The sequence below is a fragment of the Planktothricoides sp. SR001 genome (assembly GCF_001276715.1).
Classification (GTDB): Bacteria; Cyanobacteriota; Cyanobacteriia; order Cyanobacteriales; family Laspinemataceae; genus Planktothricoides; species Planktothricoides raciborskii.
In genome coordinates, this window is sequence record NZ_LIUQ01000013.1 from 72041 (window position 1) to 128199 (window position 56159).

The following is a 56159-nucleotide window of genomic DNA, read 5'->3' on the forward strand; positions in this document are numbered from 1 at the left end:
GCATTTCAGTCGGTTTCAACCGACTTGATCTATGAGACAGGGAATTTATTCCCTGGCGGGTGGCTTGCCATTGGTGTCAAGGTTTACCCCGCGATCCGGCGGGGATTAAAATCCCCGCCTGTAGGGGTCAACGGCCGTTGACCCCTACAGGCGGTTAAAACCGACTCTTGATCCTTATATTAAAAGCATTTCAGTCGGTTTCAACCGACTTGATCTATGACACAGGGAATTTATTCCCTGGCGGGTGGCAGGCGGGTGGCAGCTTTCACCTTGACACCAATGGGGCTTGCGCTCCCCCGCTCCCCCGCTCCCCTGCACCCCCGCTTCCTTCTTAGGTTTCCTGCAAGACGTGATGAATCAAATCAGCAGCAAGTTGCAGTTTATCCCGTTGGGTCAAAGCGTCATAGTCAACTGTCACCACGGATTTAGCTTTGGGGATGGGCAGTTGCGGAATGCGATCGCACTGTTGTAGTTGCCAGGAATCATAAAAATAGTCAATGGGCTGACCGTACACCGCAGCGAGGGCGGGTAATTCTCGTTCTGCGTCTACTTTGCGTTTACCGTTTTCGATGCAGGACATGGCTTGTTGGCTGAGAGTCACTCCGTAACGAATCTCTAGTCGTTCGATGACTTGTTCTTGAGTCAGACCGAGGGATTCGCGGGTGGCTTTGAGGCGTTTGCCTAGGGAGAAAGCCATATCAGAAAATCATGTAGATTACCACTAAATCTTAAATTTTCGCGGCACTTTCTTCTATCCGATAAACTTGTGCAGTTAGGAAAATCGCGTATTTTAGGGCGCTACGGAAAAGGGGGCGCAAGCGTTGGGTCCCTACCAACAAAATGCGGATGTAGGGGCGAGCAAGCGAATCGCCCCTACAGAAAGATGTTTGCTTGATTAGTCCCGTAACAGGCGATCGAGGATTTCGGCAGCGAGTTGCAGTTTTTCCCGTGGGGTGAGGGGGTCTAAATCAAGAGGGATAGAAGGTTTCGGGGTTATGGTTGGTTCCCAGGATTCGTAAAAGTAATGAATCGGTTTGCCGTAGAGGGTTGCCAGGGCGGGGAGTTCGGTTTCGGCGTCGATTTTGCGTTTGCCTTGTTCCAGGGCTGATAGACTTTGTTGGCTGATATGGACTCCGTAGCGGCGTTTTAGCTGTTCGATGACTTGTTGCTGCGTGAGTCCCAAAAGTCGGCGGGTGGCGCCTAGTCGCTGACCGAGGGAAGACTTCATGTGAAGATTTATTAATTGTTATTTACTTATGTAACGATATAACAATTTTGGTAAATATCAGCAAATTTGAGCACAATTATTTGATAATTTGATTGACTTATATTTTTTATGTATAATGAAACGAACGGTCATTTCGATCCTGTCAGGCTTATCTCTCAGGGAATTGACAGTTGGGATGAGAGGTGGGGCGACTTTACAGACGAGAAGAATTTTCAAAAGCCTTACGAAACGTTCCACTCAGCGGATCTAAATTTCATCTACCAAGGATCGTAATATGGAAAACAAAGAGCCTAATTTGACAGAGGAACAGCTTAAGCTAATTCAAGATGTCCTCAAAAAACGAATTAATGAGCGGCAATTTCGGGTTTCGATTGTGGGTCAAACGGGTGTTGGCAAGTCTTCTCTGCTCAATGCTTTGTTTGGCACTCAACTGAAGACCGATCCGGTGAAGCCATGCACCAAAGAGATAGAAGAGATACCGATTGAGACCAAGCAGAAAAATACTCTGTTTTTTTATGACCTTCCTGGAATCGGAGAGTCAGACGAAGCAGATGAACAGTATTTGCAAAAGTACAGAGAGCATCTGCAATCTTCTGATGTAATATTATGGGCAATTCATGCAGATAATCGCTCAGTTGTTTTTGATTTGCAGTCCATGAAAAAAATCATGGAGGGATATACTTTAGAACAGAAAGCAGTTCTGATGAGTAAACTCACTTTTGTGCTGACTAAGGCAGATGTTCTACATCCCCCTTCTTGGATTGCTGCAAAAATTGGTAATATTGTCAAGTTCTTGCCGTCACCCGAGACCAACAGCACTTTGGAACAAAAAGCTCACTATTATCAAGAGACGTTTATTGAGCCGTATGGTAGCCTAATTGTTTCCAAAACTTACAATGATTGCAATTTTTCTATTGTTGAAGATGGTTTTCAATGTGATGAAGAGTTAAAGTTAATTTATTACAAAGGATATATGAATGCTGAGAAGTTTCAAAGCTATCAGCAGAAATATCCTCAATACCAAAAAGTTTTCGAGCGACTTTATGATAACTATCAAGTTATCCCCTGTTCGGCTGTATTTCGGTATAACCTGAATAAGTTAATGTTGGTCATTCTGAATAAACTTGGACATGAAGCGACAATTCAGTTCCAGAAAATTGTTGCCGGTGATGCCCTAGACCAAATTCCTTTTGATCAAACAGAGAATCTTTGCAACTTATTGGTATATGAGCCAAAAACTCAAAAGACTCTGTTTGAATTTCGTCGGTGGTTGGCCACCCAAAAAACATGGTTTTCTTGAATAAGCAAACAAACGGTGATTACTATGAGTATCAGTGATGACTGGAAGAAATCCATTGACAGCGAACTTGCTAAAATAGATGAGAATTCCCGACAGTTGACTCTAGCGCAAAACCGATTCGCGGAGTCGGCAGTTATCTCTGTGGTTAATATGATAGTTGATCGTCTTGAAGAGGAGGGAATAATTACCAAAACAGCATCTAGCATAGTCAAGAATAGCGCAAATATCATACGTAGTTTTGGACAATTCCTTGGATGGTGGTAAAACTTCTGTTTTCATAAATTGAAATAAAAATTAAATAGGTGAAATATATGCCTATCGATCTGGAAAATCGGGACTACACTCTAATCATTGATAAGAGTGGCACTATGGCCAAGAAAGATTGTGATGGTGGTAGAAGCCGCTGGGATGTGATGCAAGAAACTACTTTCGCCTTGGCTAGAAAGTGCGAGGAATTTGATTCAGATGGGATTACTGTTTATACTTTTTCGTCTTTGTTCAGGCGCTATGACAATGTTACTGCTAGTAAAGTTGAGCAAATATTCAGTGAGAATGAGCCTGTAGGAAGAACGGAAATGGCCAAAGTTTTGCAACACGCTTTGCAAAGCTATTTTCAACGCAAGAAAGATGGGAAAGCAAAATTGAGTGGTGAAACGATTCTTGTGGTGACAGACGGACAGCCAGACCACCCCCAAGCTGTGATCCAAACAATTATTAGTGCTACCCAAAAAATTGATAGAGATGAGGAATTAGCTATCTCATTTATCCAAATCGGACATGATGCTGAAGCAACCAAATATCTTCAGACTCTTGATAATGACCTCCAAAGTGCAGGCGCTAGGTTCGATATTGTACATACGATCACAATTGATGAGATAGAAAAGGAAGGAATTTCTCTCAAGGAGGTTTTAATCAAAGCGATCACTGATTAGTAGGTGATACTGGGAAGTAGAGATGAATGCAGAGAAACACTGATAATAGCGCGATCGCCCATCTTATCCTCAACTTAACTCTGCACACGATCGCAGAGTGTCAGAAACCGGGTTTCTTTTTGTCCTTCACAGTTAATGATAATATCCACAACAGAAACCCGGTTTCTTAGTTATCCGTGGGGTATCAGAAACCGGGTTTCTTTTGCCTCCACAGTTAACTTTGATATCCACCACAGAAACCCTGTTTCTTAGTTATCTGTGGGGTGTCAGAAACCGGGTTTTTTTTCTGGGGAAAAAAGCGATCTATCGCCTATTTTATCCGAACATAACTTAGGGGTGATTCCCCCGCAGGAGCTTCGCGATCGCACCTACCATATAGCGGGGTTAGTGCTATAATTAAAACGAGATTTAGGAAAAAATCCCATGAGCATCACAATTCCCGATGACATCTTTCAAAGTACCGGAATGTCAGAAAGAGAGTTAAAGCTGGAAATCGCCGTTATGCTTTACCAAACAGAAAAATTAACCCTGGGTAACGCCAGTCGTTTAGCGGGGATGAATCAACTCAATTTCCAACAACTCCTTGCCAGTCGCAATATCTGCATTCATTATGATGTAGAAGATTTACAACAAGATATTCAAACATTGCAAGCGTTAGGAAAAATTTGATTGAATAACTTAATTATTGTCAGCAATACCTCACCGATTACCAGCCTAGCTGCGGTGGGACAACTAGACCTGCTGAAGCAACTATATCAGCGCATTATCATCCCCGAAACCGTTTATCAGGAATTGATTGGCGCTAACCCCACAGTTCCAGGGGCAAAAGAAGTCTCGACCTTCCCTTGGATAGAGACAAAAATAGTGGCGAACCAACCCCTAGTACAAGCACTCCGGCAAAAACTCGATCCCGGAGAAGCAGCAGCCATTGCCTTGGCGATCGCTCTGAACGCCGATCGACTCATTATTGATGAACGTAAAGGCCGAAAAATAGCAATTGATATGGGTGTGCAAGTAATTGGAATTTTGGGAGTTCTCCTAGAAGCGAAATCTAACGGCTTAATCGATCGAGTGAAGCCAATAGTAGACGATTTAATTGCGATCGCCGGTTTCCGAATTAGTCAGCAACTCTACGCTGAAATTCTACAGGCAGCAAAAGAATCGTTGTAAGCCTGCCCCCGCGAAGGCGGGGGTGCGATCGCTCTCTGATGAGTTTCAGAAACCGGGTTTCTTTTTGTAACTCCACAGTTAACGATAATATCCACCACAGAAACCCGGTTTCTTAGTTATCCGTGGGGTGTCAGAAACCGGGTTTCTTTTTGTATTCCACAGTAGGGGCGATTCGCGAATCGCCCCTACATATCCACCACAGAAACCCGGTTTCTTTTAATCCAAAGTCAAAACTCCGCCAGAATAATCGGCAATCAGTCTTTTAAATCTTAACCAACGCACCCCTAAAAGGATATCTTTCACGCGAGAACCTCCGAAAACCGGAATTGTGAACTCTTCCTCATCTAAAAGCACAATTCCCTCATAGACATTTAAAGTAGTGATTCCACTAGCTGTTTGTACAGTTTTTGGTTCACTATATCGTTTCCAACCTAGAGCGATCGCGTCTTGGTTATGAACGATTAACCAACCAGTAAATCCTGTATCAAAAATTGCTTTGATCCGGTAATCAGTTTGATCTGCCGCAACTAAATCCACTGCAAAAACTAATTCTCCCTTTTGATTAAAATCCCCTGATATCATATTTTATCACAAGCTCCAGTTTCATTAATGCAGAAAATAATGCACTGGGCATTTGGGTGTTTTTCATGGGCTTTTTGGCTGACTACTTTGTCATCTTTATCGATAAAATATTCGCCACTTTGGGGTTCGATCGCCATAAACCAGTCGTAGTAATCGTTAATTAACTCCGGTTGAACCCGTTGAAACACAACTTGACATTTTTGTAGTAATTCTTGCATTTCCGCTTCTTGTCGTTGGATTTCTTGCGGGTCAAGTTCGCGGTCTGGAAATACTCGACCTAGACGCGCTTGGCGATGACTTTCAGATATTTTGCTCATTTTCTATTACCTTCGCTTGGTAATCTTCTATTTATTATTATAGCTGAATTAGGATAAAAAAGTAGGAAATAAGTAGGTGGGCAGAAATAAATACACCACAGACCATATCAGAAGAAAAACTGTCATTCCCGCGTTAGGCGAAGCCCATGCCAAAGGCTATAGGCGGGAATCCAAAGCCTATCGGCGGAGAAAGAAAAGTGCAATTAATTATGTTCACCTACTTAGGCATAATGGGTGTGAGAAACCGGGTTTCTTTTTTGACTCCACAGTTAATGATAATATCCACCACAGAAACCCGGTTTCTTTTAATCCAAAGTCAAAACTCCGCCTGAATAATCGGCAATCAGTCGCTTAAATTGCAACCAACGCACACCCAAGAGAATTTCTTTCACGCGAGAACCTGCTAAAACAGGAATGGTAAATTCCTCCCCATCGATCGCCACAATTCCCTCGTAAACATTAAAAAATACTATTCCTCCTGCTGTTTGACTTCTTCTAGGTTTTGGTTTTTGTAACCACCCTAAATCCTTCGCATCTTGGTTATTCATCAGCAGCCAATCATTGAAGCCTGTATCAAAAATTGCCTGAACTGGAAAATCAGTTTCATCTGCTGCAATTAAACCAATTTAAAAGACTAACTCTCCCTTGTGGTTAAACTCTCCGGTAATCATACCCGACAACAAGCTCCTGTTTCATTAATACCGTAAACTGCACACCAGGTGTCCTGGTGTTTTTCACGGGCTTTCTGAATGGCCACCTTGTCATCTTTATCGATAAAATAATCCCCGCTTTCCGGTTCGATGACCATATACCAATCGTAGTAATCATCGATTAGTTTTGGTTTAGCTGCCTCGAAAATTTCGTCACACCGCTTCATTAAAGCTTGCATTTCTGCTTCGACTTTCTCAATTTCTTCGGGATTTGGCTCGCGACCAGGAAAGACTTTACCTAGACGAGGGTTGAAGTGAGTTTCTGAGGTGTTAATCATTTTTTTATCCTCCAAAAATAATCTTATATTTGTTATTGTAACTTAATTTTAGTAAATCTGAGGAAAGTTAGGTTAAATTTAATTAATAAATGAAATAGGCGATCGCGCATTTCAGAGGTTTCAGAAACCGGGTTTCTTTTTTTCACTCCACAGTTAGCGATAATATCCACCACAGAAACCCGGTTTCTTGGTTATCCCGCTTTGTGTGAGAAACCGGGTTTCTTTTTTTAACTCGAATTAAACCAATTTCAAACACTAATTCTCCCTTATGGTTAAACTCTCCGGTAATCATGCTCGATAACAGGCTCCGGTTTCATTAACGCAGTAAACCACACACCGAGCATTGGGGTATTTTTCATCGGCTTTTTGTTCGGCAACCTTGTCATCTTTATCGATAAAATAGTCCCCGCTTTCTGGTTCAATGACCATATACCAGTCGTAATAATCATCGATTAGTTTTGGTTTAGCTGCCTCAAAAATTTCGTCACAACGCTTCATTAATGCTTGCATTTCCGCCTTGCGTTGGGCGAGTTCTTCTGGGGAACGTTGGCGTTCTGGAAATACTCGACCTAGACGCGCTTGGCGATGATTTTCCGATATTTTGCTCATTTTCTATTACCCTCTCTTGGTAATTTTATATTTATTATTATAGCTAAATTAGGATAAAAAAGCAGGAAATAAGCATGATATATTTCAGAAACCGGGTTTCTTTCTGTAACTCCACAGTACAGGTAATATCCACCACAGAAACCCGGTTTCTTAGTTATCCGTGGGGTGTGAGAAACCGGGTTTCTTTTTGTTTTTCACCGTTAACTTTAATATCCACCACAGAAACCCGGTTTCTTTTCTGGGGATAAACCCGGTTTATTAGTTATCCCTAGGTGTGAGAAACCCGGTTTCTTTTAATCCAAAGTCAAAACTCCGCCAGAATAATCGGCAATCAGTCGCTTAAATTGTAACCAACGCACACCCAAGAGAATTTCTTGAATTTCATCTCCTCCATAAACAGGAATAGTAAACTCCTCTCCATCTAAAACCACGATTCCCTGATAAATATTTAAAACAGTTTGACCACCAGCAGTCTGGACTATCTTAGATTTAAGGTTGCGCTTCCATCCAAGTTTTATCGCGTCTTTATTATTAATCAACAGCCAACCAGTGAATCCGGTATCGAAAATCGCCTCTACGGAAATTATGCTTTCATCCGCACCAATAAAATCTATTTCAAAAGCTAATTCTCCTTTGAGGTTAAATTCTCCTGTTATCATACTTTGTCACAGGCTCCTGTTTCGTTGATGCAGAAAATTACACATCGAGCATCAGGGTGTTTCTCATCAGCTTTTTCGCAGGCGACTTTTTCATCTTCATCGATAAAATATTCGCCACTTTCGGGTTCGATTACCATATACCAGTCATAGTAATCTTTGATTAGTTCAGGTTGCACTCGGTTAAATATTTCATAACACCGCTGCATTAATGCCTCCCGTTCTGCCTTGCGTTGGGCTAATTCTTCTGGCGAATAGCTTAGTTCAGGGAAAACTCGACCCCGACGCGCTTGGCGATGAGTTTGAGATGTTTTGATCATAAAAAATTAGCCTCTATTCATAAGAATTTTAGAAACCGGGTTTCTTTTTGTATTCGACAGTAGGGGCGTTCTCGCATTCGCCCCTACATATCCACCACAGAAACCCGGTTTCTTTCTAATGTTACTTATCAACAGATTCATCCGGATTTTCCTCAATTTTCACCCCATCATATAAATCGTCAACGGCTATGGATACTCCGACACTTTCCAAGTCCAAAACTTCCCCAACCCCAAAAGTTTGATAAATCCACAGTCGATCGCGGCGGCGAAAACACTCGACTAATGGGCGATCGCAGTTAATCAGCACATACTCAATTAAGGTGGGAATTTGCCGATAGTTTTGCCATTTTCGCCCCCGATCTTTGGCCTCGGTTCTAGGGGACAATACTTCGACTAATAATCCGGGAAATAGGATTTCTTTGGTGGCTTCGCGATCGCGATCGTCGCAACTAACTACCAAATCGGGATAAAAGTAATTCCCCGTTGCCTCTACTTTTACCTTGACATCTGCCACATTGACTCGGCAACCTTTGGGACGCAAAGCAGAACGTAATTTATCATTAAGATTGAGGGCAATATCATTATGGGCGATCGTGCCGCCAGTCATTGCCACCACATCCCCATCAATTAACTCGTAACGGAGATCCTGCAATGCTTCCCATTCTAGGTATTCTTCTGCGGTCATCCGCCATGAATCAGAAAGTGCAATCATTTTCTGGATACCTCATCGATAATTTATTGGCTATTTCTATTTTACAGATTTATTGACAGATTCGCCCATAAGGGTAAAAGCTGCCCAATTTTTTGGTTGAGAATATTGTTGCATTGTCGTCAGCATTGCTTGTCGCAAAGCCACTGCCCGATCGCCCGTTTGGGGCAAAATTCGATAAAATTCCTGCATTAATTTTGCGCTTGCCTCATCGTCTGCTTGCCATAAAGAGACGATCGCACTTTCAGCCCCCGCACCGATAAATGCACGAGATAATCCAATAATGCCATCACCAGTAATTTTGCCGCCACCTGTGCTGCAAGCACTTAAAACTACCAGGGAAGCTGTTAAATTTAATCCCATGACTTCCTCAGAAGTAAGAAACCCGCGATCGCCTTCGCTTGGGGTTAGTGCGATCGCCCCCAAAAAACCAGAACCAGACTCAGTAAAATCAGCCAAAAACCCGTGGGTTGCCAAATGCACGATCGCTGCCGAACCGATACGTTGCAAAACCGCTGCTTTTGTCGCTGCACTGCCAATTAAAGGCTGGGTATTCAACATAGAGGCGATCGCGATCGCTTCTGCTTCGGCAGCGGGTAAATTAGGCAATGGCTCTGCTCCTTCTTCCGACAATTTCGGCATGACTGGATTGCCCAACACTAAAGCATTTGTGGGGTTATTTATATTGTTATTTGCATTGTTAATTGTTCGATTTTGTGCCAGTTGACGAGTCAATTTTAACACCTGAATTGCTGGTGCTGTGAGAATGGTATGCTTTTCAATTAAATAGCGATCGCTTTCATCTACTAGCGCCGGAAACGGTACAAAAAATAACTCCTCGTGGGGGATAAATATCACCTTTGCTTCTGGATTACTGGGCAGTAAATCGGCAATCGGTTTTATCAGTAAATCGTGCAGCTTATTTAATTTTAAATCGCTCACTCCACCGGCGGGAATGCTGGGCAGAGTTTCCGTTATATTCTCGCGAGTTCCCCGCACTAAAGCCGTTAATAAGGTTTCCGGTTCTGAGTCACTTTCCTCCGTAGCCAACAACGGCACTAAATTATCCCGATACTTTTCTAATTCGCTTAAATCAACTTCCCGAAACGTAATATCCCCTGTAGGCTTTACGACCCAAATAAATAAAGCGGAATTTTTGCCTAAATTGTCGCTAATAATAGAATATTCAACTAGGGTGGCATTTTGCTCTTCTGCCACTTTTTTAATGTCGGCAATCGTCGTTGCCGGATTTTGTTTTTGGGCATATTCTTGCACCGCTTCTGGAGATAGCTTTTGGGCGATTAATTCCAGAAAAGCCCGGGCGCGACTTCTTTCGGCAATTTCTAAGGCAATTTCCGGTTTATTTTGGCTAATTAATGCTTTTTGAAGTATGCTATAACTAGACCGATATTTATCGAAAATTGAGACTTTATTCAGATCGCTTAAGCCCGGTCGCAGAGATTCTAATGCGTCAATTGCCGCGTATAAGGTTTGTGTAGATTCGGCGATTTGTCCGGCTTCAAATAAGGCGACTCCTTTATTATTCAGGGTGACAGCAATCCCCGCTTTATTTGCTAACTTTTGCCGAATTTCTAAGGCGCGATCGTAAAATTCTAACGCTTGGGAATAGTCCCCCATCAGTCGGTGAACTGAACCGATGTTATTCAAAGCTTGACCGATCGCATCTTCATCCCCGATCGCAGTCATCATTTCTAATCCTTGGTTATACAATTGCAAGGCTTGGGAATAGTTGGCTAATTTCTCATAAACCGCGCCCATATTTAGCAAGGTTTGACCAATTCCCACGGCATCTTCGATTTCGGTGGCGATCGCTAACCCTTTTTCATAGAATTCTAAAGCTTGGGAATAGTCACCGAGAGCATGATAAACTGCGCCAATATTACTGAGAGTAATTCCCACGGCGAAAGCGTTTTCCTCTTGTTCAAACAGCGGTAAGGCTGCTTGAAAAGAAGTCAGGGCTTTTTTCGGTTGTCCTAACCCGCGATAAATTTCTCCCATATTATTGAGAATGATGGCGGAACCATAGGATTCTTCGGCTGGCAAAATATCCAATGCTTGCTGATAAAAATTAAGGGCTTTGGGATAGTCAGCTTGAGATGAAGCAAGCGCCCCCAAATTCATCAAACTTTGGCCAATTCCCTGTGGGTCGTTAATATTTTGGCGAATGGTTAAAGCTTGGTTTAAAAATTGCCCAGCCAGGGGATAGTTGCCCAAATTGCGATGCACAACACCGATATCATTTAATATCACCGCTTCTAGTTGGCGATCGCCCTCAACCCGCGCCATTTGCAAAGCGCGATCGAACGTTGCCAACGCTTCTTTCAATTCACCGCGATCGACCTGTTCATCACCGCGATAGTACAGTTGTATCGCTTCACTGGCAGGACTTTCTCCCCTTTCTTGTGCCAAAACTGGCAACCCTCCTACCGGGAACGAAGAAAATTTGATAAACTCAATTTCACCCATAGCGATCGACGCAACGAGGAAAAGACAGGACGAAATGTTTTTTAGAGGCATTTTAGTTAAATGATTAATGACCAATTACAATCGCTAATTACCGAGACTTGTCGCCACCCTCCCAGAAGCGTTGAACGCCAGCGAGGGTTAACTCAACTGTACCGACTGATTGTTAAGTCAGGCAAGCTATGGCGAGAAGATACTCCTTATTATGAAGAAGTATGGCAACAAACTTGGCTATATTTTTGCGTAAATTTATGTGAAGCCACCACAGCGAAAGATAAATATGACCCCGATCGCAGTAGCATCACCACTTGGCTGAATGTTTACCTAAAAATGCGCCTAAAAGATAGGGCGATTAAAGAGCAAAAACAGAAACAACAAATGGTTTCCGCTTCACAAGGGTTAGATGACGATGACACCCTGACGTTTTTGGACACCTTTGAAGCCCCCCCAGATGTCCCGCCGATCCTGCAAGCCACCCGCGAGTGGGCGGAAACTGACCCAGAGGGGGAATTGCAGCGCGTTCATATTCCCGGTCGAGAAGATATCACCTGCCAACTGTTAATTTTACGGCGTTTGCCCCCCGAAACCACCTGGAGGGAACTTTCCGCCGAGTTGGGGTTGCCAAGTTCTAGCCTCAGCAGCTTTTATCAGCGGAAATGTATGCCAAAATTGCGTAAATTTGGCGAATCGACAGGATATCTATAAAGAGGTTCGTTAACCAACCACCAACAAACAACCAATAACAAATTATGATTTATAACACTCAAGAAATAGAAAATTTTGCTTTACCTATGTTGATTGGCAGGAATTGGCGCCGCCTTGCCAAACAATTTGCTTTGGAACAACCAAATCGCCAAAAAGCCGAACAAGTTTATTTTAATACTCTGGCGGTTTGTGTGGTGCATGATTATTTACAGTGGATGGGAATTTCTACGAAAATCAATGCTGGAGATAGTTGGAATCCGATCGCCCGTTTAGGCAGTGATGTGGCAGATTTACAGGTGACGGGATTGGGGGTTCTCGAATGTCGTCCCATCCGCGAAAATCAGCAAATTTGTCGAATTCCCCAGGACGTTTGGGGCGATCGCATTGGCTATGTGGTGGTGCAAATTGAAGATTCGGTTAAAGCCGCGAATATTTTGGGATTTATTAATAGTATAGAAGCAGAATATGTTCCCCTAACTCAATTGCAACCATTAGAAACATTGCTAACCACTTTATCCGCATTGCGCCTGAGTAAAAACACAGAAATTAATGAGGCAGCAAGTCAGGACACGGCGTGCCGTGTCCCTACTGGGAATAATTTGGTAAACTTTAGTGAGTGGTTGCAAGGCATATTTGGGGAAAATTGGCAGGATTTAGCCGCAATATTTAACAATCAAAATATTGCCTATAATTTCCGCAATTCTCCACAAGATAAAGAGGTGGATATAGAACGAGCAAAATTGATTGATTTGCAAATGCAGTTTGGCAGTCAAACGGTCGTATTGCTGGTGGCGCTAACACCCGAATCTGATAATATGGCAGTCAGAGTGCGACTTTATCCCCCTGATGGAGAAATTTATTTACCGCCAAATTTGCGGTTAGCATTATTATCAATAGAGGGGGATATTTTGCAAGAAGTGCGATCGCGCCGTCAAGATAATTATATTCAACTTGCCCGCTTTACGGGTGAACCGGGGGAACGTTTTTCGATTCAAGTTGCCCTAGAAAATGCCATGATTGTAGAGAATTTTGAAATTTGAATTTTCAAATTTAATGACGAATCACAAAAAACCAACTATCGTTGTCATTAATCTAGGATATGGCAATTTGCTCTCCGGTTTTCCTCATGTCACTGCCCTACTTTGGGAACCGGAGAATCCCCGCCCCCTGAAATTTACTGGGGCTTTACCTCCAGGGGTAGAATTAGATGGGATTTATCGTCGATGGCATTTAATTTATCAAGCACTTTATCGCCGTCCCGGATGGCATCCCCGGATTAAAATCGATCGCGAAGATATCACCAATGTTTCTGAGATGGAATTTGCGGATATTTGCCAGCGTTATATTCAGCTTATTAATGAGTGGCTGGATGCGGAGGAATTTAGAAATATCGATCGTCAATTGCGATCGCATCTGCACCAAAATGACGAAATCCAATTAATTCTGGAAACCGATGATGAATCGGTGCGGCGTTTACCTTGGCATTTTTGGAATTTTTTGTCAGATTATCCCAAAGCCGAAATAGCTTTAAGTACCCCTGAATATCAGCGAGTGGAGAAGTTAAACCAAAGAAAAATTACGAGAATTTTAGCGATTTTAGGCAATGATAACGGCCTTGATATTGCAGCAGATCGCCAGGTTTTGTCAGAGATTGCCGATGCAGAAACGGTTTTTTTGGTGAAACCTTCCCGTCAGGAAGTTGACGAACATTTGTGGGACTATCGCGGTTGGGATATTTTATTTTTTGCCGGTCATAGTGAGAGTGAAGAAAATGGCCACCGGGGTTTATTGGCCATTAATCCCACGGAGAAAATCGGCATTTCTCATTTGAAATTAGCCCTAAAAACCGCTATCAGTCGTGGATTACAACTGGCGATTTTTAACTCTTGCGATGGGCTGGGTTTAGCTACGGAATTAGCGGATTTACATATTCCCCAAATTATTGTGATGCGAGAACCTGTGGCGGATGGGGTGGCTAACGCATTTTTAGTCCAATTTATTCAGGCTTTTTCTAGTGGTTTGTCTTTTTATTTAGCGGTGCGGCAAGCGCGAGAACGGTTGCAAGGTTTAGAAGATAATTTCCCCTGTGCTAGTTGGTTGCCGATTATCTGTCAAAATCCCGCCGAATTGTCAATGGTTTGGCCACAGCAATCGCACCCAAAAAAACTGGGTTTTTCCCAATTGCGCGATCGCCATTTTTGGTTAACCAGTTTGGGGATAACTTTGATGATTTTAATCATCCGCCAATTGGGAATTTTACAAGGATGGGAATTGAAACTTTATGACCATTTAATGCGATCGCGTCCTCCAGAACCACCAGACCCCCGGATTTTAATCGTTGAAATTACAGAAGCAGACGTACAATTGCAGAAAAAATATCCGATTCCCGATGCAACATTAGCCCAACTGTTGCGGCAATTAATCCCGCATCAACCCCGTGCGATCGGCTTAACCATTTATCGAGATTTTCCCGTCTATCCTGTGGATTCAGAATTAAGCAAACAAATGCAGCAGCAAGAGAATTTATTTGCGGTCTGTAGCTTCCCCCGGAAGGCAGAACCGGGGATTTCTTCTCCTGATGCTATGCCCAAAAATCGCTTAGGATTCGATGATGTCGCCACCGATTCTGATGGAATTTTGCGCCGTCATTTATTCTTTATGAAAGAAACATCGGGCTGTAACACTCGCTTTTCTTTGAGCTTTAAATTAGCCGAAAAATATCTGGCAGATGAGAATATTTTACCCAATTATCAAGGAAATCAAAATAATCCATTGCAACTGGGTTCAGCGATTTTTCAGCCAATGAAACCGAATAGTGGCGGATACAAAAATCTCGGTAGAGGCGGCTGGTATATGATGTTAAATTATCGTTCTTTTCCCATTGCCAGAACTGTCACTCTGACGGAAGTATTGCAGGGAGATTTTGACCCGAATTTGGTTAAAGACCGAATTGTAATTATCGGTGCCACCGCCACCAGCGTCAACGCACAACGTTTTTTCACCCCCTACAGCGTCGGACGATTTCCGTCGGATCGAGTACCGGGAGTGATGGTGCAAGTGCAGATGGTGAGTCATATTCTCAGTGCTGTCCTTGACGGTCGTCCCCCAATCGGCGTATGGGTTTGGTGGGGAGAAGCGATTTGGGTGGGACTGTGGTCAATGGTGGGCAGTGCGATCGCATTGTGCATCCGCAACCGTGAATGGGAGATCGCCGCGATCGCAATGGCGATCGGGGTTCTATATCTTGTCTGCTATGTGCTATTCCTCCAAGGCACCTGGGCTCCCCTCATTCCCCCAGCATTGGCATTGGTCATTTGTCCTTTGCTTTTTGCCATTGGTGACAGGTCCCAGGGTCGATCGCGAAAATAAAGGGCGAAGCATTCGCGTAGATAATTTTTCTGTCGATCGCGAAAATATCTGCGCGAATGCTTTGCCCCTACAAGTTGATCGCGAAAATGTCTGCGCGAATGCTTTGCTTCTACAAGTCGATCGCACGCCAGGGAATCGTCTTCCCTGTCTCAAAGCTGAAGTCGGTTGAAACTGAAATCTTGCACCATTCTCAACCAGCCGAAAGTTTACCCCGCGATCCGGCGGGGATTAAAATCCCCGCCTCATAGCGAAAGTCGGTTAAAACCGACTAGGAGTCTTATATTAAAAGCATTTCAGTCGGTTTTAACCGACCCCCGTCCCCCGCGCGGGGGCAGGCTTCACGGGGGCAGGCTTTGGCGGCCTTCGCGGGGGCAGGCTTGATATGTTAGGAATTGATTTTAATCCCCGCCGGTTGTTGCAACTGATGCAAGATTTCAAATAAATCCGACTAATCATGCTTGTAGTTATGAAAATTTCAGTCGGTTTTAACCGACTTAGGCTATTAGCCCGCCATCGTTTTAACCCCTGGCTGGCGGTAACAGTGGGAGATGAATCTGAAAACCGCTGTAAAAAATCGAGATGCTGCCGTGAATAATTTTGCGTAAATTTTTGCGTAAATTTATCCCCGGACTGCGATAGGTAAATAGAATGTCAATCTGAGGAGTAGAACCTTGCCAAGTCCTTTGCGGAAACCGCCGAAAGCGGGCAAATTGCAATTAGCGATCGCCTTGCTTGTCTTCATCGGGATAGTGCCCGTTACGAAAGTTTACGGCGCATCTCAAACCGAGTTACAAAGGGGCGATCGTCAACTGCCATCAACGGATGGGGCGATCGCCACAAAGTTTGAAGCACCAGCACCGGACCCACCAGAAGATCGCGAAGGTTCTGGCAGCCGCACCTCTTGTCCCGCTGTGGATAAACCTTTGACCGCATTAGTTCCCAGTCAAGTCAACTACACCCTATCGGGACATCCCACATTCTGGTTTTATGTGCCTTATGACTCGGATCCGCCTCGTGAGGTAGAATTCGTGCTCTTGGATGAAGCAGAAGAGCCCGTTTACAAAACCGTCGTCACGATTGCCGATACACCGGGAATTGTCAGTTTCCGCTTACCGGAAAGCGTCCCACCGTTGGCAATTGGCAAAAAATATTTGTGGCAATTCTCCTATCGATGCAATCCGAGAATTCGGGCTGAGGATGACTATGTGCAAGGAATGGTGCAAAGAGTTGCCGGGGATAGCGCACTCATCAGTCAGCTAGAAGCGGCAACAACACCTATGCAGCGCGTGGAACTCTATGCGGCGAATGGGTTGTGGTACGAAACCCTGACCGCCCTCGCCGAATTGCGTCGCGATCGTCCGGGGGATGCAGATATCGCCGCTGAGTGGAAAGAACTTCTCGAATCCATTGGCTTGGGCCATCTGGCAAATGAGGCGATCGGCGGTTGTTGCGATCGTTAGTCCCTAGAGGAGAAACCGGGTTTTTGGGTTTCAGAAACCGGGTTTCTTTTTGTAACTCCACAGTTAACTGTAATATCCACAACAGAAACCCGGTTTCTTTTCGGGGACGAGACGAAAAACCCCGTTTCTGGGCTTTTTCACGAATAGCGAAAAAATTTTTTCCCAAATTTGCGTAAAACTTCTCCGCCAAGGCGATAGGTAAGAAACCGGGTTTCTGGGTTAACTTTATGCCTCTCGCAGAACTTAGCTGAAGAAACCCGGTTTCTGGGCGCTCATTCCCATCCCTGGGAAACCAACCTGGATCCCTTATCGGTTAACAAAATTCAGTGAAAGTACATCGCCCTTTTAACTAGGGGTGGAATCACTGGTAATGCTTGAAGATGTATAAGAATTGAACCTCAAAAGTTCAATAGCACCTGGAAGCAAGAAAAAATGCAAAAGTACAAAGTACATTGAAAACAGCAATGCAAAAAATCAATGCTATTCTCCTAGGAATCGGATTATTTAGTTTGGTGGTAGGCTTAGGATATAAAGCCTTTGAGAAACCCCCTGAACAAATTGCAGAAGAGGAATGCGCCGAAATTTTAAACACCTCTAATGCACTAGGAATAAATGCACAGACCACTATCTATGTTGAAGGGGTTCCTTATGATTGTAACTAACATGAAGCAGACCATAAAGATAGCAGTATTGACATTTGGTGTCATGTCAGTCTTAAGCCTTATATTGCTTGGATTAGAAGCCCATGAGCAAGCAAAACGAGAAGCAGAGTTACGGAAACTTTGTAATCAGTTGAATCAATATAGATCGTCGATTAAACAGGAGGTAGACAAAGCATCCCGCATAGAATTGATGGGGGGAATGTACACACAAAGCTTATATCAAGTTAATTGCCAACATATAGTAAAGTAAGCATTTATAAAAAATATTTCGTAAAAAATATCACTTTCCTTCGGGGAAGTGATATGAATGAAAACCTGCTTATTCATTAAAAGGGAAATCGTCTACCGGAGTACAACCAAAAATCCATAAAAATATATAATTCAAACCCCGCATGACGCGGCGTAATATCTGAAATATTTGAGCAAATATTGTATGGAAATCATCATAATCTTAGCAATCTTGGCAATCGGTTTTTGGCTTTTCTGGCTTTCCTGGGGTGAAGAGAAACAAGAAAACACTTCGGAGCCATATTCTTCTGATTATGAATTTTCAGAAAACCAAACAACCGATGACGATTCATCTACCATTCCTATTTCAAGAGAATCGATCGTGGAGAAGCCCAGGGTTGAATACAATGAAATATCCGAATTTCAATCTAAAGGTTCAGATCAAGCCTTTTCAGAAGAGAAAATGAAAGAAATTAATTCACAAGGTTATCAACTTTACCAGCAAGCGGTGAGCCAACCCAGTACCGAAGCTTTTTTAAAAGCCGGTTTAGCCTACGATCGCAGTTACAATTCATTCTGGGGAGACAATGTTTTTGGTGGAGTAGATTATCGAAGTTTCTTAGCAAATTTGGGAGTTTCTTCCATAGGTGAATCCGGAGCAAAACAGATGATCGAAACAGCGCAAGAGTCTTTGGTCATTAGCTGTGAGTGTTATGTCAAGGCACTCAGCACAAATCCAGATCATTACTGGTCTAATCTCCATTTAGCTACTGCTTTAGCTGCTAGTTTACAGGTTGACGCAGCACTCTTGTACTGGCGCAAAAGTTTACAACTTAATCAGCGTGACACTTCACAAGCACTTTTAGGAGACTCGATGGGTTTCGATCACAGATCGGTCGCTGTCAAAGAAATAATCTATCGCTTAGGATTGGGTGGCTTTCCTCAAAGTTTTTCGTCAGCCTACCAACAGCAAAAAGCGATCGCATCTAAAAAGCTTCGCTCTAGTCCATATTTGGTGAAAAATATTCACGGATTAGGAAATTAGACATCATGGATATTACCTTGGGTCATCTGGCAGCAGGTAAGGAAAGGACACGGCAATGCCGTGTCCCTACCGCATCAGAAAAAAATTTTGCCAATTTTGCGTAAAAGTTTTCCGCCAAGGCGATAGGTAAGAAACCGGGTTTCTGGGTTAACTTTATGCCTCTCGCAGAACTTAGCTGAAGAAACCCGGTTTCTGGGCGCTCATTCCCATCCCTGGGGAAACAACCTGGATCCCTTATCTGTTAATAAAATTCAGTGAAAATACTGATGTCTGAAAGCATCAGAAAAGCTTTAATTGGTAATTATGATAATTTATAGTTGAGAGCGTAAATTTATGAAAAATTTCCCTTTTTTCGTGTTTGAAGGAGTAGATGGATCTGGTAAAACAACTTTAGCTAAACTCTTAGCCAAACGGCTAAATTTATGCTATTACAGCAGTATCCCAGATGGCTTACTCTCTATCCAAGAGCAAATAACTGCGACTAATTCCCCAATCGCTACCTTTCACTTTTACAGCTTGTGTAACCTAATGCGTAGCAATGAGTACATATCCAATTTAAATCATTCGGGAGTTGTCGCCGATCGATATGTATTTTCTACTTTCGCTTACCACAGCTTGTTGCTGAAGCAAGACTTGTCGGCGCATTTCCGGATCTGGCAATCAGACTCCAACTTTTTATGGCCTGACGTAGTAATTTATATAACCGCTTCTCCAGAAGTGATTAAAAAACGTATTGCCAATAGAAGTCAGAGTATTTCCCCTCAATGGTATGGAGATAAAGTTTCTCTTGAATACAACATTCCTCAATCATACGAGCGAATATTTGAGTTGGTCAATATCCCGATCGTCCGAATTGATACTACCAATGAGAATGCTGAGGAATCATACCATAATTTATGCACAAAAATCAACAAAATAACTCCGCTTTAGGATTTAACACAATAGATTTTAACTAATAATTTAAATTTTGTATAAACCCAATTAAAAATCCGAATTATGCAACCAATCAGCGTTAACTTTCATCTGTGTAATAACTGCAACTATCATTGTGATTTTTGCTTTGCGACCTTTCGTGATGTGACAGAATATTTAACCTTGAATGAGGTTAAGCAAATTCTTTTATTACTGCATAGTGCGGGGACTAAAAAAATTAACTTTGCTGGTGGAGAACCGACCCTACACCCCCATTTAGGTGAAATATTAGCTGAATCGCGTCGCTTAGGATTTGTCACCAGTATAGTGAGCAATGGTGCGCGAATACCCGAGTTGCTAGAAAGGTATGGTAGTGATATTGATTGGGTAGCATTATCAGTAGATTCGGCTTCAGAAGTAATTCAAAAACAGTTGGGACGGGGTAATGGAGATCATGTCCGAAATTCCATTGCTTTATTCGATCTGCTCCATCAAAAAGGCATTCATACTAAACTCAATTCAGTGATTACTCGACTGAACTTTCAAGAAGATATGTCCGAGTTTGTCCGGCGGGTGCGTCCAGAGCGGTGGAAAGTATTTCAAGTGTTGCCAGTAGATGGGCAAAACGATGGTTCTGTTGAAGAGATGTTAATTTCACCCCAGGAATTTAACCAATTTGTGAAGTTTCATCAAAACATTCTAGATAAACAATTGCAGCCAATTGCCGAGTCAAATGAGTTAATGAAAGACTCTTATGTGATGATCGATCCTCAAGGCCGGTTTTACAACGCTACTATGGGTCGATATTTGTACAGTTCAAAAATTTTGGAAGTTGGTGTAGATGCTGCGCTAGATCAAGTTGGTTGGAATGTAGCTAATTTTTTAGCTCGTGGAGGTGTTTATGCTTGGGAGTAGTCACAGTTTTGCAGGGCGATTACCCTTTACTCCCAACTCCCAACTCCCAGGCGATCGCCCCCACTCCTACCTCGGCACTCCAGGAGCGATCGCGCCTTGTCTGAGAAACCGGGTTTCTTTCTGTAACTCCACAGTTAACTATAATATCCACCACAGAAACCCGGTTTCTTTTCTTGGCGATCGCGCCTTGTCTGAGAAACCGGGTTTCTTTTTGTACCTCCACAGTTAACTATAATATCCACCACAGAAACCCGGTTTCTTTTCTTGGCGATCGCGCCTTGTCTGAGAAACCGGGTTTCTTTTTGTACCTCCACAGTTAACTTTGGTATCCACCACAGAAACCCGGTTTCTTTTCTTGGGGAAACCCGGTTTCTTAGTTATCCCCAAGATTCAGAAACCGGGTTTCTTTTTGTAACTCCACAGTTAACGATAATATCCACCACAGAAACCCGGTTTCTTGGTTTTTGGGCAAAAGCGCGATCGCAGGCATCCAATTGATATGCTAAAATCCTGATTAACCTGCTATCAAAAAGTAAAAAATGAAAAATATCACAATCTCAATTCCTGACGATCGCCTCCTAAAACTAGAAAAAACTGCCAGTAATATGGGAGTATCTGTAGAAGAATTGCTCTTAATGGGAGTGGAAGCAGTGGTGAATCAACCGGAAGATTCTTTTAACCAGGCGATCGCATACGTTCTCAATAAAAATGCAGAACTTTACCAAAGACTGCAATAATGCGTTATCTTACTGTACCTGAAGTTTTAGAAATATATCGGCATCTCATGCAGCAATCCGGTGGCACTGGTGGAGTCACCAATTTGGGAGCGCTAGAGTCGGCTGTCGCACAACCGCGCATGACTTTTGGGGGACAAGAACTTTATCCCACTATTGTCGAAAAAGCTTCAGCTTTAGGCTTTTCTCTGATTAAAAACCATCCTTTTTTCGATGGCAACAAACGCATCGGTCACGCGGCAATGGAAGTTTTCCTAGTATTAAATGGATTTGAGATTTATGCTGAAGTTGATGAGCAAGAAAAAGTGATTTTAAAACTAGCATCCGGTGAATTAGGGAGAGAAGAATTCACACAATGGCTGGGCATTCATCTGATAAAAAGGTAGGATTTGCATAAGCGATCGCGCTTGGATTCAGAAACCGGGTTTCTTTCTGTACCTCCACAGTTAACTATAATATCCACCAAAGAAACCCGGTTTCTTTTCTTGGGGAAACCCGGTTTCTTAGTTATCCCCAGGATTCAGAAACCGGGTTTCTTTTTGTACTCCACAGTACAGGTAATATCCACCACAGAAACCCGGTTTCTTTTCTTAAGGCAAAAGCGATTTCTTAGTTATCCCCAGGATTCAGAAACCGGGTTTCTTTTTGTACCTCCACAGTAGGGGCGTTCTCGCATTCGCCCCTACATATCCACCACAGAAACCCGGTTTCTTGGTTTTTGGGCAAAAGCGATCGCCCCTTAATCCAAAGTCAAAACTCCGCCAGAATAATCGGCAATCAGTCGCTTAAATTGCAACCAACGCACCCCCAGGAGAATTTCTTTAATGTCATCGCCACCCAAAACGGGAATAATGAACTCCTCTCGATCGATGAGTATAATCCCCTCGTAGACATTAAAAAATACTGTCCCCGCTGCTGTCTGACTTTTTCTAGGTTCAGGTTGCTGCAACCACCCTAAATTATCGACATCTTCGTTATTCATCAACAGCCAACCATTGAACCCTGTATCAAAAATTGCCTGAACTTGCCAATCAGTTTCATCGGCTGCAATTAAAGCAATTTCAAACACTAATTCTCCCTTGTGGTTAAACTCTCCGGTAATCATGCTCGATAACAGGCTCCGGTTTCATTCACGCAGTAAACCACACACCGAGCATTGGGGTATTTTTCACGAGCTTTCTGTGTTGCTACATTATCGTCTTTGTCGATAACATAGTCCCCGCTTTCTGGTTCGATGACCATAAACCAGTCGTAATAATCATCGATTAGTTTTGGTTTAGCTGCCTCGAAAATTTCGTCACACCGCTTCATTAATGCTTGCATTTCCGCCTTGCGTTGGGCGAGTTCTTCTGGGGAACGTTGGCGTTCTGGAAATACTCGACCTAGACGCGCTTGGCGATGTTCAGATATTTTGCTCATTTTCTATTACCTTCGCTTGGTAATCTTCTATTTATTATTATACATAATGGGTTTCAGAAACCGGGTTTCTTTTTGTAACTCCACAGTACAGGTAATATCCACCAGAGAAACCCGGTTTCTTAGTTATCCCCAGGATTCAGAAACCGGGTTTCTTTTTGTAACTCCACAGTACAGGTAATATCCACCACAGAAACCCGGTTTCTTTTCCTTCTTTTCGGGGACGAGACGAAAAACCCCGTTTCTGGGCTGTTTCACGCTTAACGAAAAAAAAGTTTGCCCAATTTGCGTAAAAGTTTTCCGCCAAGGCGATAGATAAGAAACCGGGTTTCTGGGTTAACTTTATGCCTCTCGCAAAACTTCGCGCTCAGAAACCCGGTTTCTGGGCGATCTTCCCATCCCTGGGGATCCAACATGGATCCCTTATCGGTTAATAAAATTCCGTGAAAATACTGATGTCTGAAAGCATCAGAAAAGCTTTAATGAGGTAATTAACAAAATCCGCTTTTGACGGTAAAAAGCAATTAAAGTTCCCGATTTTTGACCCAAACTCAACCTCAAGATTCAAACTCCAATGAATAGTGAATCCAGGGTGACGACCCTGTTAAATCCCTCCCTAGAACAGCTAATCGACGAAATCCATGCGGTCAATCGCGCTTGGAAAGTTGCCTTAGCGTTTGGGGATATTCCTGCTTTGGCGACATCTTTGCAAGAAATGAAAGCGCGATTGCAAGTGCGGCTATTGCACCTGTATGCGCCCGATCGCGTTTATTTGGCATTAGATACGGAAACCGGAAGTGATGAACCCGTCTATGGTTTGCGGCTAAAAGAAGCGATCGCCGGAGGGCAAACCGATGCTGCCCATTTGCCCGTGAGAGTGGCGAAAAAATTCCTCTCATCTGAACTTTTAGAACGCTTTACAAACTTGTAACATTAGGATAGGAATTACGATGAATACGGTATTTATTCTCGTTATTATTGGAGTGGCGATCGCCTCCCTTTTCGCTGAGATAAAGTCCATGTCCGACTACTGCCAAAAGCAATGCGGGCCAACGGCTAAGGCCATTAAAATTCTGAAAGAACACCTGGTTTCTGGGGGCAATGGAATCAACCTGGATGACAACATGAGGGGATGGTTTTTGCGGCATTTTGACGGAGAAATGAGGGGAAATTTGTTTTTTCCCGCATACGAAGGGAATACTGCTGTCATGGTAGCCTCCCCAACGGTGTTGGGTAAACCTGTCCCACGCGGCCCCGTTTATTTTGCCCCCACTTTATTGACCGCATTGGGGGTTTTAGGAACTTTTGCGGGCATTTATCAGGGATTGCAGGGAGTGAATCTCGACATCCAAGAAGCCGATACCCTGCTGAAAAGCAGTACCGACCTGCTGGCAGGAATGAAATTTGCTTTCTTAACTTCCTTGTGGGGACTGGGCAGTTCCAGTGTGTTTATGTTATTCCTGGCTTTTGGAGAACGAGTGCGGCAAGGGCGTCGGGATAGTTTGCGTTCTGAATTGAGCAAAGTTGCTTTTCTGCTGACTCCGGTACGAGTTCTGGCCCGCATGGCACCAGGGACAAGCGGTGGACAAAGCAATCTGACTGCTGCGGCAATTGGGCAAGCTGTGGCGGCAGAAATGCGATCGGTTTTGCGATCGGAACTTAGCCCGATGGTTACGCCTTTGACTCAGCTTACTCCAGAGGCGATCGCACAGGCAACCGGAGCACAACTAAATCCCGCATTCACTTCCATACAAGGCGAATTATCCAGCATTCGGGAATTGCAAGAAAAACACGGTCAAGCGGTAGATTATTTGGTCACGCGACTCCGCGAAGAATTAATCGAACCTGTTGTCGAACGTCTGGATGAAACTGCCAAACTCACCAAAGAAGCATCCGAAGCAGTTAAAGAACTGAAAACCGCTTTGGGAGATATTACGAAAGAATTGGCCGAGGCAGTAAAAACTATTCAGGAATTCCAAAAAGAAACCCTCAGAGACCTGAAACAATTTGCTCTAGATTTAAAAGGTATTCTCGATCAATTTAGCCGCGATACTAACGGAGTCTTAGTAACAGTTGCCGATGAAATCAAGCGAGCCGTTGCCGAAAGTATCAGAGGAATGGAAGCACAGCGAGAAGCTTTTAAAGAGAGTGCCGACGAAGCTGCTGCAACTTTCAGAGGTATCCGAGAAGAATTAGAAAAATCTCTGGATAAACAAGCTGAACTACAAAAACAAATGCTGGAAGATGCCAAGCAATCCTTTACTTATCAATCTGAAAAGCTGAAGGAAATTGGTGACGAAGCCGCTAAAGTGATGAACCACGCTGCGGAGAACTTAGATGCAACATTACAGAATATCGATGAGATGCTGCAAAAAACTCGCAAAACCGTGCAGGAGGAGTTAGAGAAATTCCGGGTTGAATATCAAACTGCACTCACGAAATTCTTTGGAGACCAAAACAATCTCCTAGAAGGAACTCTCGGCAAGCAGCGAGATGAATTAGAAGAGGTGATCGCCGGACTTCAAAGATTTTTTCGAGAAGATGCTCCAAAAATGGGTGATTCGATTAAAGAAGCGATGGAAAAAGTGCAAGGAAATCTTAATTCCAGGACATGGCTATAGTGTACAACATAGCCAACAAAACCGGCTTAACCTCCGGGGAAAGTCTGCAACAATTGCACGAAATTATTCGCGAACTTGGCAGCGAAGCCAACCAGATAGAGAGTGCCTATAAAGGCATGGTAGAGAAATTTGACAATTCTCTAAACAAATCATTAAACCTTATGGTGGACAGATTGAATGAAGCACTCCAAATTGGCAATAAGCAACTAACGGAATATTTACAAAAAGCAAATGAATCGTACACAAATGCTATTAAAGAAGGAGATATAGCTGCGGCTAAAGTTTGTCAAGAACTTCACCAAACTGCTCAGAACTTAAACCAGACTTCTCACGGATTAATGGATGTATCTAATTACTTAGTTGCTTCAGCGAATGAACTGAAAAATGGAAATGGGAGCCGTAACTAATGAGCGACTTTTCTGACTTTGAGATGGAAGGGGAAGTTCTAGAGGAACTAGACTCTGGAGTATGGCTATCCATTGGGGATTTAATGTCAGGACTGCTGATGTTTTTTGCCCTGCTGTTTATCACCGTCATGGTACAACTAAAAAATTACCAAGAAGCCTTTGATAAACTGCCTCTGGTCATCCTCAATACCCTCCGGCAAGAAGTGCCAGGGGGAGATAAATTGGAAGTCGATCCCAAAACTGGGGATGTGAGCATTCCTAATGCGATTTTGTTTGATGAAGATAGCGCCGAACTCAAGCCAGCAGGCAAACAATTTCTGATCAGTTTTATTCCCGTTTACAGTAAAGTCATTTTCTCTAATGATGAATTTGACCAGATGATTACTCGCGTGATTATCGAAGGTCACACCAGTTCATCAGGAACCGAAAAAGAAAATATGAATTTGAGCTTGCAACGGGCTTTATCTGTGTCGGATTATATTTCCTCGCTCAACTTTTCCACCCGGTCCCAATTCAAATATAAGATATTGGCGGCTGGTCGGGGGGAATTAGATGCGAATCAAAAAAATAACGATCCTGCTGACAGAAAAGTAGTGTTTCGGTTCCAAATGAGACCCCCAGATTTTGGAAATTTGTTCGGGAAATAATCGATTCGATCCGATTCTCCTTTTAGCCACCCTTAAAAAGGGGGGTTGGGGGGATCGAAACCCGACATTTGCTACTTTTAGCCACCCTTAAAAAGGGGGGTTGGGGGGATCAAAACCCGACATTTTTTAACAAATTATGCACCGATTGTTATAGGTATTCCTGGGTAAATTATACCATTTACAAAAAATCATGGTAGGGGCGCAATGCTTGCGCCCCCTCACGGTGCGATCGCTTGGGGCGCAAGCATTGCGCCCCTACATCAACCCAAATAAATCTCGTAATTGTAGCAATAATTTTTCAAATTGGTATTACTATGAATTTTCAATTTAGACCATTAGAATTGCCACCAATTCCCCAACCGAAAGCGCAAGAGTTAATTAATCTCGCAAACGGAAGAGGTGGAAGTGGCCCGATCGCACCTCCCGAACTTCCCCCAGGTGTGCCGAAATATCAGGCAACAATGCCGCGCAGTATCGATGATATTTTAGCGGATATTGAGAATGGAACAGGCGAAAAGGTGACAATTTTGGAGTGGGTTTATTTATTTTATGCCAAAGAAGATTGGGATAGGCAACAAGGAAGCGATCGGGCTAAATCAACCTCCACAGCTATTTGGCAATTTGCGAAATCTAACTCAGTGATTGCAGCGCAACTATTTTGGCGATTGGCAGTTTATTATAGCCAATACGACCCGAATCAAATAGACCGTCCCTACGAACCCAAACGACTAAAGAGTGAATCTTTTATCCAGTCCACAACTAAGGAGAATGGGGAAACTCTTGAGCATAGTAATAAGTATCGTAAGTACAGCGATCGATTCGGATTGCCGCAATCTTTAGTCGATTGCTTTAACGAGTTTGTTTCCGATTTAAAAGGAAATAAATCTTTGACGATAGAGATTATTTTGTCTTTTGTCGAATTAAAAGGACGAGAGACAATTATTTCCTTGTGTTTTGAAGAGTCAATCAAATCCAAAGAGTCAATTAAACCCAAAGACCTCTTAATAAAAGCGGGATTGCCTCCAGATATTTGTCCGATGGATGCCAGCTTATTTCGAGCAATGATTAGAGAATTTAACTCTAAAATCAGTGAGGAAAATGCTACAAATACCACCAATCAAAACCTGGCAAGTTTGCTGGTAAGTTGCCTATAAGACATGGCAAGTGAACCGCAACTGAATGGGGTTGATTATCTCCTAAAAAAAGTGCCTAAAGAAATTGCTGGACAGTTTCCAAATATGGTCAATTGGGTAAAACAGAACTACGGGAGCACCGCTCCTAATTCCCGATGGAATGAATTATCTCTAAAAGCAAAAATTGCTTTTCAAAATTGGATTGGAGCGTTGAACTATGGTTATTTCGTGAAATTAGTAAATCTCTTATTAGAGAAACTGACGATAAAAGATTGGGAGCAGAATCAGCTAGGACGTCGCCGCGATTTCTGGTCGAATTATAGCGATCGCTTTGAACGAATTCGGATTTTATTACCCCAGTCCTCCCAAAAAACCATAATCGGCAGTGAATTTGAGCACCAAAATATCAGCATTCTTGAGGAAGATGGCAGCGAACCCACTGAAGTTTGCATCTTTGATTTCGGAGATTGCTGCATTGTGGAATTCTTCCGAGGTTCTGGGAGTGAAACTCGCGTCTTCAATGTTCAAGATTATCCAAACATTAAAACTAAGCTATTTGAATCTCCCACCCTATCTTTAAAACGACTGCGCTGTCTAGGTGGAGAAGTTCACGACCACAAATATTTATGGCAAGCCTATTGTGAAGAATTACTCAGAAACCGAAATATCTATCCTAATGAAGGAACTGAATATTTTAAAGGTTTAAATTTAAAATATGGCCAATACAACCGCAAAACAGGACTGCCAAAACCTTCCCAAGACAAACAAGAAGCCAGAGAAATTGAATTAAAACGCTGGGAAAGAGAAATGGAAAAAATTCAAATAGCGGCTGATTTGTTTTGTCGTAATCTTTCAGGTTGAGAAACCGGGTTTCTTTTTGTCACTCCACAGTTAAAGGTAATATCCACCACAGAAACCCGGTTTCTTGGTTATCCCGCTTGGTTTCAGAAACCGGGTTTCTTTTTGTCACTCCACAGTTAACTATAATATCCACCACAGAAACCCGGTTTCTTTTCTTGGGGAAACCCGGTTTCTTAGTTATCCCCAGGATTCAGAAACCGGGTTTCTTTTTGTCCCTCCACAGTACAGGTAATATCCACCACAGAAACCCGGTTTCTTGGTTTTTGAGCAAAAGCGCGATCGCTTATTTTATGGGTTTCAGAAACCGGGTTTCTTTTTGTAACTCCACAGTAGGGGCGATTCGCGAATCGCCCCTACATATCCACAACAGAAACCCGGTTTCTTTTCTTGGGGATAAACCCGGTTGCTTTTCGGGGACGAGACGAAAAACCCCGTTTCTGGGCTGTTTCACGCTTAACGAAAAAAAATTTTGCCAAATTTGCGTAAAACTTCTCCGCCAAGGCGATAGGTAAGAAACCGGGTTTCTGCGTTAACTTTATGCCTCTCGCAGAACTTCGCGCTCAGACATCCGGTTTCTGAGCCCTATTTCAGGAGTCATGCCGATAGTCAATCTATATATGTGCGCGATTCTGCGACAGGGGATCGCGAACGCGAATCGCTTATTTCCATCTCTGGGAAACATGGATCCCTAATCGAGCAGTCATAGAAATCGGATTTTTAATCACAAGCTAAAAAGCATTAACTGTTAAAAATAAATCCGATTTATGCTTCTCTATAGCCCTATTTTAACGGGCTATTTTGCGCTGTAAATTTTGATAAAATAACCTAAAGCTTGTCAAAAAAATTAGTGAAAATACTGATTTATTAAATCACACAAACAGGTTTAATTAAAGGACAAGCAACCAACAACACACAACAAATAACCAAATTAGAGGAGTACAATTAAATGGGTAATGTAATTGGCATAGACCTGGGCACGACAAACTCCGTCGCAGCTTTGAAATTGGTTAATGTAGAAGTCGTCAAAAATGAAGAAAACAGTGGAAACGAGAACGCACTGACCCGCTCGGTTATTGCGTTCGACAAAGGTAAACTCGTGGTGGGTACGAAAGCCTACAATCAGCTACGCGATCAACCAGAAAACGTGATTATTTCCATCAAACGTTTGATGGGACGCGGATTTAACGACCCTACAGTGCAACAACAATTGTCTCGCTTTGGCTATAAAATTACCCAATCAACTCAGGGGACTGATAACAGTCTCTCGGTTTGGTTGGATGGTCGAGAGTATCAACCGGAAGATATCTCTGCTGAAATCCTCAAAAAGGTGGTGGAAAATGCCCAACTTCATCAAGAAGAGAAAGCCAATCAAAAAGGTAAAATAACTCACGCAGTTGTGACGATTCCGGCTTATTTTAATGACAAACAGCGTTACGCTACTCAAACTGCTGTCATGCGAGCGGGTTTAGGATTGCTGGAACTGCTACCCGAACCCACTGCCGCCGCCATTTCTTATGGATTTAAACCGGATTCTGATGATAGTAAAACTATGTTGGTTTATGATTTCGGTGGCGGCACATTCGACTCCTCTTTAATTACGGTTTCTGGCAATCAGTTTATCGAGTCTGGTAAAGCAGGCGATTTGTGGCTGGGGGGCGATGATATTGACCACAAGCTTTTTGAATTCGTTAAAGCTAAAGTAGCGCATGAAGAAAGGATCGAGAATATCGATGCTTTAATTGCTAAAATGCCCTATTACCATCGGGTTCGCTTTTTAGCAGATGTCAAATTTACTGTAGAGCAAGCAAAAATAGATTTAAGTACCAATGAGACAGCACGAATTATACCCGCGACTCCCCTCTTAGACGAATTGGGAATGGCAATTCCCATTGAGGTTGTAATCACTCGCCGGGAGTTGGAAGAAATGATTTTGCCATTGGTGGAACGCACGATCGCAATTTGCCAGGATACTCTGAAATATTCCGAATATCCCGTCGATCAAGTTGATATTGTTTTGCTGGTCGGGGGTTCTTCAAAAATTCCTTTAGTCCAACGCAAAGTCCGCGAAGCATTTGGTGCAGATAAAGTAGTGGTTCATCCAGACCCCATGTATGCGGTTGCACAAGGAGCCGCTATTGTCGCAGCAGGATTGCCAGATAAAGTTTCTACGGTTTCCCGCGATTACTTTATTGAATTGGCGAATGAACCGCGATATAAACTAATCAAACAAGGGGATATTCTGCCAGTCAATACAGCCCATACATTTCGCACTGAAGCCGAAGGACAACGATTGATTCACTTTAAATTTTCCAGTCCCGATCGCGTTAGTGAAGATATCGATCGCCTCAACCGGGACGAACGGATTGGGGAGATGTGGTTAGCACTGGACAAACCCTATCCACGGGGTACAGAAGTAGCGGTTACAGTAGAATTAGATGAGAAAAATAGTTCTCTGCAAATTACCGCAGCCCTGAAAAACAACCCTGCTGTTCGAGTTAGTTGTTCGTTTTCGCGGGGTGGGGTAGATGAAGAAATTGCCAGAGAAGTGGAGCGAACGATCGCTGAATTGAATCAAGCGGCTAACTTGACAGAAACAGGGGTGCAAACTGCTTATGAAATTGCCGGGGCAGCCATTTCTGCCTCTAACCAAATCCGAGGTCAAAATAATAAACCCCAAGCCGATCGCGTGGCAGTTGCCCAAGCTAAACTTCAGGAATTGAAAACATTTGCTTCAGAAGATCGGGATGTGGCTCAGTTCTTTGTGCGGGAATTTGAATTCCTCATGGAACATTGCTCTTTTATGCTTCCTGATGCTCAAAAACAACGGATTGAAAGTCTCACTAAACAACTCAAAGAGGCGATCGCTATTCATAATCTATCGGCAATGCAAAAACTCGCCGAAGATGCGGAACGGGAACTGAAAAATCTGCCGGAAGAAATCCAAAAGTTATTAATTGCCAAAGATGCGATCCAAAAAGCCCATTCTGTTGACCCAACTCGCGCTGGTTTCATGGCAGATAAATTGCACCGTCTGATTCATGCAATAGAGCATGAAAAGATTAATGAAGCTAATCGCCTTTGGAACGAACTGATTCCAGATATCCGCGAGTATGGATTGCGCGAATTTTCTGCTGCAAATATTGCCACGGGAATTACACGATGAAAACTTATCTCACTTGTCCGGTATGCGATCGCCCGAAAATCGAGGGAAATATCTGCCCTAATTGCGAAACTGATTTATCCCTAATTCGCACCCTCACAGAACTGCCAGAATTGCCTTCCGTAGCAACCAAATCAACAGCGATCGCGCCTTGGGTGCCAATTGGGGTCGCAATTCTCATCCTGTTGCTGGGGATAAGTTTAGGTGCAGCGGGAAATTCAGTTTATATGCAGCAAGGTGTGCAGCAAAATCAACCAGCAGTTGCAACTATTTCTCCGGCTTTAGAAACCGGAGTATCCCCGGAATTTCCCACACTTAATCCCACACAAACGCCAGTTGTCCCCTCGAAAAAATCCGACGGAGAATCCCTCCTTTGTGGCGGATTTTATTACAAAGTAAATCGTGGTGATTCTTTATCGCGCCTTGCGGAAAAGTTCTATGGAGATGGAAATTTATGGCCGCAAATTATGGCCGCGAATTCTCCCCTCACTGGTCGCGAAAATGCTTTGGCAATCGGTGAGATATTGCTTGTGCCTAATTTGGAGGTAAATTGTCCATGATTGTCGATCAATTCAATCGGGTAAGCAGTCTTTTATTAGGGGTGGACTTTGCTGAAGTTTTGCGCCAACTTTCCTATTCTAAATCCCTATTTCAAAAAGCTAAAACTCTCTCTAGACAAAAGCAGCTACCAGAGGCGATCGCCACCGCTGAAGAAATTCTCAATTTGTGGTATCCCATTGAGTCGGTTTCTGAACTTATCGTGCAAAAATTTACCGTAGCATCCCTGTTAGCGGAAGTTAAAGATAGTTTGAATATTTGGAAATATAGCTGGAAAACCCAAACAGAAAAAGCCGAACAATTGCTGAATTCAGCTAATGAAATTTTGGCGAAAGAAACGGGAACTTTACCGAGTATTACAGCCCTGTCTAAGGCACTGGATCTCTACCAAAAGTCTTATTCAAGCTATCCTGACGAGCGGGTGGCGATCGCTTGGAATCGATGCGAAAATCTCCTGGAATGGCGGCAGAAATATCAGTCACTCGTTGAGTCAGGGGAACAACTCGCAAAACAGTATTATTTTCACCAAGCAATTTCTCGATATCAAAAAGCGCAAGAACTGTTTCCCACCGATGAAGTAGAGGCAGCGATCGCGCAACTTAAGTCTCAGCTTGAAAAGGAGGAAATATTTGCAACAATTTGGCGTCAAACTTATCAGTTATCCTGTGAGGGAAAATTTCCAGAAGCGATCGCTCTCCTGGAAACCGGACTAGCTCAATTTCCCCGTTCTGATGGCCGCGATTTTTTATCAAAATTACAGAATATTGTCCGGGGAATCGAACAGTTTCATCATGGATGGAATCTAGAAAAAGCTGGGGATTTTGATCGGGCTTTACCCAGCTACGCATCCGCCGAAAAATTATTACCAGATATTCCAGAATGCGCCCTCAGAAAAGCATCAGTTGCCGTTAAACTTTACCAGTTCGACAAGGCACTTGCTACTCTAGAAAGAGTGACGGGCAATCAAGCGGCTTATCTTCGGGGATTTGCTCATGGGAAAAAACAGAATTGGCAGCAAGCTAATCGAGAATGGCAGTCTATTTCCGATCCGAGAGTTGAGCAACAACGCCAACTTTTGAAGATTTTGGTGGAACGCGATCGCACCCTCAGTTTACAGCAAATCGAGCAATCTGTTGATGCGGCAGATTTTGAATTAGCCAAATCAATCAGTCTTCAATTCATCAATAAATTTGGCAGCTATGAACTCGTCAAAACGAATCTAGAAGAGCATATCATCCCTCGGATAGATGGGGAAATTTGGCAAAATAAAAACTGGCAGCAAATAGCCGAAAATGCGGCACAAGTTTGGCGGGATAATGGCGATATTGTTGCCCTACATAATTGGGCGATCGCTACTTATTACTGCTGGCAAAATAACCCAAATAAATTGGCAGAATTTATGCCAGATTTTATTGTCACTTGGTCAACTGCGATCGCCAATCTTTCCCAAGACTCTTCTCTGAAAAATTTGCCTTGGTTGTCAAGTACAGCAGTTGACTTAAACGCAGTCACATCAGAACTGCAAAAAATCCTAGAAAATGCCGTTGACTCCCTCAGAGATCGAAACTTAAACGATTATTTGCGTCTGCGCGATCTTTATCGTCAGGAAATGGTAGCACTGCGTTTGATGGGAACTCCGGCAAATTCAGGAGCGAAAAAAAATAATTTGTACTTGACCCCTGGTTTTTGTTCGCGTTCTCAGATTGCCATAAATGAAATTGAAGTTTCCCAGAATAATGACCATAATTCTAACCATATATTGCGGGGACTTTATACCAGTTGGGGATTAGCGGTAGCTGCTTGTGTTGAAGGAGATATCGCTCGCGCTATTCAAATTAAACCGGCGATTAAACCCAACATAACTCCCGAATTTGTTGGCCAACAATTTGCTCAACAATTTGTATTGTACCATGAAGGTTGCTATTATCTTCAACAAAAACAATGGCGGCAGGCTATATCGTCGCTCAAACCAGCTATTGCAGCGATTAAAGCGAATCGAGAATGGAGTCAAGAAATAGACCGAATTTGCCAACAGCAGCGTCATGCTATTTCTGATTTTAAAGAACATCTAGATTTTGCCAAATCTTGGTATGAATTATTAGGCAGTCAACCAGCCAGAAGCTATTTAGCGGAATATCAAGCGGAGCAAATTCGCGAGCAATTAGTTGCGGAAAAAATTCAGGAATCCACGGCACTCCAAAAACTTGAGGAAATTAAGCGAATCGATCCTAAAAATCCGGTAGTGCTTGACCTCATCGATCGCGTTGAGATTACTCAAGATAATCGAAAAATCGATGCGCTGATCAAGGCAAATAAACTAGAAGAAGCCGTTCAACAAGCCAAGCGATCGCGCCATGATAAAATTCGCCATAATCTGACTGAATTTTTCGTCAAAATATTTGTTGAAGGATTTAAAAGTGGTGAATTAACCTTTGAGGATATTAGTAAATTGGGTAGTTGGATCTACGAACTTTGTCCCGAAGATCCGATAGTTCAAGAAATTTACAAACTGAGTAAAGAATTCAATAAAGTTCACGATTTAATGAAACGCGATCGCTTTGATGAAGCGGTGAACTATGCCAAGTATTCCGACTGCGATCCGCTTAAATCTTATTTGGCGGAATTCTTTATACTGCATCTGATTAAAGGGTCAAAATCTCAACAAATGCCTTATGATTTGATCCAGAAGTTTGGCCTATGGGCTTATGAACTTTGCCCGGATAAAGTTGAATATCAACAAATTTATCGTGAGTTAGGTATTCGTCGATTTTTTTAGGAGATTTTGAATGGAAAACAAACAGTGTTCTATGAATCCTTACGATATTCTCGGTGTTTCCCAAGCTGCATCAAAAGCAGAAATTACCAAAGCTATGGCGATCGCCATGAAGCGCAAGGAATATCCCCTTCAGGCGATCGCCGCAGCGCAAAAAAGTCTCCTAGACTCACAAAAACGCATCGTCGCCGATTATCTGCGTCCAATTTTACCACCGATTAAACGGTTCAAGCGAACAGATTTTTCTAGCATAGAGACTACTGCCCCAGAATTAAATTTACTGGCTGATTTTGACGCAACAGATTTGGATATTGAGCAGAAAGTCGCTAACTATATTAGAGACGATATGGATCCGAATTTGTCATCCCATTTCGCCGGAATAGATACAAGCTTAGAAGCCGGGGCAGAACTTCCCTCTAAAGAAGAATTATCCGTTAAATTCATTGGCGCTAGTTTAAGCAAACGCCCTAAAGTCATGCCCCAAAGTGAGCTAAAACCGGAATTTAAATTTAATGGTAGTCATCTGGTTTTAGATGGGATTAGATTTTTTGTCTGGCTATTTGTGTTTAGCCCGATTTTTTCTGGTTTTGTCTTAGCTGTTAACAGCGGAAATGAGTTAAAAACAGAGCGAAAACAAGCCCAAAAAATCGAATATTTAACCTCGCCTAAATCCCCAGAAGTTATACCGATACAGCAGATAGAAGAACTGCCTGAACCGCCGACTCCTGTAAGGCAAGAAAAACCGCGATCGCCACGAACGGAACCAGTGGTTAGACCTCAGTTATCCGATCGCTTAGAAAAACTACCTGAACCGCAGACTCCTGTAAGGCAAGAAAAACCGCGATCGCCACAAACGGAACCAGTGGTTAGACCACAATTCTCCGATCGCTATTATGCTAAGGGCTATCCCAAAAATACCTGTGGCGATCGAGACCCCGGTGGCACAAATGACTGGTATCCGGTTTATGTCAACTATAGCGAGGATAATTTAAATCGAGTTCGCAATTTTTACTGTAGAGATGCGATCGAAAAATGGAGAAAAACTGGCGAGTTATCGGTTCAAGTTGCCTCGTTTTTAAATCGATCTGATGCTGTAGAGTTGGCAAATATTCTCAAATTTGATTTGGGTAGTGGAGAAGTTGGCCAACCATCTAGCTATAATGCTGATGCTCCCTCAGTTCGGGCTAATGCCGCCGATATATTAAGCAACAATAGTGGTTCATTTCCTCTAAGTTCTTGTGGGGATAGTCATCCAGGGGGCATTAATTTGTGGTATCCTGTGAATGTGACTTATAGCGAAAGCAATCTAACATTTATTCAGAATAATTACTGTAGAGATGCCTTTGTCAAATATGTCGAAAATACTAACACAGATATGATTCAAGTAGCGTCATTTATGAATATCAATGATGCCAGAGAATTCGCCAATTTATTAAAAAGACAAGTCGGTAGCGCAGAAGTTGGCGAAAGTTCAAGTTATTAATCAATCACCAATGTCATTTGTGAATTGTCATTATAGACATCTCCAGAAAAAAATGTATTAATTTGTATTATTTTGTAGGGGCGAAGCTAATGGGCGACAATTTGACGGTAAAATTAGAGATATGCCTATCCCTTATGCTTCGCCCTAGCCCAATCAGGCAGCCATAATTTATTTTTTGGAGATGTCATTATGTCAGTAGGGGCAAATAATACGCAAATAATATGCAAAAAATACCCACGCCCCTACAAATAACCAATAACCAATAACCTATAACCCATGACCAATCTAACCTTTAATGCCGAACTGCGAGACCAACTTGTCAACGAATTGGGAAACCTGCAAAAAGAACGAGTCGGACTCCAACAAGAATTACGGGAACAAAAGTCACAATCAATAGCCGCTAAAGAGGAACTGTTTTTAGAGATATTTGATGTTTTTGATGCTGTGGAATTTTTACTCGATTATATGGATCAGCATTCTGAACTTTCTCCTCAATTTATTCAGCGTTTGCCTAAGTCTCTCTCAATTGTGCAAAAGAAATTGCTGGGGGTACTTCAGCGCCGTCAAGTTGAACTTTTAGAACTGGAAGGAACTAAACCTGATTTCGATTTTTGCCGAGTAGTGGAACGAGAAGTGCGATCGGATGTTGAGGATCAAACGATTACTAAAATTGTGCGTCGGGGATTTCGTCATGGGGATAAAATTCTGCGACCGATCGAAGTGATTACTTCTAAAAAAGAATCATAATCAGCCGATTACTATCAGAAACCGGGTTTTTTTTTCTTACTTATCTCGCTTGGTTTCAGAAACCGGGTTTCTTTTTGTAACTCCACAGTTAACGATAATATCCACCACAGAAACCCGGTTTCTTTATCTGGGGACAAATGCGATCGCTTATTGGGTTTCAGAAACCGGGTTTCTTTCTGTAACTCCACAGTTAACGATAATATCCACCACAGAAACCCGGTTTCTTTTTCTTAGTTATCCCCAGGATTCAGAAACCGGGTTTCTTCCTGTAACTCCACAGTAGGGACGTTCTCGCATTCGCCCCTACATATCCACCATAGAAACCCGGTTTCTTAGCCACATTTAGTGCTAATCTTAAAGTAACGCTTAGGAAACAATACTATGAACATCACAATTCCCCATGACATCTTTCAAATTACCGGAATGTCAGAAGCCGAATTACAGGAGCAAATCGCCGTTATGCTTTACAATCCAGAAAAATTAACCCTATTTATCCCGAACAACCAACAACCCCCCCAACTTCAAAGGGGGGCAAGCAAAGAATCCCTACCCAAAGAATCCCTACCCAACAATAAATAACCAACAATAAATAACAAATCAATGTCCGTAGATATTTTTGAACAAATTAAAACAGCCACGCAAACTCTGGGGGCAAATAAAGTCCGCACCAGCCTAACAATGCTGGGAATTATTATCGGCAATGCGGCGGTAATTGCCACGATTGGGGTGGGTTCAGCGGCTAAAGTTTATGTGCGGGAGCAAATTCAATCTCTGGGGACGAATCTGCTGTTTATTCAGTCTGGAAGTCGCGGGAGTCGAAGATTAAATGTGGGGTCAACCCAAAAATTAGTGTTGTCTGATGCAGAGGCGATCGCCTCTCAGGTGTCGTTAGTTCAGGCAGTTTCGGCAGAGTTAAATAGTTCGGAGACTATTCGCTATGGGAATAAAAATTTTTCGGCGTTAATTTTTGGGACGATTCCCGATTTTATCCAGGTGAGAAATTACCAGGTGGCGAAAGGTCGGTTTATTACAGATTTAGATTTGAAACGAAATAATCAAGTGGTGGCGATCGGGTCTGATGTGGCTAAAGCATTGTTTGGCGACCAAGACCCGATCGGCCAAAAAGTTCGCATCAAAAATGTTAGCTTGGAAGTGATTGGGGTGATGGAATCTAAAGGCACTTCTTTGGGTACTAATTATGATGAAACCGCGATCGTGCCGATTACTACAATGGCTAACCAAATTGTTGGCCGTCGTTCCCCTTATGGACTGCCGGTTTCTTTTATTTTTGCAGCGGTTAAAAATGAACAAAGCATGGCTATAGCACAGTTTCAAATCGAAAACTTGTTGCGGCTGCGTCACAAAATTACCGATGAAGATGATTTTACCGTGCGTAATCAACAAGATATGTTAAATCGATTGCAAGCGATTAGTGGGGCATTGACGCTTTTTTTGGGGGCGGTTGCTAGTATTTCTCTGCTGGTCGCAGGTATTGGCATTATGAATATTATGTTGGTGTCGGTGACAGACCGCACTCAAGAGATTGGTTTACGCAAGGCGATCGGCGCGTCTCCGCGAGATATTTTGATTCAGTTTATGATTGAATCGGTGATTCTGTCGGTGATGGGCGGTGCGATCGGTACAGGAGTCGCCGTTAGTGGGATTTTGTTGGTGGGTTATTTTACGCCCTTTTCCCCAGGGGTTTCTATAGGCGCGATCGCCTTAGCTACAGGAGTTTCTGGGGCGATCGGCTTATTTTTCGGCGTTGTACCTGCCCAACAAGCGGCAAAACTCGATCCCATTGTTGCCTTAAGAACAGCTTAACTATCAAAGTAACCATCAATGGGAACAATCGAAATCATCTACAAAATCATCTACTATAAAAATATAAAATCAAAGTAAGCCATGAATCAACTATCAAGTCAAACAAGTCAAACAGGTCAAACAAATCAAACCACCTCACTGCTAGATCCAGAAAAAAAACAGGCGATCGTTTCTCTGGAAAATATTTTTAAACTCTATGGCAGTGGCAACACCGAAGTCAAAGCCCTGAATGGCGTCAGTCTCACCGTTGAATTGGGGGAATATTGCTCAATTATGGGGGCATCGGGGTCCGGTAAATCTACTGCCATGAATATCATCGGCTGTTTAGATCGTCCCACCAGTGGTTTATATTATTTAGACGGGGTAAATGTGGCCAATTTACCAGAGGCAGATTTGGCGACAATTAGAAATCGGAAACTGGGATTTGTGTTTCAGCAATTTCATTTGTTACCCCAAATGACGGCCTTAGAAAATGTTATGTTACCGATGGTTTATGCGGGGGTGGGCAATCGAGAACGTCGAGAAAGGGCTGAAGAAGCTTTAATGCGAGTAGGTTTACAAAATCGGATGAATAATAAACCTAACCAACTTTCTGGAGGACAACAACAACGGGTGGCGATCGCCCGGGCGATCGTGAATCGTCCCGTGCTCTTATTAGCGGATGAACCTACGGGGGCTTTAGATTCTCATACTACTCAGGAAGTGATTAATATTTTTTCTGAACTGAATCAGAGTGGGATGACGATTGTGATGGTGACTCACGAACCAGAAGTTGCTCGCTGTACGCGCAGAATTGTTTGGTTTCGCGATGGCGAAATTATTCACTCCCATTTAACTCCTGATGATTTACATCAAGCATTGTAAACATCAGCTAATTCCTAGTAATTCCTGAAATTATATCAATATATTCCGCTTTTTGTCAACTATCTAGCGAGATAATTCCTCACAGCACCATGATTCATCATCAACATTTACTCAAAGTTAAGACTACTGGCAAATCTTTGATTAAAATTACCCCAAAAATTCAGTCAATTGTTGCCGAATCTGGGGTAAAAACAGGCTTATGTAGTTTATTTTTACGCCACACTTCCGCCAGTTTAATTATTCAAGAAAATGCTGATCCTGATGTTTTGCGGGACTTGGAAAATTTTTTGGCGGATTTAGTTCCAGAAAATCGCAATTATTTTCACAGTACCGAAGGCCCTGATGATATGCCAGCCCATATTCGCACGGTTTTAACTCACAGTTCTGAACAAATTCCGGTTAATCAAGGTTATTTAGTCTTGGGGACTTGGCAAGGAATTTATGTTTGGGAACATCGATCGCAAGGGTCAGTAAGAGATTTAGTGGTTCATATTTCGGGAGAATAGACCTCTGTCTATTCTCCTTGGGCTGGTTGGTGGTGAGCGATCGCACCCTGATGGTTGCCAACTCATCGCCAACCCAACTCATAGCAAACGCTGCCAGGAAATTACGCTGCCAGGAAATTGCGCTGCCAGGAAATTGCGATCGCGAGGGCGCCGGAAAATTTTATAGTAGGTTTGTTGTTGATTGTTAACAAATCGTGAAAGCTATTACACTTTTAGGATCCACCGGCTCGATTGGCACTCAAACTTTGGATATTGTGGCGCAACATCCCGATAAATTTCGGTTGGTGGGCATTGCCGCAGGGCGGAATGTGGGCTTGTTGGCGCGGCAAATTGAGCAGTTTCGCCCGGAAATTGCGGCAATTTCCGATGAGTCTTTGTTGCCAGAGTTGCGCGAGGCGATCGCCCATGTTGACCCCCAGCCGATTTTAACCGCAGGGGCAGAAGGGATTAAAACCGTGGCTGCTTACGGGGATGCGGAAGCGGTGGTGACGGGGATTGTCGGTTGCGCGGGGTTACTGCCAACAATTGCGGCGATCGAAGCGGGGAAAGATATTGCTTTGGCGAATAAAGAAACCCTGATTGCTGGTGGGCCGGTGGTGAATCCTTTGGTAGAAAAATATGGGGTAAAATTGCTGCCTGCGGATTCGGAACATTCGGCAATTTTTCAATGTTTGCAAGGGGTGCTGGATGGGGGTTTGCGGCGGATTATTCTTACTGCATCTGGGGGGGCTTTTCGGGATTGGCCGGTGGAAAAATTAGCCTCGGTGAAAGTGGCTGATGCTTTAAAACATCCTAACTGGTCAATGGGGCGAAAAATTACCGTTGATTCTGCTACTTTGATGAATAAAGGTTTAGAGGTAATTGAGGCGCATTATCTGTTTGGGATGGATTACGATGATATTGATATTGTGATTCATCCTCAGAGTATTATTCATTCATTAATTGAGTTGCAAGATACGTCGGTTTTGGCTCAATTGGGTTGGCCGGATATGCGGTTGCCGTTGCTTTATGCTTTGTCTTGGCCAGAGCGAATTTATACGGATTGGCAACGGTTAGATTTAGTTAAAGCCGGTGATTTAACTTTCCGGGAACCTGACCATGATAAGTATCCTTGTATGGAATTAGCTTATGCGGCAGGTCGCGCAGGCGGTTCGATGACGGCGGTTTTAAATGCGGCCAATGAGCAAGCGGTGGCGCTATTTTTAGATGAGAAAATTGCGTTTTTAGATATTCCCCGTGTAATTGAAAAAACCTGCGATCGCCACCAAGGGAATAACTGCCAAAATCCATCTTTAGATGATATTTTAGCAGCAGATAGTTGGGCGCGTCAAGCAGTTTTGGAAGCAAGTCAGGATTTAAATAAGGGCGATCGGATTTTATCCTTGCGTTAAATAAGAAACCGGGTTTCTTACAGCGGTTTTCTCAGTAGAAAACCACATCCGGCGGGGGTTTTCTACCCCCGCCTCATAGCGCAAGTCGGATAAATCCGACTAATCATGCTTTTATAGTTATTTCCATTCCAGCAAGATTAATACAATTATGTAGGGGCGGTTCGCGAACCGCCCCTACTAACGCCGCGAAATTTAATTAATGTTTTATTTTTATTTTAAATAACTATAGTGATGAGAATTTCAGTCGGTTTTAACCGACTTGCGCTATTAGCCAGGGAATTTATTCCCTGGCGGTTAATGTGGATAGTTTATTAATCTAAAAACCACTGTAAGACAGAAACCCGGTTTCTTAGATTTCTTCTTTGTCGCCCAGAAACCGGGTTTCTCTTCAGGATATCAAAGTTAACGGTGGAATTCCAAGAAGAAACCCGGTTTCTTAGGTTTCTTCTTTGTCGCCCAGAAACCGGGTTTCTATTCAGGATATCAAAGTTAACGGTGGAATTCCAAGAAGAAACCCGGTTTCTTAGATTTCTTCTTTGTAGCCCAGAAACCGGGTTTCTCTTCAGGATATCAAAGTTAACGGTGGAATTCAAATAAGAAACCCGGTTTCTCTCCAGTCCCGTTCAATCCGTTCTAAATCCTTCATCGCCCCTAATTTTTCATAGAGTTGATGGGATTTTTCGTAATGCTTTTGGGCAATTTCCTCGTTGCCTCGCTGACGCCATAATTTAGCTAAGTCAAAATTAGTTTCGGCAATATGCCAGGTCATTTTCAGGTTTTCCATATCGGCTAAAGCTTCGGTTAAATATTGTTCCGCCGTATCGAGATTACCTTTGCCCAGTTCGTTTTCTCCTAAGCTTGCCCAAGTTTCTGCCATACCAGCGCGATCGCCCAATTCGGTTCTCAGATCCAAAGATTGCCGATAGAGTTTCTCCGCTTCATCCCATTTGCCGCGATTTCGGGCGATATCTCCCAAGACTCCCCAACTCGAAGCCATCCCAGGGCGATCGCCCAACTCGGTTCTCAAATTCAAAGCTTTCCGATAGAGTTCCTCCGCTTTATCCCAATTGCCGCGATATCGGGCGATATCTCCCAATTGTCCCCAACTCCAAGCCATCCCAGCGCGATCGCCCAACTCGGTTCTCAAATCCAAACATTGCTGATAGAGTTTCTCCGCTTTATCCCAATTGCCTCGACATTTTTCGATATATCCCAAGCTTGCCCGACTCGAAGCTATCCCAGCGCGATCGTCCAATTCGGTCATCACTTCCAAGTATTGCTGATAGAGTTTCTCCGCTTCATCCCATTTGCCGCGACTTTCGGCGATATATCCCAAGAGTATCCAACTCGAAGCCATCCCAGCGCGATCGTCCAATTCGGTTTCTATTTCCAAAGATTGCCGAAAGTGTTTCTCCGCTTCATCCCATTTGCCGCGATATCGGGCGATATCTCCCAAGAGTCGTAATGATGCAGCAATACCGCTTTTATTATTATGCTCTCTTGCGCTATCTAAGGATTTACCAAAATATTTTTCGGCTTTATCCCAGTTACCCGTCTCTCGGTATATGATTCCAATTGATTGCAGACAAATTCGTTTATTTGTGTCATCTGTAATATATGGCAAAATTTGTTCGCATAGGTTTTTTAATAAACTCCAATATCCCCAAGGTTCGAGATATTTCTCTATTTTTCCCATCAATAAACTAGAGGCTTCATCATAATTCCCCAACTGAAAAGCAAAATACTGGGCTTCTAAAAGTGGGCGCAAATCTTCCAGAGTTTTGGGATTTTCGACTGTTTTCCCAGTGCAGTAAAACTTATAAACCCGTTCCATCAGTTGCGGCAACTCTGCCTGATATGCCGTTTGCAGATATTCCACAATCAAACGATGCAGGTCATAAAACCATTCACACCGTTCCTTATCATAGCGACTCTGCACCAAAGAACTATTCACCAAATGCCGGACAATTTCCGCAGTTTCTTTCAGTTCTGCTTTGGTAAATTTTCCTGGTTTTTCTAACTTTACTGCTGTTCCAAAGCGATCGTCTTTTTCCTTGTCATCGGTATAAAGGCGCAAAAACGTTAATCCTGGGATATCAATCCCCGTCCGCAACACGCACATTTGCCGCAACAAATCCCGTGCTGCCTCACTTTGCCGCATCAGTTGCGCTTGTAGAATCGGTTCTGCCTCCTCTGCCACCAGTTCGGGATGTTGTCGCAAATACCCCGGACTTTCTAAACCAATCGCCGCTAATTGAGCTAATAAAAATGTATTGCCTTTGACTCGTTCCGCAATCCATTGCTGGTCTGCTTCACTATCGGCAGACCCACGCAGCCGCAAAATTTCCACCCCAGCTTCATCGCTAACCCCCACCAAAGTCAGCAACTCGACCAATTTCGGGTCAGGGTTCCCAGTCCGCGCACGGGGGTCAGCCAAATCTACCGGAAATTCCCGACTGGTGAGCATAATCGTTGAGCGATGATTGCCATAGACAAAGCGATTGAGCAGTTGTCCTCATTCCTCAGACAGGGCTTTCCCCGCATTGGCATCGTGGGCTGGGTGTAAAATATCTTCTAAGTTATCCAAAACCACGACTCCGCGCTGTTTCGTCAACCCCTCCAGGACATTGCGGATTTTTTCCTCTGGAGTTTTCAACGGTTCTGCCGTCTCTATGTCCAACCCGCGCAGCAGAAACTCCGCCACACTATCAAAACTTGTCCCTGGGTAGGTTTTAAAATAGAGGACTTTTTCATAAACACAGGTTTCGGTCAGATTTGGCGGTTGCAACTGCACCCCCAAACTTTCCAACAGCTTCACCCCTAAACTGGTTTTACCGATACCCCCTTGCCCAATAATCGCCAGCACTTTCGGGGCGGTTTCGCGGCTGAGTAACTTGGCTTTTAACTCTTGGATTAGGGCATCCCGTCCCACCCATACGGGAATTTCGGCGATATTTTCTAAGCCGACTGTGGTTTTAGGTGGTGGCGGATCGCTTTTGCTCTCAGACTCCTGTTTCTCTGGCGTCCGACTCAAATTAATAACTTGCCCATCATTGATAAAAAGCGGTTTCTGCGGATAAGTTGGATGCACCTTTTGCAGATATTGACTCACATAGTCGCAGAGAGAGAGATTATTAATCCATTGTCCTGGAACGCGATTGGGATCTAATCCTTGCAACAACGCATCCGTCAACACCCCATGCGATCCACTCACTAACTGATATGCCACCTCAATATCCCTAGATGCGGCAATAAAACAGCGACTATGATCCGGGTCTTTTCCGGGGTTGGCTTCATTCAGTACGATTAAGCTACCACTATGACAACAATCTAGCCAAATAATTTGCTGACGAACTGGGCTATCTTGCAGTAACTTGCGTAGAGTATATAATGGAAACCCCCAATTTCCCTGATCTGGATTAGCATCACTGGTGGCGAGATATCCTTCTTTTCGACGTTTATTATATAAACCATGTCCAGAAAAATAAAATAACCCCGTGTCGGTAATTACGCTCCCTTTGGGTTTAAATAGTTTAAATAGTTCTTGTTTAAGTTGAGTCAGAGAAACTTCAGTTTTTTTCCCAACCTTCAGCCTATTATTCTCTTTATCGACAATCTCTGGCAGTCGTTTCACTTGGAACGGCAATAAACTAGACTCTAGACATTGAGCAATGTCTTCAGCATCCTTTGCGGGTGCCTCTAGCTTGTTTAATTTTGGATATTGATAGGTGCTAATCCCCACCACCAGCGCATCTCGACTCATTGGACTATTTCCACCAATTTTTGAATCCTCTCTATATAATTAAGCTACAAATTTTAAATCTGGCAACCCGGAATTCTTATGACTGTTAAACTCACCCCGATCCAACTGGATGACAACACCGTAATCTATATCGAAGCCACCGAAGATATTGATGCACCAGAAACTTTAACCACTGCCCCGGTTTCTGACGACGACGAGGAGGAAGCGGCAGTCTCCAAAGGAGTCAAAGAAGTTAAAGCAGAATTCCAAAAGCAGATTCACGATTTACAAAAAACCATCTTTTCCTATACCAGCTATACTTTAGCCGCCTTCAAACAAGTTGCTGTAGCCAAGATTGACAAAGTAACTCTAGAGTTTGGGGTCGAGATGGGTGGTGAAACCGGGATTCCTTATGTTACAAAAGGCACCGCCAAAAGCAACCTGAAAATTCAAGTAGAATGTTCTTTTAATCAGGAGCAAGAAACTTAATAAATCACCCAGAAACCCCAGAAACCGGGTTTCTGTTGTGGATATCAAAGTTAACGGTGAAATGCGTAAAAGAAACCCGGTTTCTCAGGTTTCTTCGTTATGGCCCAGAAACCGGGTTTCTCTTCAGGATATCAAAGTTAACGGTGGAATTCAAAGAAGAAACCCGGTTTTCATATCCGGGTTAATGGTGCGTTACGGCTGGCAATTAGGCTGATTGTTTTTCGCGGAAAATAGATCGCCAGCCTAACGCACCCTACCAAACTATATCCGGGTTAATAATTAGAAGTTATGGCGAATTGGGTGGATACAAAACACCATCTACACTGACTGATTAGTGTTACTGTGTCTGCTCCTATCTTTAAAGCAGAAGAAATTCCTGCTACTGTCAGATAAAATCGGTCGTAATCATCTAGAACTTCTCCGACATTAGGTTGCTGTAGTAAAATTATCATATCCTTCAGCTTTATAGCCTCAGAACGAATTGCTATCGCTTGACCTGCCCGAACCAGTCTTGGATTATTTTGGGTATCGATCAAACCGATCGCTGCATTTGCTACTTCTAAAGTAATATCGGTTATTTTTTCATAATTACCTGCATTAAACTCGCGGCTAACCTCTTCAAGTTGTTCAGAAAAAGTTATTGCATAGTCGAGACTTCTGCCAGTTAACTGAGTAGCATCAGCATTAGAAGAACTAGGTAAATTCAATAATTGACCCAATCTGCCAAAATCGCTAAAAGCAGCAGCTAGTTTTCCACCAGTTTGCGCCGATTTTATTACAAAATTTATGGTTGAAACTCCACTTTCTTCTATCGCATAAGCTAGGGATCTTAATATTCTATCTAAGGATAAATCTGGTTGGTTTTGTTGCTCAATACGACTCCATAAACTTTGAAAGTTGGCGACGATGCGTTGGGATGCGTCCCTTCCGCCCTGTCGATTCTCGTTTGACAGACGATTATTATAGTCTTGCATCTTTTCGATAATCGCTAGACTATTATTGTACGCTGCAATTTGAGCATTTAACTTTAACTTTAATTTTAGATAATCGGCATAACTAATATCTTCTCTCTCGCTGAATAAAGTTCCCCTTTCTCTGGCTATCTGAGTACAGGGGTTATCCATAAAATCATTACTGGGAATTTGTACTACGTTGTATTGGCCTTGAGCAGCACCCTGTAACGCTTCATAAGCATCTATCAGTTCTCGATTTCCCTGCAAGAACTGTGCCATGCCTAATTCTTGAGCATTCCTGAAAGTTTGTCTTGTGGGTCGTGTTGGTGCTGTTGCAGTCTGTTGACCGTAAGGAGAAGGGTTAGTTGGTTTCTGAGAACCAGCCTCTATTCTGTAAATACTAACTGTGTATCCACTACCATTATCCCCAAACATATCCGGCACATCATTGTAACATAGAAATAACCTCCCTGATTCCTGCATTATCAACTGATTACTTGAGCCAATTGCAAAAAAATTTCCGCTTCGACCAATCCTCCCTAGCAGAGTACCAATAGGTTGATTCGGCATTTGTGCAGACGGGTCTATTTTTTTACCAATATTGTTGCCATTTACTAGCCTATTTCCATTTGCATCTGTTATGGGTGAATCATTAATTGGTTCACCTTCATAACCATACCTGGCTTGGCCAGTGGCAGAAAATCGCAATAATTCTCCACTTGAAATATTAATACCGGAATTAACACAATCACTTAAAGCAGAGACATATATATGATTCAAAAAATAGAAGCATCGGCCATCTCGATCGCAGTTTTGTTTATGGCAAGATTTATTGCAAGATTTATTGCAAGAGATGATTTACTTTCTCCTGGGGGCTTAATGGTCAACTGAAAATTTTGTGCTTTAGCGGTTGAAGCCAGATAGGGGAAAAAACTTGTCTTTGTCAAGATTAAGCTAACTAACAGTTTGACTTTCATAAGTTTTCTCTTGATTTTATGCTTTTGACCGGGCAACCTTGGCAATGACTCTCAAGTTAAGAGAAACATCCCCCATTAATCTTGGATCTCGATAATATTATTGGTTTAGTTTAGCACTGATTTCCAGAGCAAGTTCACTGTCTAATTTGCTATAGAATCGGGCAGGGTCAGATGCAGGTTTGGTATTGGGGTAACAGCGGGGGCTAACAGTGATAACTCTGACTCCGATCGCCATTTGATCGCCATCCGCTTAATTGTTATAGATAAAGTGTAACCTGAAAAATCTGTTTTTTCTGCCCAAACCGCAAAACCCCTGATTTTTTTCTTTCATCACTGTCTCGGTAAATTACCCTGGTAGAGTGGCCCAAAGCATGGAAGAATAGCAAAGCAAAAGTCTAAAGTAAAAGTTTGTTTAGGCGATCTAGTTACCGTGGGATAATTTGGTGCGTTACGCCGGACTGTGGCTGGTCGCTTGAAGTGGCTTCATTTTGACCGGCTAACGCACCCTACTGGACTATCAGACTAATTTATTGAGTTTAGCCCGGAGGCCATTTCATTTGACGACCCCCCAGAATATGTAAATGGAGATGATACACGGTTTGTCCACCGTTGGGACCATTATTAATGACGACCCGATAGCCATCTTCGCTTAGTCCTTCTTGTTCGGCAACTCGTTTCGCCGTTAGCAGCAAATGTCCCATCAGGGCATGATCTTTGGATTCAGCATCAGATAGTTTGGCGATCGCCTCTTTGGGGATAACCAGAATATGAACGGGGGCTTGAGGATTTTTGTCTCTAAACGCTAAGGCAAGATTATCCTCATAAACAATGTCAGCGGGCAGTTCCCGCCTGATAATTTTAGCAAATATGCTATCAGTCATGGTTGATATTGATTCTAGGAAGTCATTTGTCATTGTACGACATTAGGGTTAACCTAGGCAGTTAGCTGAATGCTTTTGACTAATGCTTAAATGCGGATAACCGGGGCATCACTTCTGGCAATATCTCGCCAGGAATTTGGGATAAAGCGATATTTTGCCCTTGCACACCGAAGAAATTGTAGAAAGCGCGAATGGTTTGCACAATATGCGTGAGGGCATTTTTGGCTAAATCGGTTTGGGCTTTTTCTTGCCATCCTTTCCAGGCTTTTAGATGATGTTCTAAGGCGTGGCTAAGAGCGGTTTTTACCGATGATGATGTCGATTCTGAGTCGATTTCTGAATCACTTTCACTGGCTAATTGATAATACGCATCCCCCAGATTATTATGGGTGGTTAAGACATCAAAGGTCATTAGGGAGGGCTTGACAGCCACGACCATATTTTTAGGTTTATTCAGATCGATTTTTTGCAGGTTTTCCGCAATTTCTAACGCTGTGGAATAAGCGGCGATCGCCTGTCTTAAATAATTGTGCCGTTCTTGAGAATGAGGCTCTGAATATTTGGCTAAATTACTATAAGTTGTCCCTAAATTATTCTGGGTAGCAGCACAGGCAACTGGCGCCGCGTTTGGGGTGCGGTACATTAAGGCAATTTGATAGGCACCAATGGCTAATTGTAAATTATCTTCAACATTTTCATGTTGCGCCAAATTCCAGTAAGCGGTTCCCAAGTTATTTTGGATCATGCCATAGTTTAACAACCCTTGGGGCGATTCATTGGTATGAATTTGAGATTCCAGGGCAATTAGGGCTTGAATATAAGCATAAATTGCTTGTTTTAGGTTCTTTAAAGAGTCTTGATGTTGGGCTAAATTCCAATAAGCTGTGGCCAGGTTATTTTGCGTAGCAGCTAAGGCTTGAATTTGGGCATTTTTTTCTGATTCCGGGGCATTACTTTGCTGAATTGCTTGGAAATTAGGCCGATAACGAAGCACTTCTTGATAAGCTTTAATACTGGATTGTAATGCTGGCAGCGGTTCTCGATGACGGGCTAGTTCATTGTAGATGCTACCTAGGTTATTTTGCACTATTGCCCAACTTTCCGGCTGCTGTTCGGGATTGATTTTGGTTAGGGATTTTTGATAAGCCGCGATCGCCTGTTCTAAGCAGGAAATTTGCTCAGAAACATTGACCTCTAACCGGGAAAGCATCCAGTAAAAATTGCCAAGGTCATTGGCTAATTCATAGCCTTGAGAATCATATCCTTGCTCATGGCGGAATTTAATCACTTGTTCATAAGCCGCAATCACAATTTTTAAATAAGTGGCATTGCTTTCCCCCCTGGCGATCGCGACTCGATAAAGATTACCCAAAGCTAAATAAGCATTGCCCAATTCTAAAGTAGGCAATGGCTGTTGCTGATTTAATTGTTCAATATCTTGGACAATTTTCCGTACGGCAGGGGCAGATAAATGCCCATGCTGACTTGGGTTTGCCACTTCTTCTAAGGTGGCAAAACTTGAGGTAATTAACTGCTTTAATGGGGCATCAATGCCACTGTAATTTAATTCATTGGTTTGAGAAGAATTGCCATGATTGGCGATCGCTTCTGGGAGGCGATCGCTCACTCCTATAATATCCAATTTCGGCAAATTCGGCGTTTTTGCTGCTGAACTGGAAATCTGGGGAATTGGCGATTGATTTGCTTTTGGCGCTGATTTTTGATCTTTATCTAAATTTGGCTCTAAATTTGGCTCTAAATTTGGCTCTAAATTTGGCTCTAAATTTGGTAAATTTTGATGAAAATATTGTCCAATAATAGGGAGATTTTTCTGTATATCTTTTTGCCGTGAGTATTTGGCATCGGATAATTTTTTCCGGGTCACATTACCCAAGTTCACGGGTTTATGTAACTCAGAATTATTTTTCAGGTTAGGTTCAATAGTTTTCAGGGGTAAATTCAGAGGTAAACTATTAATTACCGTTGTCGGTGTGGGTTCTCCGGCAAACTCAAACACCCCAGTTCGGCAACTCCAAAATTCCGGAGCAGACTGGGCGATCGCGCGACACCACGGACGAGTCAACCAAAATACTAAGCTAAACTCTAAACTAGGTAAAATTTGGGCTAATTCTTGCAACTCATTTAAGAAATGCCACTGAGAAGCGGCGGATTTGCGGGTTAAAAGATCCACCCCTAAAAATTGAAAATTAGGCAGGACAGGTAATGAGTCAATCGTCCGAGATGTTTTCGGGATGGAATGCTTTCTCAACCATCGCCGAATCTGATTAATCGGACTAGGATCTTTTAAGTTTAGCTGTAATGTTACTAAACCCGGTGATGGTTTGGATCCAAGCTGTTCCTGGCGCAAGCATTGCCCCCCTACGGGGAATGATGTTCCACCGGCGATTTCTAACTCTATGCGTTCCGCCATGTGGTACATTAAGCCCACGTCATCGCACACCGCCACGAAGATTTGACGGCGCAAACCTAGCTGTAAAGCTAACTTTAGCTGATTCTGTACCTGCTGATTAGAACCCAAAACAGTTTTGGGAGAACTCTCCGTTACATACATTTTATGACTATTTTATTACTATAATGCCCGGATAAGGGATCGAGAATGGGGATTTTAATCAAACTTGAATATTTTTCTTTGATGGCGGTTCTATTCCGTGAAAATCGGCCAAAAAAATAGAACCCATTCTAGAGAACTAATTCATTCTTCTCTGAAGGGGTTGGGTTTTCAGGATAAATGCTGACCCAATCTATTTGTCACTTTTTTTGTCACCCTTGGCGCTTTAGGTAATTAATTACTTATTTGCAATAAAAAGCCAGTCTCAGCAATCCATATTGATTTTCTATAAGTTTTCTGACTGGGACTGACTAAAAAATTATTTTTTAAAATTAATAGTTTTACACCCTAAATTTTAGATTTTTTGGCATTCTAAGCAGATCGCTACAAATCCCAATACCAATCACCCATTAGCCATGCTCATAAAATTTTTCACTATAAACCAATTGGCCATGATCTAATTCTAAAGTGACTTCTTGGATAATTTCTGTATGGCGATCGAACAGGTTAATGGTAATACAGTTAGAACCGGGATAGCTGACAATTGAAGCGGTAAATGGTTGTTGGTTTGTAATATCATATAAGCGCACAATTCGAGGCGAAATACCTACTTCAAAGTCTTTATCGTTAAATTTGCTCATGTTTTCCGCTCAAGTTTAAAAGCTTTTTTAATTGTATAATTAATTGGTACTCGTGTCTATGCTCCCTGGGGGCGATCGCGTTAGATCGCCCCCAGGGAGCTACAAATGAATAAATTATCTATGTAATTGGTGAATTATCAAATTCAGCAACTCAATTTATCTCCAGATATTCTATAAATTATATCATTTAATATAGAGAAAATAAAATAATTATTTATACAATATCTGTTATCTGTTACACCCCATCTCTCTGCGTCTGAAATGGTGATGGTTTTTTTACCACAGAGACACAGAGGGACACAGAGGAAAAAGAAGAGAGGTTCGCACGAGAGAGGTTCGTAGAACAGACAAGTAAACCAGACCCGTCGGGGGAATAAATTCCCTGTAGGGGCGTCCAAGCGAACCGCCCCTCCCCTACAATTGATGTGTCACTTTCTCCTCTCTCCTACGAACCTCTCCCCCACGCCCGTTGTCTAAAAAATCAAAAACAAAAAGACCAACCAAAAAGCCGGTTGGTCGAACAGAATATTTGTCGTTGTTGTCTGAAATGGAGGAAACCCAAACTGTGCCTTCCCAAGCTACAGGGGGTTAAGAGATAATTTACCTTGTCCTCAGTTTTATTGTAACAATAAACACGGATTTTTTGTTACAAAAATTTATCGTTTGTTGAAAAAATCAGCAAATCTACAAATATTGGGGCATATTGGGGCGGTTTACTTTACAGTCAGTAGGGTTAACCGTATCATTATTCTGGCGATTTTGCTGTTGGGCTATGACCTGAAACTAGGATCGCTTCGTTTACTGCCCTCTTGGGGACGCCCCCAAATAATTCGTTCATGCTTATATACTACCATGCCCGGTTTTGCTCCTTTGGGTTTATAGACATATTTGGGTTTGGTATAGACTACGGGTACTTGTTCGCTTTGTCGCCCGCGACTATAATAAGCAGTTAAGTCGGCGGCACATTGCAAGTCCGCATCGTCGGCCACAGTTCCCGGATTTAATCGCAATAGGGTATGACTTCCGGCAATTTCTTGGGTATGAAACCACAGGTCATAGTCCCCAGCGAGCCGAAAACTGAGTTGGTCATTTTGACGGTTGTTCCGACCGATGAGAATTTCAAAGCCATTGGGAGATAAGTAACGGTAAAAATCCGTAACCGGGGTTTGGTTTTGACTGCGGTGGTCGGGGTCTGGGAGATAACCTTGCTGCATTAGTTCATCGCGAATTTCTTCTAAGGCGGAAAGGTCTTGGTGATGCTGGTAGCGATCGATTTGGGCAATGGCTAAGTCTACTTGTTCTAAGTAGTCAATTTCGGTTTGGACTTCCGCTAATAAGGGTTCTACGGCAATGCGCGATCGCTTTAGTTTTTGGTGTTGTTTGTAAAGTTTCTGGGCATTTTGCACCGCATTTTTTTCTGGATCGAGGGGAATTTCTACCGGCTGACCCGTTTCAAAGTCCGCTAAGGTAATCGATCGCATCCCCGGTTTCCATTCGTGTAAATAAGCCATTAGCAAATCGCCTTTTTGCCGATAAGTTTCTGCATTGTCCGATTGTTGGAGGCGATCGCGAAATCCTTGGGCTTTGACTCCTAGTTTAGTTAGCAAATTTTTGACTTTATGCCCTAACTGGTGATGCAGTTGTTGGAAAGTTTGTTGATTTAATTGATCGGTGTAATAGCGGTTAAGTAATTGTTGAACGGAATGAGTGGTCGGAGGATTTTGAACTACTCCTGATTCGCTTTGGGGATTTTGCCCGTGAATCTGCCAGTGAATCAAAGTATAGCCAGTTTCCGTTAATCTTGGCTGAAGGGAGGATAAATCTCCTTGGGATAACTTCTCTAAAATATGTAGCCACTCTTGCCAACGTTGAAACAGCCGATCCCATTCCGCGTCAGTCAGGGAGTCCGTAGGGCGATCGCTGTCTAGACCCGCTGCTTCTATCATGGATTTAACCAAGTGGGTACTCAAACCCCGATAAGTTTTCAGCAATTGTTGGCCTAACTTGCCCGGAATTAAACTAATTCTTTCTTGCCAACGAGATGGTAACTCCGTTAAATTGGGGGCAGGGTCAGTCAGGGCTGGAGGACGTTCATAGGGTTGCCCCGTGAGCACTGGGCGAACGCTGGATTGTTTTTCACTCACCTGGTGGGCGGTGGTGACAATTTGATTGTCTTGATTGGCTAAAATTACGTTGCTGCGTTTGCCCATGATTTCTACATACAAATGCCATAAAATTGGGTCGCCCGGACGTTGGGCAAATTGCAGATCGATCGCCCTTTCCCACGGGGCTAAAGCTGAAATCCCCACCAGGGCAAAACCTCCGAGTTGATGGCGCAATTGATCGCTAAAAGTAAATGTGTCTGGAGTCCGGGGGGGCGGATCTCCGGCACAAATACAGGCAGCTTGAGGATGCCAGGAAATCGTTAGCCAGTGGCGTTTTTTCAGGGTACGCAGGGCAAGGCAAATCGTGTGGCGATCGCGCTGAATCACTTGTTCCAGACGCGCTGGCAGTAAAAAGGTACGCAGTTCACCACAAGCTGCGGTGAGGGTGGTGAAGTCAACTGGTTGCATAAGAAGATAACGGCAAAAACAAAATAAACGAAATATAGAAATATAAAAGAATCACAAGGAATAATTCAAAATCAGAGTTATCCGTCTAGGCTAGATAGAGGTTGTACTTCGATTCTATTGTGAGGCTTTTTGTGTAGTATCGCACGGAACTGGCTTTCGAGATTTAGGGGCGCAAGCATTGCCGGGGCGCAAGCATTGCCGCCCCTAACATCTCTCCTCTGCCCCGAAAGCCCCCCTGCCGATGGCAGGCTCCTACGGCAAGTCCTTTAAAATTGTTCAACTTTTCAACTAGGACACTGGTTCCTATGGATATTCAATTAATTAATATTGGTTTTGGTAATATTGTTTCTGCTAACCGAGTTATTGCTATCATCAGTCCTGACTCTGCCCCGATTAAAAGAATCATCAGTGAAGCCAAAGACGCTAATCGGCTGATTGACGCTACCTATGGGCGGCGCACTCGTGCGGTGATTATCACCGATTCTAATCATGTGATTCTGTCGGCAATTCAGCCGGAAACCGTGGCCAATCGATTTCTGAATAAAGACCTGACAAATAATTAGTTATCATTTCACTGAACATTTCACTGAACACTTATGGGTAAATTAATTGTTTTAACCGGGCCAAGTGGTGTCGGCAAAGGCACTTTGTTAAAATTGCTGCTAGAAAATCACCCAGAAATTTATCTGTCAATTTCTGCTACTACGCGATCGCCTCGTCCTGGAGAAATTCACGGTCAGCATTATTATTTTTTGACCAAATCGCAGTTTGCCGAAATGATTGCCGCTGGTGAATTTTTGGAATGGGCAGAATTTGCGGGCAACCACTACGGCACCCCCCGAAAAGCGATCGAAGAACAAATCGCTCAGGACAAAATTGTCCTATTAGAAATAGAGGTACAAGGAGCGAGACAAGTTCGGCAAAGTTTTCCCGAAGCGTGGCAAATTTTCATCCTACCTCCCTCCGTTGAAGAATTAGAAAAACGCATTCGCGGACGGGGACAAGACACAGAAGAAGCAATTGAAAAACGACTGCAACAAGCAGAAAACGAACTCGCAGTCGCCTCCGAATTTGACATTCAAATTGTCAACGACGACCTCAACCATGCTTTATATGCGATCGAATCGGCTATTTTTAGTTAACTGTTTTTTAACTTAGGGGCGCGGCGGCTTGCGCCCCTATATCTCTCTGTGCCTCTCTGTGTCTCTGTGGTGATGATTCTTGAACCACAGAAACACAGAGAAACACAGAGAATAGAGAGAAGATTAACACCATTGGCAAAATACTCTTATAAAGATATAATGGGAACCCGTGTCGGCCTACGAGGTATTGGCGAGAGGCCAAAGAACGGACAAATCCTCTCTGTACCTAAACCGATTTTATTTACCAACGGTGTTTGAAGATACAGAAAATGATGAATTTTAAAGAAATCGGGTTTCTGGGTTCCGGGCAGGAGGAAGCCCCTCACAGGGCTTCCCTTTGTGAGTTTTGAAACGATTAAGGGACTTTACCAGGCCCGGAAAGCATAAGGGTTTTCGCTCTTATTTTTTCGCCACTCCGGGCCGGGCAATCCCAGGTATCGCTTGGGCTGTTTGTGTGTTTTTAAAGCCCCACCTAA

The 56159-nt window shown here is 43.0% G+C and carries 66 protein-coding genes; 40 read left to right on the top strand and 26 right to left on the bottom strand.

What is annotated here, in order from left to right; translation table 11 throughout:
• Positions 1-331: 331 nt before the first annotated feature.
• Positions 332-697 (bottom strand): helix-turn-helix domain-containing protein, encoded by a 366-nt coding sequence (locus AM228_RS10050; protein ID WP_054465982.1) that lies wholly within the window; start codon positions 695-697, stop codon positions 332-334.
• Between the two features lie 198 nt (positions 698-895).
• Positions 896-1228, bottom strand: a complete 333-nt coding sequence (locus AM228_RS10055) for a helix-turn-helix domain-containing protein (protein WP_054465983.1) — start codon at positions 1226-1228, stop codon at positions 896-898.
• A 274-nt stretch (positions 1229-1502) separates the two neighbouring features.
• Between AM228_RS10055 and AM228_RS10060 the strand changes: the two genes are divergently transcribed.
• The 5 genes from AM228_RS10060 to AM228_RS10080 all read left to right on the top strand — a co-directional run bounded on the left by AM228_RS10060 (position 1503) and on the right by AM228_RS10080 (position 4630).
• Positions 1503-2528 (top strand): GTPase family protein, encoded by a 1026-nt coding sequence (locus AM228_RS10060; protein ID WP_054465984.1) that lies wholly within the window; start codon positions 1503-1505, stop codon positions 2526-2528.
• A gap of 311 nt (positions 2529-2839) precedes the next feature.
• A complete protein-coding gene (locus AM228_RS10070; protein WP_054465986.1) occupies positions 2840-3460 on the top strand; it encodes a VWA domain-containing protein in 621 nt (206 codons plus the stop codon).
• A 26-nt stretch (positions 3461-3486) separates the two neighbouring features.
• Positions 3487-3630: a hypothetical protein gene (locus tag AM228_RS32285; protein ID WP_156331672.1), complete on the top strand. Its 144-nt coding sequence runs from the start codon at positions 3487-3489 to the stop codon at positions 3628-3630.
• Positions 3631-3883: 253 nt separating this feature from the next.
• The gene (locus tag AM228_RS10075; protein ID WP_054465987.1) at positions 3884-4129 is read left to right on the top strand and encodes a UPF0175 family protein; all 246 of its coding nucleotides are present in this window, start codon (positions 3884-3886) and stop codon (positions 4127-4129) included.
• Entirely contained in the window at positions 4130-4630 is a 501-nt protein-coding gene (locus tag AM228_RS10080) for a DUF3368 domain-containing protein (RefSeq protein ID WP_054465988.1), read from the top strand.
• A gap of 216 nt (positions 4631-4846) precedes the next feature.
• Here the strand turns inward: AM228_RS10080 and AM228_RS10085 are convergent, their stop codons facing one another.
• From AM228_RS10085 to AM228_RS10105, 6 genes are all read right to left on the bottom strand, one after another.
• A complete protein-coding gene (locus AM228_RS10085) occupies positions 4847-5212 on the bottom strand; it encodes an aspartyl protease (protein ID WP_054465989.1) in 366 nt (121 codons plus the stop codon).
• The gene (locus AM228_RS10090; protein ID WP_054465990.1) at positions 5209-5529 is read right to left on the bottom strand and encodes a hypothetical protein; all 321 of its coding nucleotides are present in this window, start codon (positions 5527-5529) and stop codon (positions 5209-5211) included. Before AM228_RS10090 ends, AM228_RS10085 begins: the two co-directional genes overlap by 4 nt.
• A 305-nt stretch (positions 5530-5834) precedes the next feature.
• Positions 5835-6077: a hypothetical protein gene (locus AM228_RS10095; RefSeq protein WP_197285264.1), complete on the bottom strand. Its 243-nt coding sequence runs from the start codon at positions 6075-6077 to the stop codon at positions 5835-5837.
• A 119-nt stretch (positions 6078-6196) separates the two neighbouring features.
• Entirely contained in the window at positions 6197-6517 is a 321-nt protein-coding gene (locus AM228_RS10100; protein ID WP_054465991.1) for a hypothetical protein, read from the bottom strand.
• A 32-nt stretch (positions 6518-6549) separates the two neighbouring features.
• Positions 6550-6687: a hypothetical protein gene (locus AM228_RS32290; RefSeq protein ID WP_156331673.1), complete on the bottom strand. Its 138-nt coding sequence runs from the start codon at positions 6685-6687 to the stop codon at positions 6550-6552.
• A gap of 118 nt (positions 6688-6805) precedes the next feature.
• Positions 6806-7126 (bottom strand): hypothetical protein, encoded by a 321-nt coding sequence (locus AM228_RS10105; protein ID WP_054465992.1) that lies wholly within the window; start codon positions 7124-7126, stop codon positions 6806-6808.
• 74 nt (positions 7127-7200) lie between these two features.
• Here AM228_RS10105 and AM228_RS32295 point away from each other — a divergent pair, with 74 nt between their 5' ends.
• Entirely contained in the window at positions 7201-7374 is a 174-nt protein-coding gene (locus tag AM228_RS32295; protein WP_156331674.1) for a hypothetical protein, read from the top strand.
• Between the two features lie 45 nt (positions 7375-7419).
• Here AM228_RS32295 and AM228_RS10110 read toward each other — a convergent pair whose 3' ends face one another.
• The 4 genes from AM228_RS10110 to AM228_RS10125 form a co-directional block, all read right to left on the bottom strand.
• Positions 7420-7785: an aspartyl protease gene (locus tag AM228_RS10110; RefSeq protein ID WP_054465993.1), complete on the bottom strand. Its 366-nt coding sequence runs from the start codon at positions 7783-7785 to the stop codon at positions 7420-7422.
• Positions 7782-8102, bottom strand: coding sequence for a hypothetical protein (locus AM228_RS10115; protein WP_054465994.1), 321 nt, complete (start codon positions 8100-8102; stop codon positions 7782-7784). The genes AM228_RS10110 and AM228_RS10115 overlap by 4 nt, the downstream gene beginning before the upstream one ends.
• A 121-nt stretch (positions 8103-8223) precedes the next feature.
• The gene (locus AM228_RS10120; protein WP_054465995.1) at positions 8224-8814 is read right to left on the bottom strand and encodes a Uma2 family endonuclease; all 591 of its coding nucleotides are present in this window, start codon (positions 8812-8814) and stop codon (positions 8224-8226) included.
• A 36-nt stretch (positions 8815-8850) separates the two neighbouring features.
• The gene (locus AM228_RS10125) at positions 8851-11349 is read right to left on the bottom strand and encodes a tetratricopeptide repeat protein (protein ID WP_054466041.1); all 2499 of its coding nucleotides are present in this window, start codon (positions 11347-11349) and stop codon (positions 8851-8853) included.
• 9 nt (positions 11350-11358) lie between these two features.
• Between AM228_RS10125 and AM228_RS10130 the strand changes: the two genes are divergently transcribed.
• The 10 genes from AM228_RS10130 (at position 11359) to AM228_RS10170 (ending at position 20591) form a co-directional block, all read left to right on the top strand.
• On the top strand, positions 11359-12000 hold the full coding sequence (locus AM228_RS10130; protein WP_054465996.1) for a hypothetical protein: 642 nt from the start codon (positions 11359-11361) through the stop codon (positions 11998-12000).
• Between the two features lie 44 nt (positions 12001-12044).
• Positions 12045-13040, top strand: a complete 996-nt coding sequence (locus AM228_RS10135) for a DUF1822 family protein (protein WP_054465997.1) — start codon at positions 12045-12047, stop codon at positions 13038-13040.
• Between the two features lie 13 nt (positions 13041-13053).
• A complete protein-coding gene (locus tag AM228_RS10140) occupies positions 13054-15369 on the top strand; it encodes a CHASE2 domain-containing protein (RefSeq protein ID WP_054466042.1) in 2316 nt (771 codons plus the stop codon).
• Positions 15338-15538: a hypothetical protein gene (locus AM228_RS32300; protein WP_156331675.1), complete on the top strand. Its 201-nt coding sequence runs from the start codon at positions 15338-15340 to the stop codon at positions 15536-15538. The genes AM228_RS10140 and AM228_RS32300 overlap by 32 nt, the downstream gene beginning before the upstream one ends.
• Before the next feature lie 502 nt (positions 15539-16040).
• Positions 16041-16829, top strand: coding sequence for a DUF928 domain-containing protein (locus tag AM228_RS10145; protein ID WP_054465998.1), 789 nt, complete (start codon positions 16041-16043; stop codon positions 16827-16829).
• 452 nt (positions 16830-17281) lie between these two features.
• Positions 17282-17491 carry a hypothetical protein gene (locus AM228_RS10150; RefSeq protein ID WP_156331676.1) on the top strand — a complete coding sequence of 70 codons (210 nt, stop codon included), beginning with the start codon at positions 17282-17284 and terminating at the stop codon, positions 17489-17491.
• Positions 17492-17534: 43 nt separating this feature from the next.
• Complete coding sequence (locus AM228_RS35110) at positions 17535-17741, top strand: hypothetical protein (RefSeq protein ID WP_190879710.1); 207 nt, start codon at positions 17535-17537, stop codon at positions 17739-17741.
• Between the two features lie 183 nt (positions 17742-17924).
• Positions 17925-18764: a hypothetical protein gene (locus AM228_RS10160; protein WP_054466001.1), complete on the top strand. Its 840-nt coding sequence runs from the start codon at positions 17925-17927 to the stop codon at positions 18762-18764.
• Positions 18765-19097: 333 nt separating this feature from the next.
• Complete coding sequence (locus tag AM228_RS10165) at positions 19098-19694, top strand: deoxynucleoside kinase (protein WP_054466002.1); 597 nt, start codon at positions 19098-19100, stop codon at positions 19692-19694.
• Positions 19695-19760: 66 nt separating this feature from the next.
• Complete coding sequence (locus AM228_RS10170; RefSeq protein WP_054466003.1) at positions 19761-20591, top strand: viperin family antiviral radical SAM protein; 831 nt, start codon at positions 19761-19763, stop codon at positions 20589-20591.
• A 19-nt stretch (positions 20592-20610) separates the two neighbouring features.
• Here the strand turns inward: AM228_RS10170 and AM228_RS32305 are convergent, their stop codons facing one another.
• Complete coding sequence (locus tag AM228_RS32305) at positions 20611-20814, bottom strand: hypothetical protein (protein WP_156331677.1); 204 nt, start codon at positions 20812-20814, stop codon at positions 20611-20613.
• A gap of 2 nt (positions 20815-20816) precedes the next feature.
• Positions 20817-20978 carry a hypothetical protein gene (locus tag AM228_RS34145; RefSeq protein WP_190883070.1) on the bottom strand — a complete coding sequence of 54 codons (162 nt, stop codon included), beginning with the start codon at positions 20976-20978 and terminating at the stop codon, positions 20817-20819.
• Positions 20979-21130: 152 nt separating this feature from the next.
• Between AM228_RS34145 and AM228_RS10175 the strand changes: the two genes are divergently transcribed.
• From AM228_RS10175 to AM228_RS32315, 3 genes are read left to right on the top strand one after another with little or no spacing between them, the layout of a single operon-like run.
• A complete protein-coding gene (locus tag AM228_RS10175) occupies positions 21131-21328 on the top strand; it encodes a hypothetical protein (RefSeq protein ID WP_054466004.1) in 198 nt (65 codons plus the stop codon).
• Entirely contained in the window at positions 21328-21711 is a 384-nt protein-coding gene (locus tag AM228_RS10180) for a type II toxin-antitoxin system death-on-curing family toxin (protein WP_054466005.1), read from the top strand. Before AM228_RS10175 ends, AM228_RS10180 begins: the two co-directional genes overlap by 1 nt.
• Before the next feature lie 3 nt (positions 21712-21714).
• Positions 21715-21987: a hypothetical protein gene (locus tag AM228_RS32315; protein ID WP_156331679.1), complete on the top strand. Its 273-nt coding sequence runs from the start codon at positions 21715-21717 to the stop codon at positions 21985-21987.
• Positions 21988-22064: 77 nt separating this feature from the next.
• Here AM228_RS32315 and AM228_RS10185 read toward each other — a convergent pair whose 3' ends face one another.
• Positions 22065-22430, bottom strand: a complete 366-nt coding sequence (locus tag AM228_RS10185; RefSeq protein WP_054466006.1) for an aspartyl protease — start codon at positions 22428-22430, stop codon at positions 22065-22067.
• Positions 22427-22744: a hypothetical protein gene (locus tag AM228_RS10190; RefSeq protein WP_054466007.1), complete on the bottom strand. Its 318-nt coding sequence runs from the start codon at positions 22742-22744 to the stop codon at positions 22427-22429. Before AM228_RS10190 ends, AM228_RS10185 begins: the two co-directional genes overlap by 4 nt.
• A 571-nt stretch (positions 22745-23315) precedes the next feature.
• Between AM228_RS10190 and AM228_RS10195 the strand changes: the two genes are divergently transcribed.
• The 12 genes from AM228_RS10195 (at position 23316) to AM228_RS10245 (ending at position 37131) form a co-directional block, all read left to right on the top strand.
• A complete protein-coding gene (locus AM228_RS10195; RefSeq protein WP_054466008.1) occupies positions 23316-23672 on the top strand; it encodes a hypothetical protein in 357 nt (118 codons plus the stop codon).
• A 19-nt stretch (positions 23673-23691) separates the two neighbouring features.
• Complete coding sequence (locus tag AM228_RS10200) at positions 23692-25362, top strand: hypothetical protein (RefSeq protein ID WP_054466009.1); 1671 nt, start codon at positions 23692-23694, stop codon at positions 25360-25362.
• Complete coding sequence (locus AM228_RS10205) at positions 25353-25769, top strand: hypothetical protein (protein WP_054466010.1); 417 nt, start codon at positions 25353-25355, stop codon at positions 25767-25769. Before AM228_RS10200 ends, AM228_RS10205 begins: the two co-directional genes overlap by 10 nt.
• Positions 25769-26416, top strand: a complete 648-nt coding sequence (locus AM228_RS10210) for an OmpA family protein (RefSeq protein WP_054466011.1) — start codon at positions 25769-25771, stop codon at positions 26414-26416. The genes AM228_RS10205 and AM228_RS10210 overlap by 1 nt, the downstream gene beginning before the upstream one ends.
• Before the next feature lie 314 nt (positions 26417-26730).
• A complete protein-coding gene (locus AM228_RS10215) occupies positions 26731-27570 on the top strand; it encodes a hypothetical protein (protein WP_054466012.1) in 840 nt (279 codons plus the stop codon).
• 3 nt (positions 27571-27573) lie between these two features.
• On the top strand, positions 27574-28410 hold the full coding sequence (locus tag AM228_RS10220; protein ID WP_054466013.1) for an EH signature domain-containing protein: 837 nt from the start codon (positions 27574-27576) through the stop codon (positions 28408-28410).
• A complete protein-coding gene (locus AM228_RS32320) occupies positions 28407-28922 on the top strand; it encodes a hypothetical protein (RefSeq protein WP_156331680.1) in 516 nt (171 codons plus the stop codon). Before AM228_RS10220 ends, AM228_RS32320 begins: the two co-directional genes overlap by 4 nt.
• 434 nt (positions 28923-29356) lie before the next feature.
• On the top strand, positions 29357-31573 hold the full coding sequence (locus AM228_RS10225) for an Hsp70 family protein (RefSeq protein WP_054466014.1): 2217 nt from the start codon (positions 29357-29359) through the stop codon (positions 31571-31573).
• Positions 31570-32130: a LysM peptidoglycan-binding domain-containing protein gene (locus AM228_RS10230; protein ID WP_054466015.1), complete on the top strand. Its 561-nt coding sequence runs from the start codon at positions 31570-31572 to the stop codon at positions 32128-32130. Before AM228_RS10225 ends, AM228_RS10230 begins: the two co-directional genes overlap by 4 nt.
• On the top strand, positions 32127-34904 hold the full coding sequence (locus tag AM228_RS10235) for a hypothetical protein (protein ID WP_054466016.1): 2778 nt from the start codon (positions 32127-32129) through the stop codon (positions 34902-34904). The genes AM228_RS10230 and AM228_RS10235 overlap by 4 nt, the downstream gene beginning before the upstream one ends.
• Before the next feature lie 10 nt (positions 34905-34914).
• Entirely contained in the window at positions 34915-36384 is a 1470-nt protein-coding gene (locus AM228_RS34150; protein ID WP_072160733.1) for a hypothetical protein, read from the top strand.
• Positions 36385-36660: 276 nt separating this feature from the next.
• Positions 36661-37131 (top strand): nucleotide exchange factor GrpE, encoded by a 471-nt coding sequence (locus AM228_RS10245; protein WP_054466017.1) that lies wholly within the window; start codon positions 36661-36663, stop codon positions 37129-37131.
• Between the two features lie 14 nt (positions 37132-37145).
• Here the strand turns inward: AM228_RS10245 and AM228_RS32325 are convergent, their stop codons facing one another.
• Positions 37146-37319 carry a hypothetical protein gene (locus AM228_RS32325; protein ID WP_156331681.1) on the bottom strand — a complete coding sequence of 58 codons (174 nt, stop codon included), beginning with the start codon at positions 37317-37319 and terminating at the stop codon, positions 37146-37148.
• Positions 37320-37512: 193 nt separating this feature from the next.
• Between AM228_RS32325 and AM228_RS34155 the strand changes: the two genes are divergently transcribed.
• The 5 genes from AM228_RS34155 to dxr all read left to right on the top strand — a co-directional run bounded on the left by AM228_RS34155 (position 37513) and on the right by dxr (position 41716).
• The gene (locus AM228_RS34155) at positions 37513-37710 is read left to right on the top strand and encodes a hypothetical protein (RefSeq protein WP_054466018.1); all 198 of its coding nucleotides are present in this window, start codon (positions 37513-37515) and stop codon (positions 37708-37710) included.
• 21 nt (positions 37711-37731) lie between these two features.
• Complete coding sequence (locus AM228_RS10255) at positions 37732-38955, top strand: ABC transporter permease (RefSeq protein WP_054466019.1); 1224 nt, start codon at positions 37732-37734, stop codon at positions 38953-38955.
• 81 nt (positions 38956-39036) lie between these two features.
• Positions 39037-39819 (top strand): ABC transporter ATP-binding protein, encoded by a 783-nt coding sequence (locus AM228_RS10260; RefSeq protein ID WP_082348827.1) that lies wholly within the window; start codon positions 39037-39039, stop codon positions 39817-39819.
• 89 nt (positions 39820-39908) lie between these two features.
• A complete protein-coding gene (locus tag AM228_RS10265; protein ID WP_054466020.1) occupies positions 39909-40325 on the top strand; it encodes a secondary thiamine-phosphate synthase enzyme YjbQ in 417 nt (138 codons plus the stop codon).
• A gap of 194 nt (positions 40326-40519) precedes the next feature.
• Positions 40520-41716 carry a 1-deoxy-D-xylulose-5-phosphate reductoisomerase gene (dxr, locus tag AM228_RS10270; protein ID WP_054466021.1) on the top strand — a complete coding sequence of 399 codons (1197 nt, stop codon included), beginning with the start codon at positions 40520-40522 and terminating at the stop codon, positions 41714-41716.
• 311 nt (positions 41717-42027) lie between these two features.
• On the opposite strand, the gene AM228_RS32335 is transcribed toward dxr, so the two are convergent.
• From AM228_RS32335 to AM228_RS10280, 3 genes are read right to left on the bottom strand one after another with little or no spacing between them, the layout of a single operon-like run.
• Complete coding sequence (locus tag AM228_RS32335; protein WP_156331682.1) at positions 42028-42309, bottom strand: hypothetical protein; 282 nt, start codon at positions 42307-42309, stop codon at positions 42028-42030.
• Positions 42306-44183: a tetratricopeptide repeat protein gene (locus tag AM228_RS10275; RefSeq protein ID WP_054466022.1), complete on the bottom strand. Its 1878-nt coding sequence runs from the start codon at positions 44181-44183 to the stop codon at positions 42306-42308. The genes AM228_RS32335 and AM228_RS10275 overlap by 4 nt, the downstream gene beginning before the upstream one ends.
• Before the next feature lie 48 nt (positions 44184-44231).
• Complete coding sequence (locus AM228_RS10280; RefSeq protein ID WP_054466023.1) at positions 44232-45479, bottom strand: caspase family protein; 1248 nt, start codon at positions 45477-45479, stop codon at positions 44232-44234.
• A gap of 78 nt (positions 45480-45557) precedes the next feature.
• Between AM228_RS10280 and AM228_RS10285 the strand changes: the two genes are divergently transcribed.
• Both AM228_RS10285 and AM228_RS32340 read left to right on the top strand, forming a co-directional pair.
• Entirely contained in the window at positions 45558-45947 is a 390-nt protein-coding gene (locus AM228_RS10285; protein WP_054466024.1) for a CU044_2847 family protein, read from the top strand.
• A 37-nt stretch (positions 45948-45984) separates the two neighbouring features.
• On the top strand, positions 45985-46161 hold the full coding sequence (locus AM228_RS32340) for a hypothetical protein (protein ID WP_156331683.1): 177 nt from the start codon (positions 45985-45987) through the stop codon (positions 46159-46161).
• Between the two features lie 58 nt (positions 46162-46219).
• Here AM228_RS32340 and AM228_RS10290 read toward each other — a convergent pair whose 3' ends face one another.
• The 6 genes from AM228_RS10290 to AM228_RS10315 form a co-directional block, all read right to left on the bottom strand.
• A complete protein-coding gene (locus AM228_RS10290) occupies positions 46220-47680 on the bottom strand; it encodes a hypothetical protein (RefSeq protein WP_054466025.1) in 1461 nt (486 codons plus the stop codon).
• The gene (locus tag AM228_RS10295) at positions 47677-47877 is read right to left on the bottom strand and encodes a hypothetical protein (RefSeq protein WP_054466026.1); all 201 of its coding nucleotides are present in this window, start codon (positions 47875-47877) and stop codon (positions 47677-47679) included. Before AM228_RS10295 ends, AM228_RS10290 begins: the two co-directional genes overlap by 4 nt.
• Before the next feature lie 536 nt (positions 47878-48413).
• Positions 48414-48758 (bottom strand): histidine triad nucleotide-binding protein, encoded by a 345-nt coding sequence (locus tag AM228_RS10300; RefSeq protein ID WP_190879731.1) that lies wholly within the window; start codon positions 48756-48758, stop codon positions 48414-48416.
• A 79-nt stretch (positions 48759-48837) separates the two neighbouring features.
• A complete protein-coding gene (locus tag AM228_RS10305; protein ID WP_054466028.1) occupies positions 48838-51330 on the bottom strand; it encodes a tetratricopeptide repeat protein in 2493 nt (830 codons plus the stop codon).
• A gap of 407 nt (positions 51331-51737) precedes the next feature.
• Positions 51738-51968, bottom strand: a complete 231-nt coding sequence (locus AM228_RS10310; protein ID WP_054466029.1) for a hypothetical protein — start codon at positions 51966-51968, stop codon at positions 51738-51740.
• A gap of 770 nt (positions 51969-52738) precedes the next feature.
• Complete coding sequence (locus AM228_RS10315; RefSeq protein ID WP_054466030.1) at positions 52739-54541, bottom strand: NFACT family protein; 1803 nt, start codon at positions 54539-54541, stop codon at positions 52739-52741.
• A gap of 305 nt (positions 54542-54846) precedes the next feature.
• On the opposite strand from AM228_RS10315, the gene remA reads away from it, so the two are divergent.
• Both remA and gmk read left to right on the top strand, forming a co-directional pair.
• Positions 54847-55104, top strand: coding sequence for an extracellular matrix/biofilm regulator RemA (gene remA / locus AM228_RS10320; RefSeq protein ID WP_054466031.1), 258 nt, complete (start codon positions 54847-54849; stop codon positions 55102-55104).
• Between the two features lie 33 nt (positions 55105-55137).
• Positions 55138-55683 carry a guanylate kinase gene (gmk, locus tag AM228_RS10325; protein WP_054466032.1) on the top strand — a complete coding sequence of 182 codons (546 nt, stop codon included), beginning with the start codon at positions 55138-55140 and terminating at the stop codon, positions 55681-55683.
• Positions 55684-56159 lie beyond the last annotated feature (476 nt).

Bases quoted from the DNA above. Each gene is read 5' to 3' on its own strand.
- AM228_RS10050 (WP_054465982.1), bottom strand. From the start codon at position 697: ATGGCTTTCTCCCTAGGCAAACGCCTCAAAGCCACCCGCGAATCCCTC.
- AM228_RS10055 (WP_054465983.1), bottom strand. From the start codon at position 1,228: ATGAAGTCTTCCCTCGGTCAGCGACTAGGCGCCACCCGCCGACTTTTG.
- AM228_RS10060 (WP_054465984.1), top strand. From the start codon at position 1,503: ATGGAAAACAAAGAGCCTAATTTGACAGAGGAACAGCTTAAGCTAATT.
- AM228_RS10070 (WP_054465986.1), top strand. From the start codon at position 2,840: ATGCCTATCGATCTGGAAAATCGGGACTACACTCTAATCATTGATAAG.
- AM228_RS32285 (WP_156331672.1), top strand. From the start codon at position 3,487: ATGCAGAGAAACACTGATAATAGCGCGATCGCCCATCTTATCCTCAAC.
- AM228_RS10075 (WP_054465987.1), top strand. From the start codon at position 3,884: ATGAGCATCACAATTCCCGATGACATCTTTCAAAGTACCGGAATGTCA.
- AM228_RS10085 (WP_054465989.1), bottom strand. From the start codon at position 5,212: ATGATATCAGGGGATTTTAATCAAAAGGGAGAATTAGTTTTTGCAGTG.
- AM228_RS10090 (WP_054465990.1), bottom strand. From the start codon at position 5,529: ATGAGCAAAATATCTGAAAGTCATCGCCAAGCGCGTCTAGGTCGAGTA.
- AM228_RS10095 (WP_197285264.1), bottom strand. From the start codon at position 6,077: ATGAATAACCAAGATGCGAAGGATTTAGGGTGGTTACAAAAACCAAAA.
- AM228_RS10100 (WP_054465991.1), bottom strand. From the start codon at position 6,517: ATGATTAACACCTCAGAAACTCACTTCAACCCTCGTCTAGGTAAAGTC.
- AM228_RS10105 (WP_054465992.1), bottom strand. From the start codon at position 7,126: ATGAGCAAAATATCGGAAAATCATCGCCAAGCGCGTCTAGGTCGAGTA.
- AM228_RS32295 (WP_156331674.1), top strand. From the start codon at position 7,201: ATGATATATTTCAGAAACCGGGTTTCTTTCTGTAACTCCACAGTACAG.
- AM228_RS10110 (WP_054465993.1), bottom strand. From the start codon at position 7,785: ATGATAACAGGAGAATTTAACCTCAAAGGAGAATTAGCTTTTGAAATA.
- AM228_RS10115 (WP_054465994.1), bottom strand. From the start codon at position 8,102: ATGATCAAAACATCTCAAACTCATCGCCAAGCGCGTCGGGGTCGAGTT.
- AM228_RS10120 (WP_054465995.1), bottom strand. From the start codon at position 8,814: ATGATTGCACTTTCTGATTCATGGCGGATGACCGCAGAAGAATACCTA.
- AM228_RS10125 (WP_054466041.1), bottom strand. From the start codon at position 11,349: ATGCCTCTAAAAAACATTTCGTCCTGTCTTTTCCTCGTTGCGTCGATC.
- AM228_RS10130 (WP_054465996.1), top strand. From the start codon at position 11,359: ATGATTAATGACCAATTACAATCGCTAATTACCGAGACTTGTCGCCAC.
- AM228_RS10135 (WP_054465997.1), top strand. From the start codon at position 12,045: ATGATTTATAACACTCAAGAAATAGAAAATTTTGCTTTACCTATGTTG.
- AM228_RS10140 (WP_054466042.1), top strand. From the start codon at position 13,054: ATGACGAATCACAAAAAACCAACTATCGTTGTCATTAATCTAGGATAT.
- AM228_RS35110 (WP_190879710.1), top strand. From the start codon at position 17,535: ATGTCAGTCTTAAGCCTTATATTGCTTGGATTAGAAGCCCATGAGCAA.
- AM228_RS10160 (WP_054466001.1), top strand. From the start codon at position 17,925: ATGGAAATCATCATAATCTTAGCAATCTTGGCAATCGGTTTTTGGCTT.
- AM228_RS10165 (WP_054466002.1), top strand. From the start codon at position 19,098: ATGAAAAATTTCCCTTTTTTCGTGTTTGAAGGAGTAGATGGATCTGGT.
- AM228_RS10170 (WP_054466003.1), top strand. From the start codon at position 19,761: ATGCAACCAATCAGCGTTAACTTTCATCTGTGTAATAACTGCAACTAT.
- AM228_RS10175 (WP_054466004.1), top strand. From the start codon at position 21,131: ATGAAAAATATCACAATCTCAATTCCTGACGATCGCCTCCTAAAACTA.
- AM228_RS10180 (WP_054466005.1), top strand. From the start codon at position 21,328: ATGCGTTATCTTACTGTACCTGAAGTTTTAGAAATATATCGGCATCTC.
- AM228_RS10185 (WP_054466006.1), bottom strand. From the start codon at position 22,430: ATGATTACCGGAGAGTTTAACCACAAGGGAGAATTAGTGTTTGAAATT.
- AM228_RS10190 (WP_054466007.1), bottom strand. From the start codon at position 22,744: ATGAGCAAAATATCTGAACATCGCCAAGCGCGTCTAGGTCGAGTATTT.
- AM228_RS10195 (WP_054466008.1), top strand. From the start codon at position 23,316: ATGAATAGTGAATCCAGGGTGACGACCCTGTTAAATCCCTCCCTAGAA.
- AM228_RS10200 (WP_054466009.1), top strand. From the start codon at position 23,692: ATGAATACGGTATTTATTCTCGTTATTATTGGAGTGGCGATCGCCTCC.
- AM228_RS10205 (WP_054466010.1), top strand. From the start codon at position 25,353: ATGGCTATAGTGTACAACATAGCCAACAAAACCGGCTTAACCTCCGGG.
- AM228_RS10210 (WP_054466011.1), top strand. From the start codon at position 25,769: ATGAGCGACTTTTCTGACTTTGAGATGGAAGGGGAAGTTCTAGAGGAA.
- AM228_RS10215 (WP_054466012.1), top strand. From the start codon at position 26,731: ATGAATTTTCAATTTAGACCATTAGAATTGCCACCAATTCCCCAACCG.
- AM228_RS10220 (WP_054466013.1), top strand. From the start codon at position 27,574: ATGGCAAGTGAACCGCAACTGAATGGGGTTGATTATCTCCTAAAAAAA.
- AM228_RS10225 (WP_054466014.1), top strand. From the start codon at position 29,357: ATGGGTAATGTAATTGGCATAGACCTGGGCACGACAAACTCCGTCGCA.
- AM228_RS10230 (WP_054466015.1), top strand. From the start codon at position 31,570: ATGAAAACTTATCTCACTTGTCCGGTATGCGATCGCCCGAAAATCGAG.
- AM228_RS10235 (WP_054466016.1), top strand. From the start codon at position 32,127: ATGATTGTCGATCAATTCAATCGGGTAAGCAGTCTTTTATTAGGGGTG.
- AM228_RS34150 (WP_072160733.1), top strand. From the start codon at position 34,915: ATGGAAAACAAACAGTGTTCTATGAATCCTTACGATATTCTCGGTGTT.
- AM228_RS10245 (WP_054466017.1), top strand. From the start codon at position 36,661: ATGACCAATCTAACCTTTAATGCCGAACTGCGAGACCAACTTGTCAAC.
- AM228_RS34155 (WP_054466018.1), top strand. From the start codon at position 37,513: ATGAACATCACAATTCCCCATGACATCTTTCAAATTACCGGAATGTCA.
- AM228_RS10255 (WP_054466019.1), top strand. From the start codon at position 37,732: ATGTCCGTAGATATTTTTGAACAAATTAAAACAGCCACGCAAACTCTG.
- AM228_RS10260 (WP_082348827.1), top strand. From the start codon at position 39,037: ATGAATCAACTATCAAGTCAAACAAGTCAAACAGGTCAAACAAATCAA.
- AM228_RS10265 (WP_054466020.1), top strand. From the start codon at position 39,909: ATGATTCATCATCAACATTTACTCAAAGTTAAGACTACTGGCAAATCT.
- AM228_RS10275 (WP_054466022.1), bottom strand. From the start codon at position 44,183: ATGCTCACCAGTCGGGAATTTCCGGTAGATTTGGCTGACCCCCGTGCG.
- AM228_RS10280 (WP_054466023.1), bottom strand. From the start codon at position 45,479: ATGAGTCGAGATGCGCTGGTGGTGGGGATTAGCACCTATCAATATCCA.
- AM228_RS10285 (WP_054466024.1), top strand. From the start codon at position 45,558: ATGACTGTTAAACTCACCCCGATCCAACTGGATGACAACACCGTAATC.
- AM228_RS10295 (WP_054466026.1), bottom strand. From the start codon at position 47,877: ATGAAAGTCAAACTGTTAGTTAGCTTAATCTTGACAAAGACAAGTTTT.
- AM228_RS10300 (WP_190879731.1), bottom strand. From the start codon at position 48,758: ATGACTGATAGCATATTTGCTAAAATTATCAGGCGGGAACTGCCCGCT.
- AM228_RS10305 (WP_054466028.1), bottom strand. From the start codon at position 51,330: ATGTATGTAACGGAGAGTTCTCCCAAAACTGTTTTGGGTTCTAATCAG.
- AM228_RS10310 (WP_054466029.1), bottom strand. From the start codon at position 51,968: ATGAGCAAATTTAACGATAAAGACTTTGAAGTAGGTATTTCGCCTCGA.
- AM228_RS10315 (WP_054466030.1), bottom strand. From the start codon at position 54,541: ATGCAACCAGTTGACTTCACCACCCTCACCGCAGCTTGTGGTGAACTG.
- remA (WP_054466031.1), top strand. From the start codon at position 54,847: ATGGATATTCAATTAATTAATATTGGTTTTGGTAATATTGTTTCTGCT.
- gmk (WP_054466032.1), top strand. From the start codon at position 55,138: ATGGGTAAATTAATTGTTTTAACCGGGCCAAGTGGTGTCGGCAAAGGC.